Below are 57,671 nucleotides of genomic sequence, written 5' to 3'. Positions count from 1 at the left end.
CCGACATTTTTAAAAACTGCGGGATACTCCTAAATAGGCGTGACTCGCGCGTTTTTTCATTGGTTCTAATCGGCACAGAAAGCACGTTTAAACGCTTCGCACTAGCTTGAATCAGCATCTCAATAGTGTAACTGAAGTCAGACACAATATTGATTTGTTGCGCAGCACTGCGGCTGATAGCACGAAAACCACTCACGGCGTCACTCACTGGAAGCGCAGTCGCTCTGGCAATCACAAAACTGCCAAACACTTGTAAACAGCGTTTAAAAAAAGAGAAGTGTTTATTGCTGTAACCACCACGATCTCCTACCACAATCTCGGCCCGCTGCTCTAAAATTGGCTTTACTAAAAGAGCAATGTCTTCCCCCTTGTATTGGTTATCACCATCTGTATTCACGATAATGTCCGCGTGTTGACGTACACACTCTTCCAACCCTTGACGAAAAGAGTAAGCCAGTCCTTTATTGCTACAATTAATAAGAATATGCTCTACGCCTAAAGTTCGAGCCAATTCTGCCGTTCCATCCGTCGAGCCGTCATCTATGATTAGGATTTCCACCTTATCTATGCCTTCAATGTCTCTTGGAATGGCCTGTATGACCGCCGCGATATTATCCGCTTCGTTGTAGCAAGGTATCTGGACTATTAACTTCATCAATTCATCCCCTTCTTATACTTCAACCAAGTTCAAAATCCGGTAAACAACGCTTGTGATTGCATCAATGCTTCTGGTCGATACAAATGGTTGCCCCAGCGTATAACTACCTCTCCAACATCTGTAGCGCTCATTAGATATGAGCCTTTTGATAGAAACCGAACCTGGCCACTTTTCCAAGTATGTCCGTCTATCCCGACATCGAAACTTCCCTCTAATGTGTACTCACCTTCAATGCTAATTTGAATCTCTTGCTCTTTATCCCCTTTAGCAAACTTTAGCACTTTTCCAGCAACATACAGCTCTGCCCAATGGTGGATGTAGTTAGATTTAAGTGCTTTGGTATCTTGATCCAATAACCCGTCATTAGAATTCACTCCCTTTAATGCATTGAGATAATGGCTATTGGCGATGACGAATACCGGGGTATTTTTTTCTATTGCAGACTGAATCACAGGAACACCTCTGGTGTAGTAATCTTCATAGCCCCATGTACTCATAAAAAAGCCTTGCTTCGAGTATCTAGAAACCATTGAGCAGCAATCTATGTAAGCTACTGGCTCAGGGAAAACCTTGTGAACCTCATCGATAAATTGGCGTTGATAGTTGAGTGACCTTTTCGTCGGTAAAACAAGACCATTTACCACAATAGAAACCGTGAAGAGACTTGCTAAAATGAAGAAGATGAAACGGCACAACCTATGATTCAAATAACCTCGAGCCCCATCCCACGCAACGGCGGATAACACACTGACAGAGGCCAACATAAAGGTGTAGTAGTAAGGAAAGGCATTCCGGTAAAACAACAAGGTTACAAGCGGCAGACTTATACCAAACAACTTTAACGACATTTCACGACTAAATTGCGTTTGTTTGAAGTAAGAGAACACAACAAAGCCGATACCCAATGCCAACGTAAACCAATAGCCAAAATCCGTCGTTAATGAATACTGGAAGTAATGCCAACGTGGAAAGAGCTGTCTTTGGCTCAACGTTTTATCGGCTGCATCCAACATTGCACCGGCGTTTGTGCCACCACTTACTCCACTGATGGTGAAGCTATGCCAACTGTAAAGTATCGCAAACGAGACCAATATTGAGCATCCATAAATCAAGATTTGCTTGGCGTAACCCATTCGGTCCTCTGCCCAATAAAAAGAAACAAGCACCATCGCCAAGAAGGTTGGAATGTATAAAGAGGCTTTTAGTGTGATTAACAACGCTACTGAAGTGAAAACGCCCGCGGCAACTGAGCTACGCCAAGAAAGCTGATTACTAAAAACATAATACAAAGAAAGCATTATCAAAAAAGTCGCAATAGAGTCAGTTCTAAAACTTGCCCCCATACGCACGTTGAATGAAAACGCAAAGTAAGAAAGTACCGCAAACAAAGCCCCCGAAACACTGCATTGGAGGCGACAGAGCCTGTATATACACAGCCCTGTACCCATTTGAAAGGCGATCATAACCAATCTGGCCGCAATGATTTGATCGACTTCATTGTTAGACACATAGCGTATCCAAGTGAAGAAGTGAATATGAAAGGTCTGAATACCGCTGATAGTTTCACCATTGATAAATTGGTGAACGAAAGAAAGGAAATAAAATTCATCCCAGTTTATTTCGTAGCGAAATGCCACATAAAAACGAGCGGCAATGGCAAAAAAAAGCACCGCCCCTAATGTTAAAGCTGAATGAGGAAATATATCGCTCTTTGAATGGTTGGACTTGCCTATCCGATCGGTTGTTTCCATAGGTGCACAATTCTTGTTGATCTACTTACCATCCATAGCCTTTATATAATGCTATAATTTTCTTAAATAATTTTTCGAAAATGCTAGTAGCCAGTATAGTTGTTACCAATCAATTATGCAGAATTGTTACTCAACTTGCTCAAAGCCAAAGAACACCACTCGCACAGCCGAGTAATTAGATGAGTACGGGACACAGTACAAGACTTACACCACATAGAAGGTCTGGACGGCGTTCTAGATCGAGTACATATTCCCCATTAACCCCAATCTAAAATCCTAGATTACTGAGTTGCTCACACCAGAGTGACCCTCTATTCTCACTCTAAGACTTACTCTACCTGACTTCCTGCGTCATGTAGTTTCAGCAACTTTGTCGACGACGTCGTCGATGCGATCTTTAGCTGTGTTTTTGGTAGATTGACATCTGATTCTACTCACCCAACTCTTAGCCTAACTCATACCTGACTCGCACTCTAATCGAGTGTGCCATTGGTAATGCCATTCTGAATATGAATACCAGTCCAGTGATTAGCACTCATATTTTGGGTGCTCTTGGAGTTTGCCAGGGCATTAAGTCCGCTTGATTTTTCCTATCTAACACCCATTTAACTTATGACGATGAATTGATAGGGTAAGCAAATGGATTTTGTTGGGCAATTAGGTGGTTGGGAGTCGCTGCTGAGCTATTTTATGCTGGGTACTCTATTTATCCTGCTGATTTTAGGGCTGGCAAGGTTAATCCGTTGGGCCAAGGGGATGCCCGCCGGCGCCTATCTCGCCTTGGCGCTGTTTCCTCTGATTTCACTGTTTCCTATCCCGCCCAGCGAGATCAAAAAGTTGCAACGTATCAAACAGGAAGAGGTGAAACGCGACCAAGAGTCCGGCAACCAGCACGATGACGAGCCAGGTGATGAGCCTGATGATGAGCCTGAGCATTAAACAGGCCGCGAACCTCATTACCAACCGCTTAAATGATAGGCTTGATGACGTTCGATAAAGTGTGACATGGCTAAAAACTATCGCTCAGCTAACCACGAACAACATAAGGAGTATGTGTGAAAATCTACGGTGATCTGCAGTCTGGCAACTGCTACAAAGTCAAGTTGCTATGTGCCCAGTTAGGGATTAAACATGAGTGGATTCATGTGGATATTCTCGCGGGCGATACCGGCAATAGTGAGTTTCTGGCCAAGAACCCCAACGGCAAGATCCCCCTACTGGAACTCGAAGATGGCCGCAGCCTCTCCGAGTCCAACGCCATCCTAAACTTCTTAGCCGCAGATAGCGAACTGCTTCCACAGGACAGCTTTGCGCTTGCCAAGGTGCAACAGTGGCAGTTCTTCGAGCAGTACAGCCACGAACCCTTTATCGCCGTGGCGCGCTTTATCGCTAAGTATCTCGGGCTGCCCGACAACCGCCGCGCCGACTACGAGGCGAAACAACAAGGCGGCCATAAGGCGCTGGCAGTAATGGAAGCACAGCTACTCAAGACCCCCTACTTAACCGGCGAGCAGCTAACCACGGCTGATATTGCGCTATATGGCTACACCCATGTAGCCCACGAAGGCGGTTTCGACCTTACCCACTACCCGGCAATTCAAGCCTGGCTTGCGCGTATCGCCTCTCAGCCCCAGTATGTGGCCATGGCCTAAACTACTGTGATGACCAGTGCTGTGGCGATGGCTTGAATATCGGCGCTAGCTTGAATATCTCTAAGAATCTGGTAATGGAAAAACGAAAGGACGCTAGATGACACTACAGAGAAAACTCTTTTTTTTCTGCGGCAAGATGGGCGCAGGCAAGTCGACAAAGGCTAAACTTGTAGCCGATGAGCACCGTGCAATTTTACTATCGGAAGATGAATGGCTGGCGGCACATTTTCCCCAGCAGATTCAGTCATTCGATGACTATATTAACTACTCAAACCGAATCAAACCCTTCATCAGGCGACATGTGGCGCAGCTGATAAACCTTGGCACTAACGTGGTGATGGATTTTCCCGCCAACACGATAAGGCAGCGGCAATGGTTTGCCTCGCTATGCAATGAACTTGGCTGTGACCATGAACTAGTCTACCTCGACCTGAGCGACCAGCAGTGCCTGACGCATATCAATAAGCGTCGCCAGGAGCAGCCCGAACGGGCGCAATTCGATACAGAGGCCATGTTCCATCACGTCACGCAATATTTTGAGCCACCAACTGACGATGAGGGGCTGGATATATTACTGGTCACAGGGGATGACTAAGTTTGGAGTAAAGGGTTGTCCCCCTTTAATTTGCTTGAGACGAAATTGGCTGCATTTTAATTTATTAAAAGTATTTGAGGATCGTACCTTCATGGCTATCTAGCGCCTGCCCGGCAAGGGATGCCAAAGTTCTCGGTAGATAATGCCCGAAGCATTGATTGTAAACGCTCAGCATAGCTGTGGTAGGTTAAGTGAATTTGAAGATCTTACCTTCGCCGTAATTAATAGCCTGCGGCTCGCTTTTGTGCAGATACATCTGCTACACGCCGTGAATACTTCCTTGTAGGCTCGACGATGGCATCTGACCTACATGGACGTAGGAAATGCCAATAAATGTAGGGAACATTTTTGGCCCTGCCATCGACGTCCGCAGATGCATCTACACCCGGTATCCAACGTCTCTTCGATTTGGCTTCATTAGTTATCGATAGAATAAACCAAGCATACTTCTAGCACGGCGGTACTGACCTACATGGATGTAGGGAATGCTAAAAAATGTAGGGAACATTTTTGGCCATGCCGCCAAGAGCCAAAAGCGTGCTTACACCCGTATCTAAACGTTTCTTCGATTTGGTCACTTTTGATGATGGTTAGTTGAGTATTCGGCAGATTGCCAACCTCTAGTCGCTAGACTGCGAATCTATACGGGTATAAAGGAATATTGCAAAAAAGCGACCCTTTCGCTTCCTACTATGTAATCTTGCAATTCTCGCTTTGTTTTTTGAGAATTCGTAACCAATTGATTAAATTTAGTAAAAAACTGAGCATCAGCCATTTAATAGGGAGTGGTGGAGGTCTCGTTAAATCGGGTCTCGTTTTGTTTTGGGACTGTTCACTTTCCCCTTGTTATGTAATGCTGTTATTGATATAAATTTCAGATATTTAAAAAATTTTGCCGCGATTTATATTAGGTGGTAGTGATTTACATAAGCGGTATTCTCGCTAATAAGCGTTACAACTCAAAAAGGCATCGAGCATGAAATATGTTATAGCGGCACTATCTCTGATTATCTCTATGTCAGTTTTTGCCAATCCAGTACCTGAATTTCCTTTCGTGATTGTTACAGAGAAAATGGAGCAAGAGGTAAAGCCAGATTTGGCTAAAGTTCGATTTAATCTCTTGGCATATGATAAATCTTCCGATAATGCAATGGAGCAATTAACCAAGCTCTCTGCTCAAATGCTAGAAATCCTAAAAAATAATGGCATTCCTATGTCAAACTTGGAGTCAACCCAAGTCGATAAAAGTACTAAGCGTGCTAGAAAAGATGGGGCATACAACTTAGATATTTTGGGTTATGAAGTTCAACAAGGATTCAATTTGCGTATTGCTGACCTCACAAAATATCCAAACTTAATGAATCAGCTAGTCAGACTAGATGGTGTTCAAAATATAGACGCCTTCTTTGAAACTACTCGTGAAAATGAATACAAGGAAAAGATGATTGTTGATCTAAGTCTAAAGACAAGGAAAAAAGCAGACGTACTTGCTAAGGCTCAATCCAGAAAGGTGAAGAGTGTTTACGGAATTACTACCGAAGAGAATTTTGGTCAAGCATATGCAACGTTTTCACTGGAATATAACCCCCAGGCGTATGCTTTAGCTATGGCAGCAGATAATTACGGTATGGAGCTGGTCATGGCAGTTCCAGAATTTATCAAGGTAGGCCAAAGAATAACTGCTATATATGAGTTGAAATGAAACTTGTGTCAACAAGTTGTAACAAAGCAATCAACCGGACTTCGCATTGCGTGGTTCGCTTCGCTCACTTTACCACGCAATGCTCTGCTCGGTTATTGCCGCGTTAACACATAAAACATTAATCTAAAGCTCACATATATAACTCTAAAGTTCTAACTCATTTTTGTAAGGACTTAGCTTTTAGAAGATGATAACTGCCAAATGCAGCTCAATCGAAGAGATGGATAACTAGGTGTAAACATGCTTTTGGCCTTCGAAATCATGAATGATTTCGCAGAGCATCCATGGATGGACTTGCTGCGTGCCAAAAGAATGTTTGCACATAAGGCCTGCTGCCAAGCAATTGATTAACCATGAGGCTATGGTTTAAAGCTCCCATCCAAGCACCTAAGTCAGGTAGATGCAAAAACATCAAAATGAACCAACACTTCATTCAATCTGTCACAAATGTGTAAGCACATAAAGGTCGCTCTTTTGCGTCCCTGCAATCGCGACATTGGTGCATCCATGCACTGCACCTGCTGCCAAGCAATTCAAAACAACGAAGCATTGGTCTTCAGCAGGCAAAATTCAATTCCAAAAGGCCTTGGCCAACCAACCCCACCTCAAATACTTAGCGTACCCAAACACGGCTAAATCGAAGAAATGGATAACTCAGTGTATGCGCGCTTTTGGCCCTCGGCGGCATGGAAGCCGCCGTGGAGCGTATAGGGACATATCCACAGCGTGCCAAAAGAGTGCATGCACACTCCCCGCCGGACAGGCGATTGATAAACCATAAAGCTATAGTTTAAAGCGCCCATCCAAGCACCTAAATCAGGTAGATGCAAAAACATCAAAATGAAGCAAGGGTTAACGCTACAACGCGGTGATGGACACCAAACCAAAGGTAAGGAACAGTTCCGTAGAGAAGCCGCTAAGGCTCCTCATTAGCCAACTTCAACTCCACCACATTTCCCTCAGGGTCATGGATATAGAGGGATCGCCCAAATCCTTGGGCGCCATAGCGTCTGGCAAAGCCTTGGGTGGCGATACCGTGATGGGCTAGGTAATCCAGCAACGTTTGTTCCTCCATGGCCTCGATGAGCAGGCAGATGTGGTCGACGTTGCGGCCATCTTGCTGCGGCGGCCCACCACCGAGTCGCCCCAGGGGGCTGTCGCAGGTGACGATATCGATCAGCGCCTTGCCCGCCCTGAGCTGTGTGAGCCCCTCCTCTGGCAACTCGCGATCCAGTTGGCAGCCCAGTATCCCCTGATAGAAGGCCAGCATGGCGCCCAGGTCTGTGGTGCGAAACACCAGATGGTCGATTCCTCGAATGCTTAACATAGTCACCTCATTTTCCCTATCCCTCATCAGTATAGTCGCCGATAAATGAAGATAATCACCCACTTGTGACAATTGCCGGTAGGCGAAAGCGTAAAATTGGCGTAGCTTGTCTCTATCAGGCCTAAGGAGATACGTGATGAAACAGGGTAAGCACGACGCACAGCTGTTAAAACTGGCGCTGGAGATAGGCGTAGGCTACGCCAAGAAACGCGGCTTTAGCGATTTTGGTCAAGGCATCTCCCCCAAGGACAAGGTGGAATGCATCTACCGCCTGTTGGTGCAGGACAAGCTCATCCAGCCCCTGGCCACGGATAAGGAAGATGGCCCCAACATGAAACACAAGTTGATCCTCTGGATCCATCGCCAGCTCCCCGAGGATCACCCCCTCAAAGAATAACCCCAAGCCTGAGCATGGTGAGCTATCTAGACCTTTGCTCGCCCTCAAGCCGTTGATCTCTATCAAACCTTAGGCCGATTCCCGGCAGCGAGGGCTGAGATGAGCTATAGATCTAGCATCACCTCAGCCTAAATGCACAAGGAGTTTCCGTGGCCGGGCCAGGACTCTCGAGTCAAGTGGCGGCCGAGCGGCTCGAACAACATGGGCCTAATTGCCTGCCCAAGCCGGCAAGACTCAGCTTCGTCCGCCTGTTTATCCTGCAATTTAAGAGCGCCTTCATCTACGTGCTGCTCGCGGCCTTCATCGCCTGTCTGCTGTTGGGTCAGTTTCTCAATGCCATCTTTATCTTCGCCGTGCTGCTGCTCAACGCCATCATAGGCACAGTGCAGGAATACTCGGCCCAGCAGGCGGCCGACGCCCTGAGTAAGATGGTGCCCTCCCAAACCAAGGTGATCCGCGACGGCCACCCCAAGCTGGTCGACAGCATGAGCCTGGTGCCCGGCGACTATATTCTGCTTACCAACGGCGATCGCATTGGCGCCGATATCAAAATCGAAAAGCATAACCAGTTTAAGGTGGATGAGTCGGCGCTCACCGGCGAGTCGCTGGCGGTGAACAAGACAGATCTCGCCTTCGCCGGCACCCTGGTCACCCATGGACGAGCCGAGGGGGAAGTGGTCGCCACCGGCGCCCGCACTCAGATAGGCCAGATAGCCGCACTGGTGCGTCAGGGCGGCAGCGCCAAGCCCCCCTTGATGCAGCGCATCGAGCGCTTCACCCTAATCATCGCCATCGCCACCCTAGTGATCATCGCCCTCATCTTCGGCCTCACCCTGCTGCGGGGCGCCGATCTCTCCCAGGTGTTCCTGCTGGGTGTCGCGCTGGCGGTCTCCGCCATTCCCGAGGGGCTGCCGGCGGCCATCACGGTCGCCCTAGCCATCGGCATGAAGCGCATGTCTCAGGCCAATGTGATCGTCCGTAAGTTGGTGGCGGTGGAGTCCTTAGGCTCCTGCACCTATATCGCCTCGGACAAGACGGGCACCCTGACGGTCAACGAGATGACCATCAGCCAGATCAGCCTGCTGAGCGGCGAGCGCTACCATGTGTCAGGCACAGGGCTGTCGCCGACCGGGCTGGTGCATAAACATGGCCACGGGGTGCCAGTGTCGGCCGGGCGCGATCCCCAGTTGCACCGCCTGGCACTCACCGGCGTGCTGGCCAACGAGGCCCACCTTATCTTCGAGGCCGAGCAGGGCCATGGGGATCAGATTCATGCCGACGGTGACGGGGTAGATCTCGCCTTCCTGACCCTGGGCTATAAGCTCAATCTCGAGATGGATAAGACCAAGCAGCCGCCCCAGGAGCGACTATTTGCCTACGAATCGGAGAACCAGTTCAGCGCCAGCATCAACCTGATAGAGGGGCGCTCAGTAATCTCGGTGAAGGGCGCGGTGGAGAAACTGCTGACCATGTGCCAACTCGATGAGCAACAGACTCAGGCGGTACTGGATGAGACCCACTGGCTGGCGAGGCATGGCTACCGGGTACTGGCGCTTGCCAGCGGCGAGGTCAACGACTCACTTCTAGAGCCGGATTTTCTCGGCCTGGACTTTCTGGGTTTAGTGGCCATGAGCGATCCCCTGCGGGAAGATGCCATCGAGGCGGTGGCCCTGTGTCAGCAGGCGCAGATCAAGGTGGCCATGATCACCGGCGATCACCCGGTGACCGCCCTGGCGCTGGCACGTCAGCTCAAGCTGGCCAAGGATAGCGACGCGGTGATCACCGGCGAGCAGCTAACAAACGCCCAGCAGCAGAGCGTGACCGACTTCGACAGGCTCATCGCCAGCCACAGGGTGTTTGCCCGGGTACAACCCAGGCAGAAGATGGAGATCACCGAGTCCCTTATCCGCCAGGGTGAGTTTGTCGCCATGACGGGCGACGGTGTCAACGATGCCCCGGCGCTGAAACATGCCCATGTGGGCATCGCCATGGGGCGTAAAGGCACTGACGTGGCACGCGAGAGCGCCGATTTGGTACTCACCGACGACAGGTTCAGCTCCATCGTCAAGGGGATCATCGAGGGGCGCATCGTCTACAACAACATCCGCAAGGTGATCTACCTGCTGATCAGCACAGGCGCCGCCGAGCTCTTGCTGTTTATCTTAAGCGTGCTGTTTGCCCAGCCTATCCCACTGTTTCCGCTGCAGATCCTCTGGCTCAACCTGGTCACCAACGGGGTGCAGGACGTGGCGCTAGCCTTCGAGCCGGGAGAAGGCCATGAGATAGACCAGCCGCCGCGCAAGCCCAGCGAGCCCATCTTCGATCGTCTCATGCTGGAGCGGCTTATCGTCAGCGCCCTATGGATGGGCATAATGGCCTTCGGCCTCTTCTCCCTGGTGCTGGCCATGGGCAATAGTGAGAATGACGCCCGTAACCTCACCCTGATGCTGATGGTGCTGTTTGAGAATGTGCATGCCCTCAACAGCCGCTCCGAGCGCAACTCACTGCTGCGTATGCCGATGCTGAGCAACCCGCTGCTGCTGTTTGGTATCGTCTTGGCTCAGGGAATACATATAGGCGCCAGTTATACGCCCGGCTTGAGCCAGGCGCTGGGGATCAGCCCGATAGGGCTGGGACAGTGGCTGATACTGCTGAGCGCGGCATCGACGCTGCTGTTTATCGATGAATATCACAAGCGTCTCTGGCGTCAGCAGCACAGGCCCAAGGTTAGGCAGGCAACAGCTGATCGTCAGCTGGAATGATGAGCACATTGCTGCGAATGCGACTCAACATGGCCTCGGCGGTATTGCCTATGACCATGCCCATCAGCCCCTTGCGCTGGCGGGCGCCCATCACCAGATAGGCCGCCTTGAGGCGACAGGAAAGCTCATACAGGCAGAGATCGGGATCGCCCGCCAGGAAGTGGACATGCTCCTGATGCAGACCTATCTCATCCAGCTGGGGCTGATACCTGTGATAGGCGTCCTTCACCAGGGTGCGGGTGTCGAGAAGATCCATGTCTCGCAAGATCTTAGGCACGCGTATGATGTAGGCCAGATGCAACTGGCAATTCATGGCCTCTGCCAGCTGCTGGCCATGTTGTATGACGCACTGATTGAGTTTCTGCTTGATGGCGTTGTCGCTTCCCAGGTCGACCGCCATCAGCACGGTACGGGCACGCTGCAAGGGGTTGTCGCATAACATCATCAGGGGAATACGCACATGGCGGATAAGTTGCCAGTCCATCGGCAGATAATGGGTCTTGTGATGCACCGCCTTAACCATGAGGTCGAACCCATGACGAATAGAGTGATGACAGGCGTGTTCGAACAGATCTTTGCTCCAGACGCTATGTACGGCAACGTCATCGGCCTTAAGCTGTTTCAGCTTGGCGGCGATCTCCTCGCTACGCTGGCGCATCAGCGCCACCTTGGCCGCCGCCGCGAGCCTGGGGTTGTAATGCTCCTTACCCGCGAAGGATTCGTAGCTGTAGGCAAACACCTCCGCCTCCTTCTCCAGCTTCTTGGCCAAGGCGATCCCCGTCTCGATGGCATCGGCCTGCTGCTCGGCTTTCTGGGAAATAATAAACACCTTGTCCATGGTCATCTCCTGTCGGCAAGTATCCACTTGAGCTTAGTCACACTCCGTGAGTTACGCCTTGATCTCGGTCATCAAAATGATCAAGATCACATTATCACCACTGCCGGGGAGTCTCGCCTACCATGGCCATAGATAACTTCGTCTTGTCCCTGTGTTTGATTCTGCTCTTTGGTCGCTTGCTCGGAGAGGCCTTTAAGCGGCTGCAACTCCCCGCCGTGGTCGGTGAGATCCTGGCCGGGATCCTCATCGGCCCCAGCCTGCTGGGCTGGATAGCCCCCAACGAGACCTTGGCCGTGATGGCCGAACTCGGCGTGATCTTGCTGCTGTTTTCTATCGGCTGCGAAACCTCTATCAAGCGTCTGTTTCAGGCGGGTAACAGCGCGGTCGGCGTGGCCCTGCTTGGCATCGCCCTGCCCGCAGTGGTCATCGGCCTGGTGTGCCTCCTCTATCTGGAGCTGCCCGGCTTTACCTCCCTCTATCTGGGCTGCGCCCTTACCGCCACCAGCATAGGCATATCGATACGGGTAATGGCGCAGGCCAATCAGTCACAGAGCCAGGAGGGTCACATCATACTGGGCGCCGCGGTGATCGACGATATTGCCGGGGTGATCCTACTTAGTCTGCTGTTTAACTTTGCCAGCTCGGGCGAGGTGGGGCTGATCTCGAGCGGCCTATTGATCCTCAAGATCGTCGGCTTCCTGCTGCTGGCACCGCCCATGGCGCGACTGCTCTTGTATCTGTTTCGCGCCGTCAAACCCAGAGAGGAAGAGACAGGCTATGAGGCGATCGTCACCATGATCCTCATCTGTCTGTTTGCCTGGCTGGCCCACGCCCTGCACGCCCCCGCCCTGCTCGGCGGCTTCGCCGTCGGCCTGGCCTTGAGTCGCCAATTTATCTCGCCCCTCAATCGTTACCTGCAAAACCCCTTCGCCTTCACCCACGAGATGGAGGTGGAATCCAAGCCTCTGGTAGACATCTTCGCCCCCATCTTCTTCGTCTATGTGGGGATAAGCTTAGATCTGAGCCAAATAGACCTGGGCTGGACAGGCCTGTTTACTCTGTTGATGCTGTCCGGGCTGGCGATAATCACCAAAATGATGGCCGGGCTGAGAGTGCCAGGTTCGCTGAGATCGAAAACGATCGTCGGCAGCGCCATGGTGCCAAGGGGCGAGGTGGGACTGGTGTTTGCCGAGATGGGGCTGCAGATGGAGATCATCTCGCCTAAGCTGTTCACCGAGCTGGTGCTGATCATCGCCATCACCACGCTGGCGGGGCCTTTGCTGCTCAAGTTAGCACTGGCGAAAGAGGTTAGATAGGGGGCTAACACGGGTCTAATACCAATCACAGTAAACATGTGATCAGAAATAGCGCAGGAAAAACGCTTGAGAACAAAGCAGGATTTTTAGATAAGTAGTTATTCTACAATTAAAAATACTAATACAGTTATCGAGCGTTTTAACAAGCTAGAATGATCAATTATTTATTACGATTGGTATAAAACCCGACGCTAACTCACGGGCAAAAAAATACCCGCCATCTGGCGGGTATCTAGCATTTAGGGTCTTAAGTTAGACAGGAGAGACTACGAAGAGCAGCTCGCCCTGTGAAACCTGCTGACCATTGCTGTTCAGGATACGCTCGATGCGGTACTGCTTATCCTCTGGATAGAGTACGGCGCCCTGGCGGTTGAAGCCAGCCAGTGTCACCTGAGAGAACATTTTCATCGCTTCGGTCAGTGCCAGTGTCTGATCCACAGTCACTATGTCACCTTCCTTAACGAAGTCGGCTTCACCCGGTGCCGGAGAGGTGTAGAAGATACCTGCACCTTGAGCCAGTACCTTAAGCTCGTTACTCTCACCCACACGCAGCGACTCGGTATCAACACCTACTGTCTCGGCGGCGGCTTCCATCTCGGCAATCAACGCCGGAATATCCAGCTCGGCCATGAAGCGCGGCAGATAGTTGGTGTCGTACACGCCTTCGTTGAAGGTGCCATCTTTCAGGATGCGAGTCAGCAATGGGATGTTGGTCGCGATACCCTTGATCACTACCTGGTTAGCCAGGTAGTCATGCAGCTTGTTGATCACATCTTCACGGCTCTCACCACGACAGATGATCTGGGCAATCAGGCTGTCGTAGTATGGTGAAACCTCTTTGCCTTCACCGGCGATAGAGATGATCTCGATGTCATCACGCTCTGGGATCACACACTCGGTGATCAGACCTGGATGCGGCAGTAGCTGCAGCACACCGTTGCTATCCAGCGCGGCCTTCTCGGCGGTCACACGCACCTCGATGGCGTAGCCAATCTCTTGTGGCTCGAGATCTTCGATAGAGCGACCCGCGGCGATGTCGAAGCCGGCGCTCACGATATCGATACCAGAGGTGGCCTCGGTCACTGGGTGCTCAACCTGCAGACGTGTGTTCATCTCCATGAAGTAGACTTCGTTGGCATCCAGGTTGTAGATGAACTCTACGGTACCTGCACCCATGTAGTCAGTCGCGTCACCTAAGGCACGGGTGTATTCCATCACCTTCTGCTTGAGCTCTTCAGGCAGCATGGTTGAACCAGACTCTTCGATCACCTTCTGGTTGTTACGCTGTACCGAACAGTCACGCAGACCCAGTACCTTGGTATTGCCAAACTTGTCACGCAGCAACTGAACTTCGATATGACGCAGTGAGGTCACATACTTCTCTAGGTAGAGGTCGCCGTTACCGAAGGCCGCAGCGGCTTCGGTAGAGGTCTTCTGGAACAGAGAGATCATATCTTCTGGACGTTGAACGACCTGAATACCCTTACCGCCACCACCTTGTACCGCTTTAAGCAGCACTGGGTAGCCAATTTCGTTAGCCACGTTCACAGCCTGCTCGGCGTTGGTCAGAATACCGTGGCTACCTGGTACTACAGGCACGTTTTGCGACTGCGAGGTCTTGATCGCGTTCGACTTGTTACCCATAGTCGTCATTGAGTGCACACTTGGACCGACAAAGTTGACGCCGTTGTTCACACACAGGGCCGCAAACTGCGGGCTTTCCGATAGGAAACCGATACCTGGGTGCAGCGCGTCGACCTGCTCGTACTCGGCAACCTTCAATACCGAGTAGGCATTGAGGTAACTCTCGTCTGAGGTGTTACCACCGATACAGACCAGCTTGTCGTTTTCGTTTAGCATGTCGGCTGGTACCGAGGTCATGTCAGGATCTGACGCCACCAGTACAACCTTGATGCCGTTGTCGTGAGCCTTGCGGATCAGTTTCACCGCGGTACAGCCACGGGCGTGTACCAGTACCTTGTCGATCGGCTTCATCAGCTGACGCGGATCGTCCTGTACCAGCTCTTCCTCGGTGATCAACATCTCAGGCACCAGGGTCGACAGGGCGTTGCCAATCACATCCACTACCTTGGCCGTTGGCTTAGGCATGAGTGGATCTATGCTGCTGAGCTGATCGTCGATAGTGTCGCTAAATGGGTTGGTGACCAGGGCGTTCATGGCGCCAGGTACCTTAGACAGATAGTTCGACAGGGTCGAAGTAGAAGGCAGGTATGCAGGTACTACCATCTGACCGGCGAACGGCATGTTGGTGCCAGAGAAGTAGTAGGTCTGTACTAACGGGTGCGTCACGAAGCTCGCCTGTGCACCACCGGTACAGTCACCGAAACCAAACATCAATACCGGCAATTCGTTGTCACGAATGAAACGGGTAATACGGTCGTTCACTACCGCCATAGAGAAGAGCGCCGCAGCACCTTCTTTAGTCTGCATACCACCAGAGCTGATGAAGCAGATCACCGGCAGCTTACGCTTAGCACACTCGATCAGCAGCGCTGAGAACTTCTCGGCAGAGGCCATATCGAAGGCACCGGCCTGGAAGGCGGTGTTAGACACGGCGACACCGACGCGCATGGTTTGTCCATTGTGCTCGAAGTCCGCGGTACCTGTGATCAGGCCGCAAGGACGGATCCCCTTGTCTAGCGCGTCTTCGATAGAGAGACGGAAGCCAGGGAAGTTCAGCAGGTTAGCCGACATCTTGTCGCCGTTTAGCTCTTCAAACTCGGTGAAGAACTTGGCAATCACACTATCCCAGCTCATCTTACCGGCGCGCTTCTCGTCACGCAGTACCTTCTGGATCAGCAGATCCTGATAACCCATGGTCAAACGGTTCCAGAAGTCTTTACGACGACCGATACGCACTGGGTTGATGGCACCCGTGTACTCGCTGCTCTCCTCTTCGCTGGCGAAGTATTCTGGCAGCAGGCGCTCGAAGAAATAGGTCAGGATAACGAACAGAGAGTCGTTAAGCTGAGGGAAACCAACACTCTTCCACTGCTCAGTCTTGGTCAGCAGATCGGCGCGGTTAGACTGAGACATGAAGTACTTCAGCCACTTATAGAACTTGTTCTTGTCGTTCGCGGTATCCTGCTTAGAGATAGCACGATCGATAGAGTCATGCAGCAGGCCGTCAACCGAGGCGCGCGACAGGCTCTTAGACATCATGGCTTCTTTCGCGATAGAGGCAAGGTTGCCCACGACGTTGTCGTACAGCGCGTTGAAGATCAGGATGTTATGGCATTGCCAGATGAAGTCTTCGCGCAGCTCTTCGTGCACGATCACATCCAGTACTGTCAGCTGGTTCAGCTCAGGCCAGTCTGCCTGAGTCACCTCGTCCGGAAGGCTCTCAAGGTAGTGGATCAGCCCCTTGAAGTTGTTCTCGGCGTTGCTCTTCCATCTGTGGTACAGCGACCAACCGATGTTAAACAACAGCGCCTTACGGGCCTTCTTATAGTTCTGCTCGGCTCACCCAAGATGAGGCGAGTCAGCATGTTACGCTCGGTAGAGACTTCGTCACGCTTGGCGGTGAAGTTGCCCCACAGCTTGTTCAGCTCTTCATCGTACACCAGCTTATCTGGGCTTGAGAGCCAAGACTGGAATACCTTGTCCTGCTCCTGCTGAATACGCGCCAGCAGGTCACCCTCGGGCACACTCACCTTAGACAGGCGACCGTACTGCTCCTGAGAGATCGAATGGATACGGCTACGCAGCGTCAGGTAACGCAGGTAACGGTATGAGCTACCAAACAGGTTGAGGTGCATGGTGGGGTTGTTGGCCACCGACAGCTCGGCGTGATGCTCAAGCGCTTCCAGGTTCTTAGAAGGCTCAAGGAAACGGTTAAGGCTGCGATCATAGTGCTCGCGCAGATCCTTAGATTCGCGAACAAACTGAACCGCCGCCTGCTCAACCGCCTCGATGCTGCTGATGATGGCGCGGCGTAGGTTGTGCTGACGCTCATCCTTATCAGACGGTGAGAAGTCGATAATGCCGTCTATACAACCTGAGGTGTAAAGCTCCTCTGGCGACACGCCTACCGACTTAGCACACTCCTGCCAAGAGAGGTTGTACTTGCGGGCGATGCTCTGCAGACCCTGTGGCTGAATGGTGTTGAAGATACCGTCGCGCAGGGACAACAGAATGTTAGCCGCGGCCAGTGGGATGGCACCGCCAGAGTAACCGGCACCGATAACGATACCTACGGTAGGCACGTCGACGTTGGCACTCTCAGCAATCGCCTTAGAGATGGTGTGCGCCTGGTTCTGGCTGTTGGCAATCTCACCCGCATCGGCACCCGGTGTGTCGATGAGGTAAACGATAGGCATTGAAAGTTCGGCAAAATGACGAATGGCCGTGCAGGCCGCCAGGTGATGCTCTGGCATCCAGGCACCATTGCTCGTGGTACGTTCCTGGGCGATAAAACCGATGCGGCGAGTACGAGATCCAAAATTCAGTTCGATCTCGGCACTATAAAAAGGCCCCATATGTTTTTCGACAATTAACTTGCCTTTCAGATCCGCAATCACGCGCTTGGCGCCTGGGCGGCTCTTATCTAAGGTAGGTTGAATGACTTTGGCCACATAGCCGTCAACATCCAACTGTTCTAACTCTTTTAAGTTAGCTTGTATTTCATCGTCGCTGAGCAGACCATTGATCTGCTGTGAAAGGCTCTGCTTGCTATGCTTAGGAAACAGAGAAAAATCCTGTGCCAAATGTTCAGCTTGAAGAAAAAGCGGATCGGCTGTTTGAACCTGAGTCGTGTTTGTGGGCTGATTGTTGCTGGTCATCAATAGATCCTCTGCTTTAGCCTCTAAAATTTTTAGCCCATAAATATAGCTTTGTTATAGGGTCAAATGCTATTAAACTGGCTTAGACGCTTTGTTCCATATTTGAGACAGTGATAAATAATGCCAGATTTAAACGGTATGATGCTCTTTGCGGCCGTCGTTCGCGCCAAGGGTTTCTCCCAGGCAGCCCGCAATACGGGCATGCCAAAATCAACCATTAGTCGTAAGGTGGCTCAGCTTGAAGAGCAGCTCGGCGTGCGCCTGTTACAGCGCGATACCCGCAATCTTAGCCTGACTCAGGTTGGGGCGCTTTTTTACCAGCATTGCAGTAGTATTAGCGATGAAATCGAGGCTGCCAAGGCGACCATAGAAAATACGCATAATGACGTATCGGGTTCACTGCGCATCGCCATCCCGGTTTCCTTCAGTCAGGAGCTTATTGCCAGTCTCTGCAGCAGCTTCATGCGTCTCTACCCCAACGTAGATCTCGACGTCCAATTTACCGATAGCGATGTGGGCCTAGTGGGTGAAGGCTATGATATCGCCATCAAGTATGGTCCGCTGCAATCCTCCGACTTGGTCGCCCGCCTGTTGTTTGAGCGCCAACCCATACTGGTGGCCAGCCCAGGCTACCTCAAGGCCAAAGGCACCCCCGCGACTCCCCAGGATCTCAGGGAGCACAGCGGCATACTGCTGGGGACCTCACGCTCGGCGCCCATCTGGCCCCTGGGTAAGGGCGATCGCAAGACCATGGTCAACTTTAAGCGTAAGGTCAGGGTGAACAGCGCCATCATGGTCAAACAGCTGGTATTGGATGATTTCGGTATCGCCATGCTCTCTAACTCAGTGTGTAAGAACGAGCTGGCTGGCGGCAGCCTGGTGCCTCTGCTGCAGGAGTGGCCCATGGAACCCTTCAAGGTGTATGGCGTCTATTCCAGTCGACGACAGCTGGCCACCAACATCAGCGTCTTCCTGGATTTCTTTACCAAACGCTTCAACAGCCATGAGTCGCTGCAATCTTTGATGATATAGCTTGTAGTCTTACATCTGGCAGCCTTAACAGTTTCCTAGCTTCCGCCCTTACATCCAGTCATCACATCCTATCTTTACATCCAGCCCTTGGCCGTGAGCAGCTGTTTCACCACGCGCTTGCGCAACGCCAGATCATTATCCGTGGCAATATCCATATTCATGGCGAAGAAGTAGGTGTTCTCCTCTCGCTCGAGCCAGCCAACCCACCAGCCAAGCTTCTGTCCCTGGCGCACGCCTAAGCCAGTCTTGGCTCTGAGCACCCATTCGCCGTTGGCCTGGTTAAGCATCATAGTCTTGACGATACGCTGACTGCGCTCGGATACCGGCAGTTGATTGTGATACAGGCGCCGCAGGAAGTGCACCTGCTCGAGGGCCGAAATCGCTAAGTCACCGTCGAGCCAGAAGCTGTCGAGTCCGCCGCCGATATTGGCATTGCCATAGCCGAGATGTGTCAGGCCTTGGGCCATGCGCTCGGCCCCCAGCTGCAATGCGAGTTTCTGGTAGATGGGCACCACGGAATACTTCATCGCACCGGTAAAGCTGTGGTCGCGATTCCAGGGATTATAGGTGCGTTTCACCCCATCCCAGGCAAACTGACTATGCTCGTCTTTCACTATGCCCGCCTCGAGCAGCAACAGGCTATGGGGGATCTTAAAGGTAGAGGCGGGTATATAGGCATGGCGGCTGCGGGCGAGATCGTTGGTGCTTAGGGCGCCCGTGTTATCATCCAGCAACACCAGGACGCCCCTGGCACCGAGCGCTTCGAATGCCGCCTGTATTTCACCGTCTAGCTCGATCGGCTCGGCCAGGTTATGTTTGACAGCCTTATGTTCGCCCGCCTTGTTTTCGAACACAGATAGTGAAGCCGCCTGAGTCGCCGCGGCCGCACTACCCGCCCAGATAAACAGGCCTAAGCTAAGCAGCCCCAGATAACTTAAGGTGCAAATCAATCGATAAGCCAATATTTTACTCAAGCCACTACTCAAGCCATTAGTAAGACGACTGCTCAGGCTATCTCCCAGCCGTTCACCTAGATTGATGCGCATTGTCATCGACCCCTCCCCAAAAAACAGTTAGCCCAAATAGCCAAAATTCACCATCAGGCGCCATCAAATTACCTGGCTCAAGTCTAGTAAGTCATCTCATCGCCAAGCGGGCAAACTCATGATGATTTGTGTCAAGAATCTGGCATTTTATCAAGCCATCTCAAGCCTTTATTTGCAGACAGATGTCGTGCATACTCAGTTGTTGACTATAATAATTTCAAATTGATAACCGCCCTGAGCCATCATTGCCCAACATCGGCCACTGGCTGAATGTCAGGGTAAGAGGTTTTTGCAAAGGAACCATCTCATGCGTAAAACAGCCATAGCCCTGGCGATGACCAGCTTACTGAGTGCCAGCGCCTTCGCCAGTCTGGATCTCGAAGAACTGCGCCTGCCTAAGGCGACACAGGCCATGCCCGACGTCGTCAATCGCTATCAAGCCCTGGTCGACAGTCTGGACGAGAAATATCGCCAGCAGAAAGATGAACTCATCATGACACAAATGGTGGCCCACCAAGGCGAGCGTCTATGGCAACAGGCCGTCAGAGACGTGCAATCCGGCGGACAGGATGACAGATCCCTCTACTGGAGCCGTCTGGCGATGAAGAAGACGCTCAAGCAGTCGAAGCCCGCCTTTAACATGGCCGACTGGCAGCGCACTATCTTACTCAAGGCGGTGGAAAAATCTTCCCGCGGCTTCAGCGACATCCACTTCGATGAGGACAGCCAGATCCGTATTCTGCTCACTGGCTTCGACCCCTTCTTCCTGGATCGTCACATAGATCAGAGCAATCCCTCGGGATTAACTGCACTCGCATTAGACGGCTACAAATTTAGCGTCGATGGCAAGAAGGCCCAGATAGAGACTGTGATGATTCCGGTACGCTTTGCCGACTTCGACCAGGGGATCATCGAATCCTTACTGACCCCTGTCTATCGTGAAAACAGCGTCAACGCCATCTTCACCGTCAGCATGGGACGCGACGACTTCGACCTAGAGCGCTTCCCCGGCCGCAACCGCAGCGCCGCCGCGCCCGACAACCTCAATGTGCTGACCGGCGCCACGGCCCAGTCGCCACAGGCGCCTATGTTCGATGGCAAGCCCCTCTATGGGCCTGAGTTCGTCGAGTTCTCGCTACCGGTCGGCGCCATGCAGTCGGTCAAGGGCAGATGGAAGGTCAACGACAACCATACCGTCACAACTCTGTCACGGGGCGAGTTCGACGCCAGCTCATTGGCTGAACTGCAAAACGCCACCTCGGTCAATGGATCTGGCGGGGGTTATCTCTCCAACGAGATCTCCTACCGCGCCGTATTACTGGGCCAGCGTTTCAACAGCGGCATCAAGGTAGGTCATATCCATACGCCAAGGGTAGCCGCCTATGAGGCCGAGACAGAGATGGCGATAGTGGATCAGGTCAAGGAGATGGTCAAAGCCGCGGCAACCCGGCTATAATCCTCCCCCTGAAGACGCCCGCCAAGACGGTGGGCGTCAATGACCCTAAGCCCTAATATGTTTCGACCACTGCAACCCCTGTTTCGCTCAAAGGCGCAAGACACACAGGCGCCCAAGGCAAGAGTCATCAAATCCGCTCTCAATGCCCATCAGCAGCGCATCATCGCCGCCGTCGAGTCTTGCTATCAGACTGCCGAGCAGAAGCTTGGACGCAGCTTCCCCCGCCCCGAGGTCAATTTCAAGCTCAGGGGCAAGAGCGCCGGTACCGCCCATCTGCAGCTCAACAAGCTCAGGTTTAATCCAGTGTTGCTCGAGGAGAATCCGCAGGAGTTTGTCGACCAGGTGGTGCCCCATGAGATCTGCCACCTGATCGCCTATCGCCTCTATGGCCGGGTCAAGCCCCACGGCAAGGAGTGGCAGGCACTGATGATAAACCTCTATGGCCTGACACCCAGAACAACACACAGCCTGAATACCGCTTCTGTCGCCGGTCAGACCTTCGATTATGCTTGCCGCTGCGGCGTGGTACCGCTGAGCATTCGCAGGCATAACAAGGTACAGCGCCAGCAGACCCAGTATCGCTGTCGGCGCTGCAAAGAGACCCTGAGCCGAGTCCATGACGCGCCATGATGAACCCGGCTTAACTTGCCTGAACTGAGTCGATTCCCGTAGAATCGGCTTAACTATCTGCTTAGATATCGAGTTAACTTTCGGGTTAGATATCGACATAGCTATCGGTGTCCTCACCATGGGGCCGAACACTCACCTTGCCACCATGCCAGCCAACCCAAGAGCCAGGCAGAGATAGGCAAGGGATTTTTTGTTTTTTAGGGAATAAATGTGCTAACAACCTCATACGGTCTGAGGCCACTGCTGCGTGGCGCCTTGGCGCTGCTTGCGCTCGGCCTCTCGACAGGCGCCCTCGCCTCCCATCCCACCAGTTTCAACCAGGCCAAGAAGGTCGCACGTAGTATTTACAGCGACACGCTTCCGGCCAAGAGCTTCTACTGTGGCTGCGACATCAGCATCTCGGGCAAGCTATGGCAGCCCGACTTCGAGCGCTGCGGGTACCAAGTGCGTAAACAGGAGAAGCGCGCCAGGCGCATCGAGTGGGAACACATAGTCCCCGCCTGGGAATTTGGCCATCAGCGTCAGTGCTGGCAAGAAGGCGGCCGTAAAAACTGCGGCAAGACAGACAAGCAGTTTAAGAAGATGGAGAGTGACCTGCATAACCTGGTACCCGCCATCGGCGAGGTCAACGGCGATCGCAGCAACTTCCGTTTCAGCCAGTGGAACGCCAAGGCTGAACAATATGGTCAGTGCGCCATGGTAGTCGACTTCAAGGGCAGAAAGGTGGAGCCGCCGAGCCAGACGCGTGGTCAGATAGCCCGTACCTATCTCTACATGCAGCAGGCCTATGGCCTCAAGATCGCCAAAAGTCAGCTAAAACTGTTTCAGGCATGGGATAAAAGCTATCCAGTTGATACTATTGAGTGCCAACGAGACCAGGCCATCGCCGCCAGACAGGGCAACCACAACCCCTTTGTTCAGGCACAGTGCCAAAAACTGACCGAAACCCAGCGTATCGCGGAGTAATGCATGAGAATTCCAAGGATCTATCAGCCCGGCGACTATGCCCCTCAACAGCAGTTGATGCTGGATGAAGAGGCTGCCGGCCATGTCGGGCGCGTCTTGCGCATGGGCGCAGGCGAGCAGCTCGAGCTGTTTAATGGCGACGGCCACAACTATCTGACCGAGATCGTCGCCGCCAGCAAGAAAAATGTCGAAGTGCGGGTCCTATCCAAGGAAGCCAACGACAACGAGTCGCCGCTTAACCTGCACCTGGGTCAGGTGATCTCCCGCGGCGATCGCATGGACTTCACCCTGCAGAAATCGGTCGAACTGGGGGTCAATACTATTACGCCACTGTTTTCCGAACGTTGCGGCGTCAAACTGACCGGCGAGCGTCTGGAGAAGAAGATACAGCAGTGGCAGAAGATAGTGATCAGCGCCTGCGAGCAGTCGGGTCGCAGCACTGTGCCCCAGGTGAGACCGGCGATGCATTTGGCCGATTGGTGCGCCGAGCCAACCCAGGCGCTAAAGCTTAATCTTCACCCAAGAGCTGCCCACGGCATTCAGGGGTTGACGATGGCGACCGACAGGGTGCGTCTGTTGATCGGCCCGGAGGGCGGCTTATCGCCCCAAGAGATCGCCATGACGGAAACCCAGACCTTTACCGACGTGCTGCTCGGCCCGCGCGTGCTGCGCACCGAGACCGCCGCCCTGACGGCCATTAGCGCACTACAACTGAAATTCGGCGATCTGGGCTAAAGGCCCGGCTCCCTTCGCATTAATATAAGGAAAGATGAGATGATTAAGCTTGGCATAGTGATGGATCCCATCAGCGACATTAACATCAAGAAAGACTCCAGCTTCGCCATGCTGTTGGCGGCCCAGTCGCGAGGCTATCAGCTCTATTATATGGAGATGCAAGATCTGGCCATGATGAACGGCGTGGCCATGGGTAACATGCGTCGCCTGACGGTGAAGCAAGACCCTACCTCCTGGTATGAATTGGAAGACGCCGTCGATACGCCGCTGGCGGATCTGGACGTTATTTTGATGCGCAAGGACCCGCCATTCGATACCGAGTTCGTCTACGCCACCTATATGCTGGAGCGCGCCGAGGAGCAAGGCACACTGATCGTCAACAAGCCCCAGAGCCTGCGTGACGCCAACGAGAAGCTGTTTACCGCCTGGTTCAGCGAGTTTACCCCAGACACCCTGGTGACCCGCGATGCCCAGCGCATCCGCGCCTTCTATCAGGAGAAGGGCGATATCATTCTTAAGCCGCTCGACGGCATGGGCGGCAGTTCAATCTTTAGGGTCAAGGCGCAAGATCCTAACCTTGGGGTGATCATCGAGACCCTCACCAATCATGGTCAGCAATATGCCATGGCCCAGGCCTTCATTCCCGATATCACCGCCGGCGACAAGCGTATTCTGGTGGTCGATGGCGTCCCCGTACCCTACAGCCTGGCACGCATCCCACAGAAGGGCGAGACCCGAGGTAACCTGGCCGCCGGTGGTCGCGGCGTGGCTCAGCCCCTGTCCGAGAGCGACTGGGCCATCGCCAATGCCATAGGCCCTGAGCTGAAGAAGCGTGGCCTGATCTTCGTCGGCCTGGACGTGATCGGCGATAAGCTCACCGAGATCAATGTGACCAGCCCGACCTGTATCAGAGAGATCGAGGCCGCCTTCGACGTGGATATCACTGGCATGCTGATGGATGCCATCGAGGCGCGTGTCGCCCGCTAAACTGGAGCCAAGATGAAGTTCACCCGTTTATGTAACCTGCTCTGCCTGAGCGCCGCCCTGGTATCGGGCAGCCTCTGGGCCGAAAACCTGCTCGGCCCGCAGACGGCGCCGAGTCGTCCCAAGAACATCGTCATCATGGTGGGCGATGGCATGGGCCCTGCCTACACCAGCGCCTATCGCTACTATCAGGACAACCCTAGCACCCAGGAGATAGAACAGACGGTGTTTGACCGCCTATTGGTAGGTAACGCCAGCACCTATCCGGCGCCTGTCAGCGGCTATGTCACCGACTCGGCCGCCGCCGCAACCGCCTTGGCGACTGGGGTAAAAACCTATAATGGTGCCGTATCGGTCGATACCAATAAGCGCCCGCTGCCGACCCTGCTTGAGCTGGCGAAAAAACGCGGTATGAGCACGGGCGTCACAGTCACCAGCCAGATCAACCACGCCACCCCAGCCGCCTTCCTCAGCCACAACGAGAGTCGCCGCAACTATGAGGCGCTGGCCGAGAGCTACCTCAATACCGATGCCGACGTGATGCTGGGCGGCGGTCAACGCTACTTCTCCGACAAGCTGATCGAGCAGTTCGAGGCCAAGGGTTACCAGGTACTCAAGGACACCGCCCTGCTCGATGGCGTGACCCAGCCTAAGGTGATGGGCCTGTTCGCCGACGTGCAGCTGCCCTGGGCAATCGATGAGCCAGAGGCCAGACGCCTGAGCACCATGACGGCCAAGGCGTTAGATCTCTTGTCACAGAATGACCAAGGCTTCGTGCTTCTGGTGGAAGGCAGCCTGATCGACTGGGCCGGCCACAACAACGATATCGCCACCGCCATGGCCGAGATGCATGAGTTTGCCGGCGCCATCGAGGTGGTCGAGCAATACGTCCGCCAGCATCAAGATACCCTCTTGGTGGTTACCGCCGACCATAACACCGGCGGCCTCTCTATCGGTACCCATGGCGACTATCGCTGGGACAGCCAGGTGCTGCGCCAGATTAATGCCAGCCCAGCACGCATCGCCAGCCAGGCGCTAGCCGAGGATGAATGGCAGAGCGGCGTAAGCGGCGCCCTGGGCTTTACCCCGAGCGATGAAGAATTTAGTGCACTGGATAACGCCCGGATGCAGGGTGAGAAGGTGTTGACCAACCAGCTCAAGAAGCTTATCGACCAGCGCTCGAATACCGGCTGGACCACGGGAGGCCACACGGGTGTCGACGTGCAGGTGTTTGCCGCGGGCCCTGCCTCCTCACTGTTCGCCGGCCACCAGGACAATATCGATATCGCCCAAAAGCTAATCAGCCTGCTGCCTAAACCCGCAAAGGCAAAAGCCGCTAAGGCTAAGCCAGTTAGTGCTAAGCCAGCGAGTGTTCAGCCAGCAGAGCCTGCAACAATGGCATCACCTAAAACAGCGGCGCCGCTAGAGGCCGAGGTCAAGGCTGAAATCACTGCCCAGGACACCGCAACCCAGAACACTGCTGCCCAAGCTGACGTGGCGGCGCAGGCGGCTGAACTGTCGGCAAAGGCACAATCGACGGCCAGTGAACCCGATGCCAAGGAGGCATTTCGCCAGGCAAGCGATCTGCTTAGCGAGGGCGCCCAGAGTCAGTCTGCCGCCCCCGTCTCTGAGGTAGATAACCAAGACTAATGCCATCCTCCAGGCTTGTCTCTACCACCAGATTGGCCCCGGCCTCCTGATTGGCCCCGGCCTCCTGATTAGCCCCTGCTCCTGATTAACCTCAGGGGCCAGGCTAGCTCCCCTGCCTGGCCAGCTTAGGTTGGGGAGCCTGGCTGCTGGGCCAGAGGCGAGTCTCCTCTATCTCCTGCAACACCACAAACACAGATGCCACATCCAGCGGGCGGGAGAAGTAATATCCCTGACCCAGTTCACAGCGCTGACAACTCAAACATTCGGCCTGCTGCTGTGTCTCTATCCCCTCGGCCACCACCTCACGCCCCAGGTTATGGGCCAGCTCGATAACCGTAGTGATGATATGAGTATCGGCCTCGCCGTCGAGCACGTTGGCGGTGAAACAGCGATCTATCTTCAACAGGTCGAAGGGCAACTGCTTGAGATAGCTCAGCGAGGAGTAACCCGTGCCAAAGTCGTCGATGGCGATCCTTACCCCCAGCGCCTTGAGCGATGCCATGGCCGCCATCGCCTGCTCCACCTGCTCGATCACGCTCTCCTCCGTCACCTCTAACACCAGTGAGCGCGCCGAGATCTGCTGCGCCTCTACCTCCTGGCGTACCACGGTAAGCAGGTCGGCGGCCAGGAAGTGCTTGGCCGACAGGTTAACCGCGATATAAAGATCGTCCCATCCGGCGGAATTCAGCCGGGCAATTAATTCGGACGCCTTACGGATCACATAGTTACCCACCTCGATGATCGCCTCACTGTTTTCGATATCGGGAATAAAGTCCCCCGGCATGATGAGCCCGCGTTCGGGATGAAACCAGCGGATCAGCGCCTCGAACCCTCGTAGACGCCCAGACGGGAGTTCGACTATCGGCTGGAGGAAGAGCACCAACTGCTCCTCGTTGATGGCGCTTCCTATGTTCTGTTCTATCATGAGGCGGTTATTGGCCTGATGCAGCATCTCCTCGCTAAACACCCGATAGTTACTGCGCCCGGCGCTCTTGGCCTGATACATGGCCAGATCCGCGTGCTGGATCAGCTCCTCCGCACTGAGGCGAGAAGAGTTACAGTAGGCCAGGCCGATACTGGTGGTAACGATCAACTTGTGGCTGCCTAGCACCACTGGGTGTTGCAGGGCAGAGAAGATCCTGTGGATCACATTGCTGACCTCCTGCTCGTCGTGTACCTGTCTGAGCAAGATCAGAAATTCATCGCCCCCCTGGCGAAATACGGTATCCATCTCACGCACACTGTTTGTCAGCCTGGCCGCCACTATCTTGAGTAACTCATCCCCCTGAATATGGCCCAGGGTATCGTTGATCCGTTTGAACTCATCGAGATCCAGGAACATGAGCACCACGCAATCTTCCTTACTGGCGATACAGGCGATGGCGGTCTGCAGCTCATGGTGAAGCATCGCCTTGTTTGGTAGGCCCGTGAGGGTATCGAGCATGGCCAGGCGCTCCAGCTCATGGGTGTACTCATCCACCTCGTTTTCCATGCCCTGCATGTTATCGGCCAGCTGACGCGTCGCCAGATGGATCAGATCCACCTCGTCGGGAAACAGCGAAGGCTTGCTCGGTAAACTGGCACGCACGCCGGCAAAGTCGTGGTCGGCCAGCAGCGGCAAGAGGTTGGCATGGCGCGCCAGGCTGATCACAGGTGACCAGGCCACCAGCATCACCAGCCCAGCCGCCAGGATCAGCCCCACCAACAGGGTAACGACCATCCCCAGCTGGAAGGTCGATAGCATCTGTTGCCACTGCCCCAGGCTCATCAGCACCACTATGGCGGGGGCATTTTCCACCTTATCCAGGGGGAAGGACCACACCGCCCAGTGGTTATCCTGATAGTTATAGACACCGTCGCCCATAGAGATCTGCTGCCAGGAGTAGCTATCGGCCATGTGACGCAGCAGGGCGAAGCTGCTGGGGCGATTGCTGATACTGTAGAGGTGACGCCCCCACAGCGGGCCAGGCTCGGCATCACCGGACTGGGCACCTAATACCGCCAACTCTATCGACCTATCGGTGCGAAAGTGGCTGATCACCTCGGTGAGCGCCGACTCGAAGAAGAACAGATGGGGCCTGCTGTTCACCAGCGTCGGTACCAGCACCTGGATAACGCAATCCTCGACACAGACGACCCTGGATGTCAGCTCAAATGAGGCCTCACTCTGCAACAGCCACCTGAGGTCGTCCTGTGAATGGGGCTCGCCCGCATGGGCCAGTCGCTCACCATCGAGCTGATACAGACCAAACCCCTTGAGGTCCCAATAGAGCTGTACGTCGGGCCAGTTCTCCGCCAGCAGCAGTTGATAACCCTCGGCGCCATCATCGCCCTTGGCGTTGGCCACAAAGCCTAGCTGCATCGCCGCCTGCAGTGAATGCTCTACCGCTGTGTTCATGGAGAAGGAGAGAGATTGGGCCAGCTTATCCCGCTGGGCCTCGAGTAGCATCTTCTGTTGATTGAGTAGTTGCTGATAGGCCAAGGTACAGATCACCCCACCCACCAGCGTCAAAATAAGAATCACCGCGATAAGTAGTTTCCACTTAATACTCAAGAAGCGATCGGGGTGATTCACTATCATGGCATCACCACTGGAACTTGTAGGATATTTCGATGGCAAACAGCGACCAGTCCTTGTCCTGCGCCGCCGGATTAGGCTTCAAGATAGGGGTCACCCAGGCGGCGCCGCTTACCTTGTGATATTCCGCCGCCACCATCCAATCTTTCGCCGGTAACCAGCGCATGCCAAGCGTCCAGTCGTGGGCATAGCCAAAGTAACCGGGCACCCCGCGCTCAACTAGCTTATCGCCGTCGGGATCGCTCTCATCAAGCACCTGATGATCGTAGCGAACAAACACCTCGACATCACTCGGCAGATAGCCACGGACATCCAGGTAATAGCCATACCCCCTCACCTCATAAATCCCCAATTCAGGGGGGACAAACACCCCGCCCACATAGCGGTCCCAGTGCAGATACTCGCCGGTAAATTCGAGGAAGTTTACCCGATACTGTGCCGACACTATCCAGTGCTTGGAACGCAGGCTGCCATCGCCGAAGGGACCGCCAAGATGGGATTGATAGCGACTCTCGGCATCGAAATAGGTGAGCCCCAGTCGCAGGCTATCGTCCTGATACTCGAGATCCGCCCCCCAATAGCCATCGGCATCGAAGTGGCCGAACTCCTCGGAGCCAACCACGTTGCGGGTCAGGTCGTCAGAGGTTTGCGCATCCCCCAGTGTCAGATGCCACTCGAGCGAGCCGTCGAAGACAGGATGGCCGCCAAATAGCTCGCCACCGGTAATATGTAGCAGGGCATCGCGAAGATAATCGCTGTATACCGACTGGGGCAACAAGATCCCCGGCCGGGTGAAGGAGACATCGCGGGTGCTGGTATAGAAACCTGCCTCACTCTTAAACAGGCCACCTCTGGCCCCCACATAGCCCTGATCTAAGATGAACTTATACTCGGCAAACAGGTAGTCGGCACTCAGTCCAGACTCATCCAGGTTGCCCCACTGACGGTAACGTGCGGCGCCCGCCACCCGAAAATGTTCATCGGGCACCCAGGAGAGATGCAGCGCCGCCTCGGTGACATCGAATGCATCTCCCGACTCGCCGACAATAAATTCGCTGCCATCTGCGGCAATATAACCCTGACCGACGAAGCCATTGACCTGCCACTGACCAACCTGCGCCAACACAGTGGAAGACGCACACAGAGCCAGTGATATCCCAATCGTTAAGGCCATCGGGCTTAGGCGTCTCAGACTTAAGTGACTAATGCTCGGCTTCATCTTGTCCTCCTTGACGCTCGACACCTATCTCGACGGCGACCTCACCGCCTCCGGACACATAACCTATGGCACCGGGCGTATTTGCCACCCTCTCTCGCATCTCCACCTCCGAGTCTAAGGTGATCGGCCGCTCGCCAACTCCGGAAAACACCAGACGATCCCAACGATGCCGCAGCACATAGGGCATAAGCTCCAATTGCTGATAGCAAAACTCTTGATGTATGGGGGAATCGCTGGGGAGGATGAAAACCTGGATCTTCTGGCCGTCAGGCCAATAGAGCTTCTGCATGGCGAAGATTAATTTAAGATCTTTCGGGGTAATATCTAAGCTCTCCACCGAGGCATTGACGATCACCTGAGCGGCAAATACATTCGCGCAACAAAGGCCCAAAAGGCACATCCATGTCGACAATCGCCGCATCCCCGCTCCTCTATCTCCTACCTACCCAGGTCATGCGCCAAATCTCACATAACAAAGGAAATTTATCGTCTGATGAGATATAGCTTAGGCAAGAATCGGCAAACTGGCATAATAAATGTTACTGATAATATAGAGGCTTGGGCTATAATTGCCGCAAATTCCCCTTTGGCCTGTGGTTACGCGTGTTATCTAATCCTTCTCAAGTCGTCCTAAGAAATATCGAACTGTTTGAATCAAAAAATGTTTTGCTCATCAATCATGAGTGCGATCTTCTGGCGACGACCCTGTTGGAACATGCCACAAAAGTCACCACTTTGGCCCTGGATTTCAACCACTATCAGCATGTGCAAGGCCATGAAAACGCCCGCCTGCAATGCCATTTCGGCCATAAGCTGCCATCGGCGCAAACTTTCGACGTCGTGCTGCTCTTCTATCCTAAGTCCAAGAGCCTTAGCCCCTACCTGCTCAACCTAGCCGGGCGCCATCTGATCCCCGGTGGCGATCTGGTGATCGTCGGCGAAAAGAAGGGCGGCATCCGCTCGATAGCCAAGCAAATGCCCGACTATTTCGACGCAGCCATCAAGCGTGACAATGCCCGTCACTGTATGCTCTATACCAGCACCTTGCAGAGCGAGGCACCCGAGATAAGCCTGAGCGATTGGGTCAAAACCTATTCGCTGAGTACACCACAGGGGGAGCTAACCATCTGCAACCTGGTCGGTGTCTTCAGCGAGAAGCGACTGGATGAGGGCACTGAGCTACTGTTACAGCATCTGCCTACGCTTGAGGGACGAGTACTCGACTTTGGCTGCGGCGCCGGGGTGATCACCGCAGCATTGCTCAAGGCCAATCCCGCCCTCGAACTCGAATGTGTCGACATCAACGCCATGGCCCTCGCCTCCTGTGAGCTAACCCTGGCGGCCAACGGCATGCAGGCCAAGGTCTATGCCTCCGATGGCTTAACGCAAACCCAAGGAATGTTCGACGCCATCATCTCCAACCCGCCATTTCACGATGGACTGGACAGCACCACAGAGATCGCGACCCGCTTCGTGCAGCAGAGCGAGGCCCAGCTCAAGTCTGGTGGGATCTGGCAGATAGTAGCCAACCGCCACTTGCCCTACAGTGACACCATAGCCCAGTTCTTCAAGACGGTGAATGTGACCGCCGAGAACAACAAATACAAGATCTACGCCAACCGCAAGGCATAAGTCGCTTAAAAACCACTGTTTAATCTGTTATTTATCGCCGGGGCCACCCGGCTTTTGTCGTACAAGATCTCATTTCAATCATGCGCTTCATCTGCATCATAAAATAGGGCTTCATAGGTCAAACTTTATGCTGTTATACTCGGGAGAATACTAACTAAAATAATAATTAACCTACGGAAACTTCTATGCTGGATCCTGGACTGATAGAACTGAGTAGTGACGGAAACTTAGCCGAATTTAAAGTCATTCCCAATACCCATGGCCCATTGACGGTGGACGCCATTCTCGAACTGCTCACCCTGCCCGAATTTTGCCAGCTTTGTCCCCGTAAGAATGTTATCGAAAAGGCCGTCGCTCAGGTCAACAAGGTGATCGGCCAGGACGATGGCCAGTATGAACTCTTCTTCGAGATCGCCGAGCGCCGCGACGCCGAGATCGCCATCAGCCTCAGCGACGACAAGATGAGCGCCGAGATGACGCTCACCGCCCCATGGGGTGGTAAGTCTCTGACACTGCAAGATATCTTAAGAGCCCTCAAGACAGAGCAGATCAGCATGGGGCTGAGCAAGGTCAAGATTGAAGCCCTGCTCGCCAAGCTACCGACCCTGGCACCGGGAGAGAGCTGCAGCGAGGTGTTCGCCCACGGCAAGCCCGCCATCAATGGCACCAACGCCATCGTCGAGCGCAAGGTACCTCTAGCGAGGGAGCGCCTGCTTCAGCCTCAGGAGCGCGCCGACGGCACGGTCGACATGCGCAACCTGGGTGAGATCATCATGGTCAAGCCCAACGACAAGTTGATGATTAAGATCCCCGCGACCGAAGGCACCAAGGGCTACAACGTTCAGGGTGAGCCTTTGCTACCGATCGCCGGTAAAGATCTCCAACTCACCGCAGGCACAGGCACAGAGCAACTGGAATCCGACCCCAATGTATTGGTCGCCACCGTCGCCGGCCAGCCGGTAGAGACCAAGAGTGGCATGCAGGTCGATGATGTGCTGCAGATAAAAGATGTGGATATCGGCTACGGCAATGTCGACTTCAAGGGCAGTGTCCTGGTTACCGGCGACGTACATGAAGGCATGGTGGTCAAATCCACCGGCGATATTACCGTGATGGGATTTGTCGACTCGGCTCAACTGATCGCCGATGGTGATATTACCGTCAGCAAGGGGGTAATTGGCCGCCAGCTCAAGGAAGATCAACTCTCTACCAAGCTCTCTGCCAAAGGGCAGATCTCGGCCCAGTTCGTCCAATACTCAGAGTTAAAGGCCGAAGGCGATATCCTGGTCACCAAGCAGCTACTGCACAGTCATACCCAGACCGCTGGGCACCTCATCGTCAGCGACGCCAATGGCCGCCGGGGCGATCTTGTGGGTGGTGTGGCCCAGGCCGACAAGGGCATCAAGGCGGTGATCATTGGTGCCACGGCCGGTACCCGCACCGAGGTCTTCTGCGCCATGAAGCACGGCGAGCTCAAAGAGGAACTCAAGCAGCTGGATCAGGGGATCAAACAGATGGTGGTGGCCAAGCTCAACATAGAGGCCAGCCTCAACAAGCTGCCCCCTAAGGCAGAGTGGCAGGACGACGCCCTCATGGTCGAGCAGGTCAAGGGGATGCTGGAAGAGAAGCGCCGCATCACCCAGGAGTGGTCCCGCGAGGAGCAGGAGTTCAACGCCATCGAGCAGGAAGTGGAACGCTACTATCAGGAGTACCGCATCGAGGCCTGCAAACACATCTTCGCCAACGTCGAGCTACATATCGGCCCCGCCTTTAATCGCACCCAGCGTGAGCACGGCCCCTGCATAGTGGTCAACGAAGGCCAGGAGATCAGCTTCGACTACAGCAATCGCAAGTGATCGCAATCTATTAGCAGATCAACGAGGCCCGGCAAAATTGTCGGGCCTCTTTTCTTTGCCATAACTTTACAGGCATAATCCCCGCCAGATAGCGGTAACGGATAACGGAAAACAAGTGGAACTACTGAGAATAGACTGTTTAGGCAAAGAGTTGCGCCTCGAAGGCTCGCTGGCGGGCTGGCAACAACTCTTCTGGGACAATCAACTGGTGTCGGTCAAAGAGGCCAGTGCCGATAATCAGGGACTGAGAAACCATGAGTTCGAGTTAAGCCGTCATAACCCTCAAGATCAATCGGTACAGAAGATCCCCCTCACCCTGGAAGTGGATCTCATCTGGCAACCCTTTAGCCTCAACTATCGCCTGCTGAGCGAAGATGCCGTGCTGAGCCAAGGTAGCCGTGACGCCAAAGACATTGAGCGTCAGACGCCCGTCACCCCGGTTAAGGCATCACAGAAACTGAGCCTGGTGGGCCTGGCCTCCCTGGGCTTTAAGCTACTCAAGAGCGCCAAGGTGATTAAGGTTGTGCTGGCCGGTGCCAGCGTCGCCGCCTATTCCTGGCTCTTCTCCTTCGAATTTGCCCTGGCGCTGATCGCCTGCCTCATGTTCCATGAGTACGGCCATATTCGCGCCATGAAGTATTTCGGCATGAAGACCAAGGGGATCTACCTCATCCCCTTCATGGGCGGGTTGGCGCTGAGCGACGAGAAGCTCAACACCCGCTGGCAGGATGTGGTGATCTCCATCATGGGGCCCACCTTCGGCCTCCTGATGTCGATAGCCTCCCTAGTCGCCTATTGGGTCACAGACAACCCACTGTTTGCCGGGCTCGCCGCCTTCAACGCCCTGCTGAACCTGTTCAACCTGCTGCCCATATTGCCCCTGGACGGCGGGCATATTCTCAAGAGCATCAGCTTCTCGATGAACAGTCTGATGGGGCTGATTGCCTGCGTGGCGGGTGCCGCCATCGGCGTCTTCATCAGCTACAGCCTGGGGCTGGCGCTACTGGGCTTCCTGCTCCTCATCGGCAGCCTGGAGATCGTCTTCGAATGGAAGACCCGCCATCAGAGTCATCTGCTGCCGCTGGACAGATACGGCCAGGTATTTTCAGCCATCTGGTACCTGCTGACCGTCGGTGCCCTGGTTGCCATCATCTGGTACCTGGCCGGCAGCGGCGACGACATGCTTGGCCTACCGCTCAAGATCTTGCAAAGCTAGTCCCCTAATCTTTGCATCATCATTTAAAATACTGCCTCGTTCTTTTAGATGAGAACCGAGGCAGGCAACCAGATCAACGAGACAATACAACATCCACATATGTCTCCCATTTGTAAGCCCCTCCAATCCATTAATCTGTCGAATCAAACAATATGAAATAGCTCTGAGACAACATGCCAAAAGCCTTCTTTCTAACCCTAAAAACACTCAAAAAAATATCCTCACCATCCTATCCCTCTTTCTTGTATACCTTTTCTTAGTTAACTTCTTACGACAGCGATTATCGCTTTCCCCTAAGATACTAAAAATTTTTCCAGGTGATCAGTTTTGCTTTTCAAGGTAAACTTCATATAAAAAACAGTACACACTATTAAATTAAGTAGCACTTTTTAATCTTTATTAGGGTAGATGCCAATCCAATACACAAATTTATCCATTAAATTTGTTGTCATCTCTATACCATGATAAAAATGAATAAATATCTCGAATTGCCTTCCCTCTATGAACATAGACAAACTCGATTATCAGTCACTAATCATTTTCGAATCCATAAGCCGTCACCTGAATGCCGGTTTGGTCGCTAACGAACTAGGCATAAGTATCTCCTCTGTTAGCCGCCATTTGGGCATCCTGCGCGACATTTTTAACGATGTGCTTTTCATTCGTCGAGCACAAGGATTTGTTTTATCGGATAAGGCTGTTCAACTCCTTCCTTATATCAAACAATTGCTACATGATTATCAGGTAATTAAACATAACCATATTCATTTCAACCCACTTACAGCAAAGGGTCACTTTAAGATCTACGCCTATAATGAATTTACCTATGTGATAAACAAGGTAATCAACCAACAAATATTACCTCAGGCGCCTAACTTAACCTTCGAAGTACGCACACTTTCCAGCGATTGTAGCCGCGCTATCGAGCATGGCGAAATAGATTTCGCTGTGGTTTATGAAAACTTTAAAGATCACAAAATAATTCACGAAATGTTATCACCGACGGAGGATCTTTTTTTAATAGCCAAGGAAGGACATGCGGTATTTTCAGAGGAGTTTACCTTAGAAAACTTATGTCAGTACGATTATTTCGCTATGGATAATTATAACGATCTAAGTCAGCCCTTAATTGCACAACTCGCCAAACAGCAGGGAATCGCTGTGAATGTAATCGGAGCTACCGATAATATTGCGGCACTCAGTCGCCATATCCTCGATAGCCGAGCTATTTCCATGAGCTGCAATGTTTTTACCCGTGAGTTTTGCGAAATTATCAAAGGGCTACGAACCGCCACTCTACCAAGCCAATTAACAGCGCATCTGCTGAAACAGATTAATGTCGGCCGCAGGGTTGGCAACTACCTAATCTCTTCTGAAATAAACCAATCAACGACTCATCACTGGCTCAAGCAACAGTTGTTTAATAACATTCGTGATGAGTGGTATCTAGCGATGAAGCGCTAAGAAGAAAAAACTCTATTTATCAATTAGGGATAAATAGAGTATCTAGGAAAAACCTTTGTTGCTAAGACAGGAGATGGGGGAAAGTATCCTATCCGAGTGATTGGCAACAAAGATAAGCCTAATAACAGATCACATCTAATCTGAGCTAAGCAACTATGAGCGTCATCTCACTTAAGACGACGCTCATATTGCAATTACACCTTGCGAATAGCTACCGGCACTCCATGTCTCGCGGTCGAACCAAAGGTCTTATCGCGGTAGAGACTGGCGCCCTTACGGCTAGGATCCACTATGTTAAACGGGTTAGGACAGATACCTGTGCCTCTCGATGGGATACCAGGTATAACCTGACCATCAACCTCAAGATCGCTAGCGCCAAAACACCAGTGGCCATAACCCATGCCCACCACTATGGTGTTACGAGCCACCGTCTTGTCAGCCTGTACAATTCCCTCGATATGTTTCCCTTTAGGAGACAACACCTGCACCCTATCACCATCCTTAATACCAAACTTGGCGGCATCATCCTCATGCAGATGGATATAGTTGGTCTCCCCCAGAGCAGTGATGCGTGGCAAGGCTACCGAATAGGGACTACGAAGATGCAGCTTGAACGTTGACAGATTAAATGGATACTCATTAGCCTTCCACAAATCTCGCAAAGCTGAACCATCCCAAAACCTGTCTACATCATAAACGGGCTGACCGTCGTTATATTCACCACTATAAGAGTCCTTCACCCGAGCAAGCGACTCGTTGTACACTTGGAACTGGGTATCCATACGCATCATGGGATTAAAGAACTCCCCTTCGTAGCGATCATCCACCCGCTCATAACGACCACCACGGGTTAGCATATATGCAGTCGGTCCCAGCTCCTCAGGCTTAAGTCTGGCCTTAAATAGCGGCAGTACACGATCAACGCTCGTAAAAGCAATATCCTCATCTGTAGGCGAAGGCAACACTGTGCCGGTATGGGCGATATTGGCAAATAGGGGAACATAAAAATCCGCTGGCGTGTGGATAGGTAGGTCTCGCCCTTCGGCATCCTTAAAAGCCTTATCACCAAATCCTGGTAGCCCTATAGCCTTACTGACATCGATCAGGAACTGCTCCATGTTGACCTCTTGACCCTGGGCGGTCTTGACGTTGCGCGAAGCTACCACAGGGACACAGGCTACATCACCAATAAATTCGCTTCCCCACATGCGTGAGTTGGCCCACTGCTCATACTGCAATGAGTCAGGCACTATATAGTCTGCGAAGACATTAGTCTCATTGATATAGGGATCGAGGGCGATGATCAACCCAAGCTGCTTAGGATCTTTGATAGACTCCTCCACCTGATCCTGCAGACCAGAGCAGCCATAGATAGGGTTGGTCGCCCAAGTGATCCATGCCTTGAATTGGAACGGGTTCTTATTCGCATGAGCCACCAGTAACTCGCCACTATTGTCCTGCACAAAGGTGTTGTTCCATGGCTGCTCTGCAGGGTAAGGATCTATCCCCTTAGCCAGCTTCTGCTGATACTCATGGCTCAGTTCATAGTCGCCAGAGCGCTCGGCATTAAAACCGGTCAGCGAGGTGTGTTCAAAATCCATCAGGTTATACAGAGGACCGTCATAGATATCATACATGGTAGCGTAGCCCACACCGCCCATGTGCATCATGCCGCCTTTAGCATTATGGGCACCCACCAGGGTCGCCAACATGATCATGGCAAAGGCGAATTGTCCGCCGTCTGAAGCATTACAGCCGGTATTAGTCTCAATAGCCACGCTGCGGCCATGGGAGGTAAATTCCTTGGCCAACTCCTCAATCTTGGCCACAGATATACCACAACGCTCGGAAAGTTGGCGCATAGAAGTTTCGTTGACCCGATGTTTAAGCAGTGAGAAGGCGGTCTCCACTTGAAGCTCAACACCATTGCCAATCGCCAGTGTTCCCTTGTAAAAGAGCTCAGCAAGCTGATCACTTTCACTGGTCACCAGCTTGCCTGTTGCCTTGTCGATCACCATCTTGACCTCGGCCTCGCCCACACCGCAGGCTTCGGCGGTGAGAAACTGGTTAAACAGTGGATGACCCGGCTCTTTGACCACCAGATAGGTGGCGTTGGTGTAGTTTATCTCACCAATTGCATCGGCGCAGGCCTGACTCGGCGCCTCCAAATAGGCTCGGCGATAGCGATCATGATTGATGATATACTGCATCATGGCAAACATCAGCGCGGTATCGCCGCCAGAGACAATTGGCAGCCACTCACCCTGGCTGTTATCCACTTCTGAGGTTAAGGAGCGTAAGATAGGATCGATTACTACATACTTAAAGTCAGGGCGATCGCTGCGGGCCTTGGCCAAACGACGCGAGCCCACGTTGAGACCGTTACCACTGAGTCCAGGGTTGGTACCGATGAAGATGGCAAACTTGGTCTCCTCATAATCCACCTGGGGCAAGGCCATCTCATCAACCGCATCGAAACAGCCCAAAGCACAGCCCGCCACCTGTTGGTGACCACAATAAGAGTCTTTATTGCCTATGTTGGGCGTTCCCCAGGACTCCTTAACAAAACGATGTAAAAAATCGGCCCTGGCCCCCTGTTCAGAAGAAGTAGAGACCAACAACTGATTTTTCACCGGCCCAAAATCCGGATAATTAGCATTTGCTAAAGCAGGGTTATCATGGATCGCCCTGAGTCCCTCGACCTTGCCCTCACCGAATAGATCACCGCCCTCTGTCACCTCTTTGAGTAGCTGCTCGTAGGAAATGCTTTGCCAGCGATTTTCACCACGCTTGCCCACTCGCTTTAGGCACTGAGTGATACGATGTTCATCCTCAAAAGCATCAGGCACTGCATTGCCGCGACCACACAAGGTCGCCCGATTGCTCTGACTCATACCGCTGACAGCGGAGAGCTGCAGCATCGCCTCCTTAGGTGGCGTCTCCATAGTAAAAGGCTGGCCCGCATTATTCGTCAGAGTATAAGGATTACCAACTGCGCGCAGCACCTTGTCTGTCTTGTTATCTATGCTGACCCTAGCACCACAGACGTTGAAACATCCAAAACACTTAGAAAAGGCAAAACGCTGCTCAGGATTTTCTACCAGTTGCTTGTCTTGATCAAAGTAATACTCCGGGGTCAGAGATGTCGGTGCATAGCGACTGATCTCGGCGTCATTCACGTTAGCCTTTGTCGCGGCCTTGGCACCCAAAGTGCCTGTTGTCATCACGGCGGCAACCGAACCCGCCTTTAAAAAATCTCTACGATCCATGCTGCTACCTCTGCCAGATTTGAGGAGAATTAATACTGTATGCAGTGTTGCTCTCGTCTTGGGTTAAGCCGATATAGAACACGTTAGGGGAGGTTTGCTTGCCGGCCTGCAACACCAGCGGCCTGTGTTGGCTTATCAATTTGGAAACTTCACTCTCGGGGTCATTGATGTCGCCAAAGACACGGGCTGCACCGGTACAGGTCTCGACACAGGCTGGTAGCAATCCTCGGCTGGTTCGCTGAATACAGAAGTTACATTTATCCACTGTGCCCGTTGCCGAGTGAGTGAAACGTACTCCATCGTAGGGGCAAGCCTGGATACAATAGTTACAACCGATACACAACTGTGAGTCCACCACCACGATGCCGTCCTCTTCGCGCTTAAAGGTGGCACCCGTCGGACAAACAGACACACAGGAGGGCTTGTCACAGTTGTTGCAGAGGATCGGCATATTAAACACATACTGCTTACCATTCAGATCCACGCTGTGTTGTGGCACCTGGGTTCTGTGCTCGTCAGGCAAGTTGCCGTTTTCTACCCCACAGGAGACTACGCAGGCCTTACAACCGTTGCAACGACCAAGATCGATCACCATAGCCAGACGCTTTTTGCCCTGACGACGAATGTCGGCGATCACAGGATCTGCTGGGATAAACATCATGCCTGTGGTAGCTATGGCGCCACCAGCCAGGAGTTTGAGTGTTCTTCTTCTATCTAGCATCTTTAGCTCCTAATAAGACTGACCGGCTAACAAGACCGAATAGCGTAAACAGAAGGCACCGACTAAGGTAAGTGCAGCAATACCGTACTCCTTAATGTGAGACACGCCACCCCTGCCCATGATGGAGGTAAGGTTGAGCAATAGCGGCAGCAACAAGCCAACTACAACGGCGCCGAGCCACCAAATCTTACCGGCTGATGTCGCCATACCAAGCAGGTTATCCAGGCCGTAAAACTTACTCACATTTGCTATGGCATAGACAAAGATACCCAACACAAACAGCTCAATAAGCATCACCAAGGAATCAGCCTTAGCAAAGCTATGATGTGGATCACTATGTTTTAACCAAGTGTTGATAACTAACACCACGGCGGCGCCAGAGGAGATGGCGGATACAAGGAAGATCACTACCAAGATGCTATTAGACCAGACAATGTTATGTTTAATATCGCCGATTAGTAGCGCTGTATAGGAGGCAACACAGACCGCAAAGATCAAATTGATCAGCGCATAGCGACGGCTCGAGAAGGTCTCTTGATTACGTCGCTTAAAGGAGATACAAAACAGCAGCGCGAAGATAATCGCTAAGGTTAGAAGCCAAGTACCTATACTCATCATGGAACTGGATTCAAAGGTCATAAACAGACGGTAGAAGCGTAGAAGCTTACTCATGTCGCCATTGAAGATGCCGTACTGGAAAGAGGTCAGGTCGAAGACGATCATCCCGGTCCCCAGCATCAAGAGTAACAAGCCCGAGATGGCGCTATACTTCGCCGTCGACCAGTGGTGGACGTGAACCACCTTTTCGGACAGAACCAGGGCACCACTGATAAACAAGGCCCCCGCCCCAGCACCGGCTAAGAACAGATAGGCTGCTACCAACAGCCCCCAATGCACTTCGCTCATAGACATTCCTTATTATTCTATATACCTCTTTATTCCAGCCGATTAATTCATTGGCATAGAACTAAAGAAATTCAAAACGATATATCACAGACCAAACGGGCGAAAATTGTTTTTCACCTTGGTCAAAATAATACAAACCAAAAAATAATAAATAAGGAGCCAGATCACACTAGTTATCAAACGTATCAACTGAATATCAAGACTTTGAATGAAGTGGTTATTTTTACTTTGTAAAAAAAACATTTACCAAGAAACAGAAAACATCCCCCAACAAAAAACAACAGCAAAATCAACTTAAAATCATACAGATAGAATAAAGAAAACTTTATAACCATACGAAACCCACTCTTCAAAACGCAAATTGCATTTTTAAAAAATCAAAAAAAACAAATCACATCACAAACAAAAAATATTCTAACAGCAGGCAATTATTTTATTTAAATCTATTTATTACAATCTACAAACCACAAATAAGTGGCAAGAAATAAGCGCCAAAATAAGTTGGCATTAATTTAACACAAGAATATTTTAAGGGTTGATAATGAATAAAGTAATACTCTCCTCTTGCGCCTTAGCTATCGCCTGCACCATGAGCCAACCTCTATTGGCCGAAGAAAGCCAGTTCGCTACCTCAGGCGTACTCATGGGACTAAGCAACTACCTGTGGCGCGGTCAGACTATCAGCGACAACAAGCCTACCCTGCAGGGCGACTTGATGGTGGAACATGGAAGTGGCTTCTATCTAGGCACCTCCTTCGAGACCTATCGCTATGAGGATGAAGGTAGCGTCTACAATGATTATGAAATTGATTACTACGGCGGTTACTACCAGATGCTCACCGAGGATCTAGGCCTGGGCTTCAACGCCATGAAATACACTTATGGGGCTGGCGGCTACAGCGTCGAGTATTCAGTCAGTCTCGACTATAAGGCACTTAATCTAATGGTAAACTATGACCAAGATGTAGAAGCTTGGTACACAGAAGTTAACTATGGCCTCGACCTTTTTAACGAGAGCCAGCTAACCGCCCATCTAGGTCTATTCACCGATGCAGAAAGTTATGAATATCTCGACAATGGTAAAGTAGCAGGCACCATCTATGACGTGGGGTTACGCTATCGCTACCCGCTCCTGACTCAATTGGATCTGATGTTAGAAGTCAGCTATCAGGAATTCGAACATGATCACTATATGGTTGGCCTTGCCTACAACTTCTAATTATCAGCAGTTAATCAGATAAAAATAAGCCAAAATGGAGCGCCGATGGCGCTCCAAAGTCTTAGGAGGGATTATTGCCGAGCAGCAATAAATTTCAGGCATAAAAAAACCTGCTATTAAGCAGGTTCTTATCTCTTCAAGAGAGGGTTGCATCAACAAGTTGGTACAGATGGCGAGACTTGAACTCGCACGGCCGTTAAGCCACTAGCACCTGAAGCTAGCGTGTCTACCAATTCCACCACATCTGCATCTTGTCTGTCTGATCTTACCGCTATTCTCTCAAGGAGAGCAACTGATAATGGTACCGAAGGACGGACTTGAACCGTCACTCCCGAAGGAAACGGATTTTGAATCCGTCGTGTCTACCAATTCCACCACTCCGGCTCATCAATCAGACCTTACTCTCTGTCTCGAGTAAGTGAACGGAATTATACCTTTGCTTTTACTAATGGCAAGCCTTTTGCGACAGCTTTATTACCGACTGCCGATTTTTCATCCTAAGCGCCTAAAACTCGGCACAATCGGGCTATTCACACGAGGAAATTTTGCCACCAGGCTCACAAAATTCTCAAAACGATGACAAGGCGTTATCAAATTGACAGCATTAATTGATCGAGATCAGCATTTCTCATATCCATTCGCGCTAATTTAGCTTGGACAACGATATAAACAGCTGCGAAAGAGGACTTCTCACATGGCATTTTGGTTAGATTTAATGTTTGGTAACCCCATTGGTCTGCTATCTATGATAGTTATCTTCACAACCATTGGCATAATGTCATACATCATGTGGTTGTTTATCTCGAAGTCGAAACCAGAATAGATAGGACCTCGAAGTCCACAAAATCATATTTCTAATGCAAATGGGGGCTGATGCCCCCACTTTTTTATCTATCGTTCGGTGTTTCCCACCAATTCCCCATAGGAGATCAGGCGGCGTGTTTGCGACTGGGCACCACACTATGAATAAAGTGGGGTCTGGCCTTGATCAGCAGCTGTAGCTGCTCGGGATTGGGTTCGCCCTGAGGCAGACGCAAGACCTGGCGATTGAGATGGGATCTTGCCTCCATGGCAATCTTAAAATCTGCGGTCGGGCCATGAATAGCGTATTGTTGCTTGTTACCCAGATACTGCAAGATGTTGGCCTCCAGCAGGCTCTGCACCGCCGCCTCATTCTCAGGCAGGGTCAGCACTGTCTCCCCTTGCAGGAAGAACTCTCTTAACAGGGCGCGCTCGGTCGGATCCAGCAGCCGCACCTTCTTCTCTATGGTCTCGGTGGTACGCTTGCCCTTGAGATGCTTGATCGCCTCATCGAGAAAATAGTTGGCCACCTGGGTCAGGAGATAGGCCGCGCCGATAATCAATCCCAGGCCGATAAAGTGGGCATATTGACTCACCAGCAGCTCTAGCCTCAGAGTCTGCATCAGAGAGGTGGGCGCAAAGAGTAAGGCGGCGCTGATCAGGGTCAGCCACAACATCAAATTGAAGATCACTTGCTTGGGACTCGTCTGTTTAAACAGCATCAGATTTAATTTTTCCATCTTGATACCTAGTGTCAAAAAACCTGCAGTAAGCAGAATAACTGCAAGTAAAATGCCAACCCGCAAAGCCACATAAAGACTTTACAAACATCATCTTGGCGACATTTTCATTCCTTTGCACGAGCAGAATATAAGAATCAGGCTATGCTTAAAGCTATGTGATCTGGACAGCGCACCTAACGTCAATTGTCGGCCGTGCTTATGGTGCTTGGGATAAGCGATACCATAAATGGCAAACCACACAGCTCAGCTACTCAAGAGTCCCATCGGCAGAAAACTCACCCTGTCGATCATCCTCTTCAGCTCCTTAATCACCCTGCTCACCACGGGCTTTCAGCTGGTCAACGACTATCGCAGCGACGTCAATCGCATCACCCGCCAATTCGACAGCATCGAGAAGGTCAATCTGGACGTGCTGGCAGCCAGCATCTGGGTGATCGACGAGCGCCTGATCAACACCCAGATCGACGGCCTGATCCAGCTGCCAGATATCACCTACATAGAGATAAACGACGACAGCGGCCAACACTGGCAGGCGGGCACGGCAACCCCGGAAAACACCATAGAGCGCAGCTTTAAACTGGTCTATGGCTCAGGTAACGAAAACATAGACGTTGGTACCCTGTTGGTGCAGGCGGATCTGAGAGTGGTATATGAGAAACTGCTCGATCGCGCCATCATCATACTCCTCTCCAACGCCATCAAGACCTTCATCGTCGCCGGTTTCATCCTCTTCCTGGTGTGGTTTCTGGTCACCCGCCACCTGCATAAGCTCAGCGACTACAGCCAAAACATCAACCTGGACGGCGAATTCGAGCCCCTGGTGTTCGTCAAGAACAGCCATAAGAATGACGAATTCTGGCTGGTTGCCAAGGCAATCAATGAGATGCAGCAGCAACTCAGGCGCTCCTTCGATGACATCAAGGCCTCCAAGCTAGAACTGCAAGAGGCCCTGGCGGATCGCGAGCGACTGCTGGAACTGGAACGCAGCTACAAGGATGAACTGGCGCGCCAAGTGAAGGAACGCACCCAGGAACTGGAACAATCCCTGCTGGTGCTTAAACGCGCCCAACAGGTACTGGTCGAACAGGAGAAGATGGCGGCGCTCGGCGGCCTGGTATCTGGCGTGGCCCACGAGATCAACACCCCTATCGGCATCTGCCTCACCGCCGCCAGCACCCAGCTGATCCATATCGAGGAGCTGATCAAGTTGATCCACAGCGAAAACGCGACCCTGGAGGAGATCAATGCCATCCTGGAGGAGTATCAACAAAGCTGCGAGTTGATCATCAGCAACATCACCCGCGCCAGCACCCTGATCCAGAAGTTCAAGACTATCGCCGCAGAGCAGAGCCTGGAAGACAAACGCAGCATCAACCTCAAACAGGGGCTAGAGGAGCACCATGAGTCGATGCATTTCATCTACGGCGACAAGCAGGCCGAGGTGGAATACCGGGTCGATCCCGACCTTAACATACTCACCAATCTCAGCCTGTTTAAGCAGATCGTCACCAACCTGGTGTCCAACGCCTATGCCCACGGCTTTAAGGATCGCAAGCAGGGGAAGATCAGGATAGACGCCGAGGTGGACGATGGCATGCTCAACATCCGCATTCAGGATGATGGGCCGGGGATCGGCAGCGAGGCCAGCAGTCATATCTTCGAACCCTTCTATACCACCACTCGCTCGGAGGGCGGCACCGGCCTGGGACTCTCCGCCGCCTTCAACGCCGTTACCCTGCTCAAGGGCAACATTCGCTATCGCGACGACGGCGAATTAGGCGGCGCCTGTTTCGAGGTGAGCTTTCCGGTTGAGGTCCTAGACAGCCCAGCCATCGAGCTCAACCTCTCCAACCAATCAGGCATTTAACCGCTTAACTGTCAGCCCTTTAGCTGCTTAGCCCCTTAACTGCTTAGCCGTTAAGCGGCAGATCGCCATGATCACCTCGGTCGCCTTCACCATAGACTCCAGGCAGATAAACTCATGCTTGCCATGGAAGTTGTGACCACCGGTAAACAGGTTAGGACAAGGCAGGCCCATATAGGAGAGACGACAGCCATCTGTGCCACCGCGAATGGGCTTGATCTTCGGCGTGATCCCCAGCTCACCCATCGCCTGCTTGGCGATATCGACAATATGGGGATGCGGGATCAACTGATCGCGCATATTGTAATAGCTGTCTGTGATGCTGACCGTTAGCGAGCCCTGGTGCAGCTGGGCATTACAGGCCTCGACCCGTTCGGTGAGCCAGCGCTTACGCTGCTCGAACTGATCCAGATCGAAATCGCGAATGATATAGGTAAGCTGCGCCTCTTCGGTAACCCCTTTCATCTCAGCCAGGTGGAAGAAACCGGCGTAGTCCTGGCTGTTCTCTGGAGTATCGCCAAGGGGCATCTTGGCATGAAATCGCGCCGCCATAGTCTGGGCATTCACCATGACACCATAGGCGGAGCCAGGATGGCAGTTGTTTCCCTTGGCCGTCACCACGGCCGTGGCGGCATTAAAGTTCTCGAACTCCAGGCCCCCTAGCTCGCCACCATCCACAGTATAGGCCCACTCGGCCTTGAAGGTCTCAAAGTCAAACTTATCGGCGCCGCGGCCTATCTCCTCATCGGGGGTGAAACAGAGATAGATATCGCCATGAAGGCTACCCGGCTCTTGCATCAGGGTCGATAGTGCGGTGACTATTTCGGCGATCCCCGCCTTATCGTCGGCGCCCAGCAGGCTTGTGCCATCCGTGGTGATCAGCGTCTGACCCAGATACTGATCTAACTCGGGAAACTCCTTGGGGGAGAGCCGGTTCAGCTCACCAAGGGGGATATCGCCGCCATCATAGTTCTCAATCAGTTGAGGGCGCACATTGGCGCCGCTAAAGTCCGGCGCCGTGTCCAGATGGGCGATAAAGCCGATGGGGGGAACCCCTTCGACCGTCGCGGGCACCAGGGCGGTCAGATAACCCGTAGAAGATAGCGCCACCTGACTGAAGCCTAACTTGATCAGCTCCTCTCTGAGTTGATCCGCCAGCGCCAGCTGTCCCGGCGTACTGGGGCAACCTGTCTGACTCGCATCAGACTGAGTATCAAATTGCACATAGCGTAAGAATCGATTTAACAGGGCCTGTTTCATAATCAATCACCAGCAAAAAAAGTCGACTGAGTCTAACAAGTGACCCCAAGGTGACTTTAGACTTAAATCAAGTTTTTGGTGATTTACGCCTCAGGCCAGCAGGCGATTGGGTTCACGCCCTGGCGGCAAGCTTAGTGAGCACACGACTCACGGCGGTAAAGCCAAAGCTGCCGGTGACCACGGTCACGGCGCCAAAGCCCGAGGCACAATCCATGCGCATACTGCCCTCGGCCGTGGCCTTGACATTACAGACGCTGCCATCGGCCTGAGGATAGACCAGCTGCTCGGTGGAGAACACTGCCTCTATGCTAAAGCGGCGCTGTACATTCTTAGAGAAGTTGTATTCACGGCGCAGCAGGTTACGTACCTTGGCCAGCAGAGGATCTTGATAGGTCTTGGCCAGATCCGCTACCTGGATCTGGGTCGGATCTGTCTGGCCGCCGGCGCCCCCTACCGTCACGATAGGCAGCTTCTGGCGTTTACAGTGGGCGATCATCGCCGCCTTAGGCTTGACCGCATCGATACAGTCCACCACATAGTCCAGGCTACCGCCCTGCTTGCGACCACTAAAATAGTCATGCAGGTTGTCTGTGGTGATGAAATCTTCCACCTGGTTCACCCGGCACTCAGGGTTGATCTGCATGATACGCTCGGCCATCACCGCCACCTTAGACTCGCCAATTGTCTCCTTGAGGGCGTGCAGCTGGCGATTGGTGTTGGTCACACAGATATCGTCGAGATCGATCAGGGTGATCTCACCGATGCCGCTACGGGCCAGCGCCTCGGCCACCCAGGTACCTACTCCGCCAATGCCGACTACAGCCACGTGGGACTGCGCAAATCGGGTCAGCGCCTTGGCACCATAAAGGCGGCCAATACCGGCAAAGCGATTGAGATAGGCATCAGAGAGTTCAATTTGGCTCAAGGTGGGCTCCGAGTAAGATAACTAAAAACCCGCCGATTTTACCGCAATCCCTGGCAAAATCCTAAAAAGAAAAAATGCGACAAGTGTTACACCTATGGGGCGATTGCAGCAACTTGGCAAGTAGAGGGTGACGCAGCGTAAAGACCAAATTAACCCACTGTTTTTAAATGTAAAACAACATGATAAAACTCACGTAAAACCAATGATTTGCGACACAGATCACATCTCAAACTTGCACTTCTGGGCACACTGACGCCGCAACACAGCAATGCGGCCAAGAAAGCTCCCTCTGGGCCCGTGACTCTCGTTAGCTAAAAATTCAAAGGCCCTCTTCGAGATGGGCATAATCGCTACAGGAAGATGACAATGAAAAAATCTGTTCTATCGGCAAGCATTTTCGCCACGTTCGCAGCCACCTCATTCACGGCACTCGCCGACGGTCCTCAGTTCTACGGCCATGCCGATCTTGCCTTGACTCACTCAGATAACGGCATCGCGACCCAGAATCAGAAAGATGGCACCATCATAGAGAACAACTTCTCTTGGTTAGGGGTGAAGGGCAGCGAGAAAGTCAGCGATGGTCTGGAAGTGATCTACCAGATGGAATTTGGCGTCAGCAACTACGACAACTCCGGCGACACCTTTAACGCCCGTAATACCTACCTTGGTTTAAAAAGTGTTGCCGGTACGGCACTCATTGGTCGTAACGACACTGTGTTCAAGTCTGCTGAAGGCGGTTTCGACCTATTTGGCAACACCAACTCAGACATAGATCTACTGGCTGCCGGCCAGTCGCGTAAGGCTGATGGTATCACTTACTACTCGCCAAAGATTGCCGACCTCTTGACCCTAAACGCGACATACCTAGTTGAAGACAACTATGTCACCTATGATGGTGATGAGCGCGTCTCTCCAGATAGCATGTATGCCCTAAGCGCAACCATCGGCGATAAGGCACTCAAGGCGCAGAACTACTATGTTGCCGCAGCCTATAACGAAAATATCGATGACGTTAAGGCCTATCGTGGTGTGGCTCAAGTCAAATTCGGTAACTTCATCGTTGGCGGCCTCTATCAGAACAGTGAACATATTGACGCCAAATATGCCAACCTAGAGGGTGATACCTACTTCGTTAACGCCGCATACGTGCTGGGCAATGTAAAGATCAAGGCCATGTATGGTAGTGACGACTCAGGCCTAGGTAAATATGTCAGCCGTTTCGTGGGTAATGCCGATGGCGCTGGCATGGAAACCGTATCAGACTTGACTTACAACAGTTCAGCATTGGCGCCGATTACCGCATCAGCAAGAGCACAATGTTTTATGGTCACTACACTAAATATGATGGCGACCTGAAACTGGCCGGCGCCAAGCAGGATCTGGGTGACGATATTGTCACTATCGGCATGCGTTTCGACTTCTAATACCAACCTCAGGCAAGTATGCGCTCAGAAATAGCGCAGGAAAAATGCTTGCGAACAAAGCAGGATTTTTAGATAAATCGTTATCTGCTGGTAAGAGGCGGCCACTGGCCGCCTTTTTTAGTGATAATCGCCACTCAATCTCAGTTGCCGCACAAAAGATTCAATGACCTGCTGGCGCGTCAATCGCTCGCGGAAAACCGATTATAGAATATGGCGATTAACCATCCTATAAGACCGGCGACCAGCGCCCAGACGATGCCGCCAAGCACAAATCCACTGAAGGTTAGCTGCCACCCCATAGTCTGCCAGTCGGTATGCAACATATGCCCCGTCATGTCAGACATCATCATGGGCATGGCCACAACCAAGAGGGAACAGACTATCCAGGCTAAGGCGAAGGCAAGTGCGCAGGCAAAGGCAAATGCCGCTTCATTTAATTTCATTTAACCCTCCTATCGCCTCTTAGATGATCGAGGCGTCAGTCGACCCCAGCTTGATGCATTCAGTCCATAAAACATCAGGCTTAAAGGCTCGACCTTGCTATAACACGTCAGTGATGACCACCGCCATCTTCCTCATCTCTGGCCGTCAGGATCTGATATTGCTCTGGCGTCAGCTCGGGCAAACGCTCGAGGAAGGCCACCATATTCCAGATCCTTTCATCCTCATGTGTGGGTCCCCAGGCCGGCATCCCAGAGGCTTTGATGCCATGTTTGATGATCCAAAAGTGCTCTCGCCGCCTCTGCGCAATATCCGCCTCACCCCCGGATGCTGAACGGGTCAGGTTGGGCGGCGCAGGATAGAGTCCCTGAGTGAAATCACTCTGCGCACGTCCCGGCCTGAGGTGACACCCAGAACACATCTCGTTGTAATCGGGACCACCCGCCAACAATCGAGACGGTGTTGCTATATCGACGGGCACAGGGATCGCCTTGGCGGCACGCGCCACCGAGTTTTCCCTCAGGGTTTCCAAGGCCCAGTAGGTCAACTTATTATGGGGCGTATCGGCACCTATGGGATAAAGACCTGAGTACAGATACCCGCCCAGAATCACCACGCCCAACAGCACTATCACCACTAGCGTCTTTACATAAACCATTAATCTCACTTCTATTGTTCTCCTCTGCCTATTCGGTTTGCCTCGACGCTAAATCTGATATCCGATTACCCGTGTGAATGACCCTTGTCATGCTGCTCCATCTTGTGGTGATCGTCTTTTTCCTGCTGCTCCTTCATGCACTTTTTCCTCAACGCCTGCATCACGGGGTCGTCCATATCCATCTGATGCTGATCTATATGCATATCCTCCTTATTCATGTGCATCTGGCTTTGATCCTTATGCATCTGATCCTGATTCATGTGCATCTGACTCTGATCCTTATGCATCTGGTCCTGATTCATATGCATCTGGCTCTGGTCCATTTGCATTATGCTGCTGCAGTCTGGCTGCTCGTCTTTTGTCATATGTTCCTTAGGATCATGGGCCTGCACCGACAATGACAACAAGAGCGCCGACACGGCGACCAGGGAAGTTTGTATACTCGTTTTCATGAATGACTCCTTCTGTTGTTTGACCAATAGGGTTAAAACCAAAATCGGATCCCTGCCAGCACACGGGTGTCTCCCGCCGATTCACCGGCCGCCTCGAGATAATCAGCCGTCGCGCCGAATGTCTCTCTGCGCTCGATACCCACATAAGGCGCGAATTGACGAGAAAACTCATAGCGTAATCTGAGGCCAAGACTGGCATCGGATAGACCACTGCCTATGCCGTTTTGCGGATCGTCCTTGCCATATAGGGTCAGTTCAGCTCTGGGTTGTATGATCAGCCGCTGGGTCAGCAGCCACTCATACTCTGCCTCCAGACTCAGGGCGCTGCGGCCCTGCTCTCCCAGGTAAGCCGTTAGATCCAACTCGAACCAATAGGGCGCTAGCCCTTGCACGCCAAGGGCCAGCCATTGACGGTTTTGACCATCTGCATAGTAGTCAAAGCGTGCCCCCAGCTGAAAATCGAAGTAGCTGCTGATAGCATGCCCCCAGAGCAACTCTGCCTGGGTCTCCTCGAGGCCATCCTGGTTATAATCTCCCTCTAACTTTAGCCACACTCGGTCATAGGTACCGCCGTACCATGCCGAGAGATCAAAGGCGACATTGTCATCGTTATCATATTCAAGACGATCGCCCATGACGGCCCAAAAGGCATCCTCATCCGCCAGCCTGAGGCGTTGTGACTCTGGCAGAGCATAAGGACCTTCACTCAGGGTGTGCCCGCCTGAATAGGCATGGGGGTCACGACTATCTGCCGGTGCATCGCCGCCCTGCATCTGCATCTCTGGCATGGAATGCATGGAAGATGCTTTCATCGCTTCATGCTGCTCCTCGCCTTCCGTGCTCGGCATGGCGGCACTCCCCGCCACAGCCTGAGCCGACAGCAAGCACAAGGCGGCTGTGATTGAATGGATTAGGTGATGATTTTTCATGACACTAGTACCTCCCTGAACATGCCGGCATCCATGTGGAACAACAGATGGCAATGCCAGGCCCAGCGCCCAACCTCCTGTGGCGTCGCCAAGAAGCTAAGGCGTTGAGCGGGTTGTACCGGAATCGTGTGACGCCTGACCCTTAACTGCCCCTGGGCATCTTCGAGATCGCTCCACATGCCGTGCAGGTGCATGGGGTGGGTCATCATGGTGTCGTTTTGTAAGATGATACGAATACGTTCGTTGTGCTTGAGGGCGACCGGCGTACTCTTACCAAACTCCAGCCCGTCGAAGGACCAGGTGTAACGCTCCATGTTGCCGGTAAGGTGAAGTTCCAGCTCCCGAACGGGCATGCCGGTGTCGGTCAACACACCCTCGACGGCGCACAGATCGTCTAGCGTCAATACCCTACGACCATTGTTTCTCAGTCCTGCACCCGGGTCATCCAGGCTGGTTCTTGGCATATCGACGCGCATGTCCACCGACGGGCCATACTCGCTGGCGGCGTGGCGCACCTGCTGTGACGGGGTCGCGAGCCCATGCATGCCTTGATGCTGGCTGTGATCCATCGCCATGCCATGGTTCATCGACATGCTATGCCCTTGATGTTGCATGCCACCATGTTGCATTGAAGATTGGTGGTCCATGGCCCCCATCATGTCGGCCATGGTCAACCACTGGATCTTATCGAGTGTGGGTACGGCTGCCGACAGGCCATCACGCACCGCGAGCGTTCCCTTGGCATAGCCGCTTCTGTCCATCGACTGGGCAAAAATGGTATAGGCATCGTCCTTGGGATAGACAAGAACATCATAGGTTTCGCCGGGACCGAAACGAAATTCATCCACAGATACCGGCTCGATATTTTGTCCATCAGCCTGAATAACCGTCATCACGAGTCCGGGAATACGAACATCGAAAAACGAGTTGCTCGCGCCGTTCACAAAGCGCAAACGGACGGTGTCGCCCGGCTTAAAGATGCCGGTCCAATTGCCATTGGGGGGCTGTCCGTTAAACAGATAGGTGAGCGTGGACGCCGAGAGGTCGGCCAAGTCAGTCGGGTTCATCCGCATCTCGTTCCACATCTCGCGCTTCGCCATTGCGGTGCGCAGATCGTAGCGCGATACGTCTTCGAAGAAATCAGCCACTGTCGGCTGGGCATAATTGTAGTAGTCGCTCTGCTGCTTGAGCTTGGCAAACACTTCCATGGGGTTTTCATCGGTCCAGTCCGACAGCTGCACCACAAAGTCCCTGTCGCTCTTCACCCCGTCTCCGTCACGGGGCAGGATAATCAGGCTGCCGTACATACCCGACATCTCCTGGAAGCCAGTATGTGAGTGATACCAGTAGGTGCCCGACTGCTGTACCCGAAATCGATAGGTAAAGGTTTGGCCTGGGGCTATCCCCGCATAACTCAGGCCGGGAACGCCATCCATCTGATAGGGCAGGATAATGCCGTGCCAGTGCACGGACGTGGGAACCGATAATCGATTGGTCACCCGCAGCGTAATGGTATCACCCTCCCGCCAGATCAGGGTCGGCGCGGGAATCGAGCCATTTATCATGATCCCTGTGTTGGCCTGGCCGGTAAAATTCACCGGCCCTTGGTCGATAACCAGGTCAAACTCGGTTCCCGTCAACACATCTGGGCTTCTGGTGCCATAGGCGGTCGGTTGCCCCATGGCAAAACTGGGCATACTGGTGCCCAAGACGCTTGTTCCAGCTATCAGCCCCTGCACAAAACGGCGGCGACTGAGGCTAAACGACTCACTATCTCTCATGTCCATACTCGACTCGCATTTTAGGTGTATAAGTTAAAGATAGTGGCCAGTACCTGACCAAGAAATGACGTGATGATTACAAAGCTGTAATCTTGAACTTATGTGAGTAAATACATGGTTAAATAGGCAAATCAGCTTAACCCTAGTTAAAGGCTTACGGGCAAATGCGAATATTAGTGATCGAAGACGAGAGCAAGATAGGCGACTATCTCAAAAAGGGATTGGAAGAAGCCGGGTATACCATCAGCCTGTGTCGAAATGGCTTGGACGGCTATCACTGCGCCATCTCTGAGTACTTTGACCTGATAATCTTAGATGTGATGCTACCCGACATGAACGGATGGCAAATCCTCGAAAAAATCCGCCTCAACAATTCGAATATCCCTGTCATGTTCCTGACGGCAAAGGACAGCCTGGAAGACAAGATCAACGGGCTCGAGTCCGGCGCCGACGATTACCTGGTGAAACCCTTCGCCTTTGCCGAATTACTGGCGCGGGTAAAAACCCTGCTGCGCAGAGGCACCAAACAGCTGCAGTCTGACATCCTAGCCGTTGATACCCTGAAACTGGATATCGCCAAGCGCCGGGCCAGCCGCGAGCAACTGAAACTGCATCTCACCAATAAAGAATTTTCCCTGCTTGAGTTATTGGTCCGTCACCAGGGGGAGGTACTCACTCGCGCCTTTATCGCGTCGCAAGTATGGGACATGAATTTCGACAGCGACACCAATGTGATCGACGTCGCCATCAGGCGCCTAAGGGCCAAGGTTGACGACCCCTTCGCAGTGAAACTTATCCATACCGTGCGTGGCATGGGATACAAACTGGACATGGAAGCCTGACATGTTTAGCAGCCATCCGAAGATCTCATTAAAAGCCCGTACGCTCAGTTTAGTGGGGGGAACACTGATCGCCTGCTTCCTATTGCTTGGCGTCATGATCGACACCCAAGTTAAAGCGCATTTCCTGCATCAGGATGAGGAAGAATTGAATGTAGTCGCCAACTCGGTAAAGGGCATCCTGACCTCCCTATCAATGGCTCAAGATAGCCATCAGCTTGATACCGCCCTATCACAAGCGGTGGTCGGCCATCACGGCATCTTCTATGCACTCTACAGCGATGATAATCAGCTGATTTACAGTAATAAAACATCCAATCTTTCTCAGTTTCTCCAGCAAGGTGCCGAAGAGCGAGTCGAGGCGACAGCGCTAGTCGTCATCGAGACACAGCAGCGGCACCTGCGGGGCACCTTACTCAAGGTGACGCTTCCCAATGGGGCAACCGCTAAGTTAGTGGTGGCCAGCGAGATCGACTTTCACCTAGCATTTCTGAGTGAGTTTCACCGCACCCTCTGGTCGACATTACTCCTAGTATGGCTGTTAACCATACTGGCAGCCTGGCTGGCCATTAGGTTCGGCCTGCGCCCACTGCAAAGATTGAGTAAAGACATCAGCGAGATAACAACCGAACGTTTGCATCTGAGATTGAAGCCGGAATTAGCCCCCGTTGAATTGTCAGAATTGATCGCCAGCTTTAATCACATGATTGGTGAAGTCGAACTGGGTTTCAAACGCCTTAGTCACTTCTCAGCAGATATCGCCCATGAACTTAGAACGCCACTCACGGCGCTGGCGATGCAAAATGAAGTCCTGTTGGGTCAGGGGCGAAGCACGGAGGAATACCAGGAATTACTCTATTCCAATCTGGAAGAATTAGAGCGCCTCACCGTCATGGTCAATGATATGTTGTGGCTGGCCAAGTCAGACAATGGACTGATTGAGCCCAAGAAACAAGAAATTGCCCTAGATCTGGAAGTCGATAAGATCATCGATTATATGAGCCTGCTCGCCGATGAAAAAAATGTCTCCATCATAAGAGAAGGTAGCGCCGCACTTATTGCCGATAAGGGAATGGTGCAGAGGGCACTGGGCAACCTCATAGGTAATGCAGTGCGTCATGCCGAGCCGGGATCTGCAATCGTCATCGGCATTGAACAAACGCCTCAGGCCACCAGCATTAAGGTGAACAACCTGGGCACGCCTATTCCGAAGCAGCATGTCAATCATCTGTTTGATCGTTTCTATAAGGTTGAAGCCGCGAGGCAAAGGGAGGGGAGCAGTACCGGCCTGGGGCTGGCCATCGTCAAGTCCATCGCGGATATTCACGGCGGAAGCGTCACCGCCGAGAGTCATGACGGCAAAACCTGCTTCACTCTAATTCTACCAAAGACTAGCTCTGCCAACTTCTAGCTCAGTCAATATCTAGCTCAGCCAAATAAGGTCGGCTCGCCAAAGCATAAGGTGTAGACCCGCTCCTATAGGTTTTCAGCTTTCAGCCAACCCTGGGTCTTGCCTTCCCCGACGAAACGATGCTTTTTCTCGCCTAACACGCAGATGTCAAACCGCCACAGAAACCAAGCTCACAGGCGATTTTTTATCCCAACTTATGTGCGCGAGCGCACACTTTCCAAACATATTTGAGCTTTCCCAAGCAAAATACCTACAATTTTAGCAACCTCTTAATAAGTTACAGTTTGTTTACATCGACAGCAGAGCGCATACCCCTTTAGAAGTATGCTCAATACGTTAAATTTACAAGGATTGACTGTTTTTTAAACGCATGAGGCAGATCTGTCACAAATTCCTCGTAAAGCTAACCTAGATAAGCAGAAATTTGATCTGCACCACACTCTTACTGCCATAAAACTGTAAACTTCTGGCCAACTTTGTTACGAGAACGGACCCTCGGAGCAAATTATGGAAACTATGTTAATAACCATTAAAAAATGGAAAAGAACTCAGTTCTTGGGAGCACAAAACATGAAAAAATCTCTAATCTCTGCATCAGTCGCATCTGTTATTGCACTGACCTCATTCGGCGCGCTAGCCGATGGCCCTAACTTCTACGGTCGTTTAGACCTTACTGTGACTAACTCTGACACAGGTCTAACTACTCGTGAAGCTAAAGAAGGTACTGTACTTGAGAACAACTTCTCTCACCTAGGTGTGAAGGGTACAGAAAAGATCGCTGACGGTATCGAAGTGATCTACCAAATGGAATTCCAAGTTGAAAACACTTCAACAAACAGTGACGTATTCAAGGCTCGTAACACTTACCTAGGTCTTAAGAGCGCCGCAGGTACTATCCTTGTTGGCCGTAACGACACTGTATTCAAGCAATCTGAAGGTGGCATTGACCTATTCGGTAACTCAAACGCCGATATCGACCGTCTAGTAGGCGCACAGACTCGTAGCGCAGACGGTATCTGGTACTACTCTCCAAAGATTGCTGACCTATTAACCATCAATGCAACTTACCTGATGGAAGATAACCAAGCTTCTGATGACAGCCAGTATGCCGTTAGCGCGACTCTGGGTGACAAGAAGTTCAAGGCACAAAACTACTATGTAGCTGGTGCATACAACAAAGGCATCTCTGGTATCGACGCATACCGTGGTGTGGCTCAAGTTAAGCTAGGCGACTTCAAGGTTGGCGGTCTATTCCAAAACTCTGAAAGCGTTGCTATGCCAAACCTTGAAGGTAACTCTTACTTCGTAAACGTTGCCTACAACCTGAACGGCGTTAACCTGAAGGCTGAGTACGGTAAAGATGAAGCAGGTCTAGGTGTATACGCTAAGCGCTCTGGCATCCAAACTGCTGATACTACTGATGTAAACATCACTTCTATCGTTGTTGGTGCGGACTACAAGGTAGCTAAATCAACTATGGTTTACGGCCACTACGCTATGTACGACGGTGACTTCAAAGCTGCCGGCATCAAGACTGACATGGAAGATGACAACGTATTCACCGTTGGTGTTCGTTACAACTTCTAATTCGATGAGCCTCAGGCTCTGACGAAAAAAGGCGACCTTGGGTCGCCTTTTTGTTATCTCACGCGTAACGCGCGCGATTTAAGCGCTTTAGCCTAACGCCTTACCAGACGATAGACGGACTCGGTCAGCCAAGGCACCTGCTTCTTCACAAACCTAGGGTTCTGTGCCAACACATCC

At 52.3% G+C, this 57,671-nt stretch carries 43 protein-coding genes, 2 tRNA genes and 3 pseudogenes (2 of these 48 running past the window's edge); 25 read left to right on the top strand and 23 right to left on the bottom strand.

Features of this window, described 5'->3' with window-relative positions; all coding sequences use genetic code 11:
- Both DB48_RS09325 and DB48_RS09320 read right to left on the bottom strand, forming a co-directional pair.
- On the bottom strand, positions 1 to 655 hold the 5' portion of the coding sequence (locus tag DB48_RS09325; protein WP_041510013.1) for a glycosyltransferase family 2 protein. 356 nt of this gene lie to the left of the window's left edge; the window shows 655 of its 1,011 coding nt (coding positions 1-655); the start codon lies at positions 653 to 655; the stop codon falls past the left edge of the window.
- Positions 656 to 687: 32 nt separating this feature from the next.
- Complete coding sequence (locus DB48_RS09320; RefSeq protein ID WP_041510012.1) at positions 688 to 2,409, bottom strand: ArnT family glycosyltransferase; 1,722 nt, start codon at positions 2,407 to 2,409, stop codon at positions 688 to 690.
- A gap of 639 nt (positions 2,410 to 3,048) precedes the next feature.
- Here DB48_RS09320 and DB48_RS20420 point away from each other — a divergent pair.
- The 4 genes from DB48_RS20420 (at position 3,049) to DB48_RS09300 (ending at position 6,358) form a co-directional block, all read left to right on the top strand.
- On the top strand, positions 3,049 to 3,348 hold the full coding sequence (locus tag DB48_RS20420; protein ID WP_235375373.1) for a hypothetical protein: 300 nt from the start codon (positions 3,049 to 3,051) through the stop codon (positions 3,346 to 3,348).
- A gap of 116 nt (positions 3,349 to 3,464) precedes the next feature.
- A complete protein-coding gene (locus DB48_RS09310; protein WP_041510011.1) occupies positions 3,465 to 4,061 on the top strand; it encodes a glutathione S-transferase family protein in 597 nt (198 codons plus the stop codon).
- Positions 4,062 to 4,158: 97 nt separating this feature from the next.
- A complete protein-coding gene (locus DB48_RS09305) occupies positions 4,159 to 4,656 on the top strand; it encodes an AAA family ATPase (protein WP_082035616.1) in 498 nt (165 codons plus the stop codon).
- A gap of 976 nt (positions 4,657 to 5,632) precedes the next feature.
- The gene (locus tag DB48_RS09300) at positions 5,633 to 6,358 is read left to right on the top strand and encodes an SIMPL domain-containing protein (protein WP_041510010.1); all 726 of its coding nucleotides are present in this window, start codon (positions 5,633 to 5,635) and stop codon (positions 6,356 to 6,358) included.
- 916 nt (positions 6,359 to 7,274) lie between these two features.
- Here DB48_RS09300 and DB48_RS09295 read toward each other — a convergent pair.
- On the bottom strand, positions 7,275 to 7,685 hold the full coding sequence (locus tag DB48_RS09295; protein ID WP_041510009.1) for a VOC family protein: 411 nt from the start codon (positions 7,683 to 7,685) through the stop codon (positions 7,275 to 7,277).
- 136 nt (positions 7,686 to 7,821) lie between these two features.
- Between DB48_RS09295 and DB48_RS09290 the strand changes: the two genes are divergently transcribed.
- Positions 7,822 to 8,082 carry a DUF5062 family protein gene (locus DB48_RS09290; protein WP_041510008.1) on the top strand — a complete coding sequence of 87 codons (261 nt, stop codon included), beginning with the start codon at positions 7,822 to 7,824 and terminating at the stop codon, positions 8,080 to 8,082.
- A 149-nt stretch (positions 8,083 to 8,231) separates the two neighbouring features.
- On the top strand, positions 8,232 to 10,844 hold the full coding sequence (locus DB48_RS09285) for a cation-translocating P-type ATPase (RefSeq protein ID WP_041510007.1): 2,613 nt from the start codon (positions 8,232 to 8,234) through the stop codon (positions 10,842 to 10,844).
- Here the strand turns inward: DB48_RS09285 and DB48_RS09280 are convergent.
- On the bottom strand, positions 10,810 to 11,682 hold the full coding sequence (locus DB48_RS09280; RefSeq protein ID WP_041510006.1) for a universal stress protein: 873 nt from the start codon (positions 11,680 to 11,682) through the stop codon (positions 10,810 to 10,812). The two genes, DB48_RS09285 and DB48_RS09280, sit on opposite strands and share 35 nt — an antisense overlap.
- 122 nt (positions 11,683 to 11,804) lie before the next feature.
- On the opposite strand from DB48_RS09280, the gene DB48_RS09275 reads away from it, so the two are divergent.
- A complete protein-coding gene (locus tag DB48_RS09275) occupies positions 11,805 to 12,998 on the top strand; it encodes a cation:proton antiporter (protein WP_041510005.1) in 1,194 nt (397 codons plus the stop codon).
- Positions 12,999 to 13,250: 252 nt separating this feature from the next.
- Here the strand turns inward: DB48_RS09275 and DB48_RS09270 are convergent.
- A pseudogene (locus DB48_RS09270) lies at positions 13,251 to 17,800 on the bottom strand (ATP-binding protein).
- 120 nt (positions 17,801 to 17,920) lie between these two features.
- Here DB48_RS09270 and DB48_RS09265 point away from each other — a divergent pair.
- Entirely contained in the window at positions 17,921 to 18,832 is a 912-nt protein-coding gene (locus DB48_RS09265) for a LysR family transcriptional regulator (protein ID WP_041510004.1), read from the top strand.
- A gap of 74 nt (positions 18,833 to 18,906) precedes the next feature.
- Here DB48_RS09265 and blaOXA read toward each other — a convergent pair whose 3' ends face one another.
- The gene (gene blaOXA, locus DB48_RS09260) at positions 18,907 to 19,884 is read right to left on the bottom strand and encodes a class D beta-lactamase (protein WP_235375372.1); all 978 of its coding nucleotides are present in this window, start codon (positions 19,882 to 19,884) and stop codon (positions 18,907 to 18,909) included.
- 301 nt (positions 19,885 to 20,185) lie between these two features.
- Here blaOXA and DB48_RS09255 point away from each other — a divergent pair, with 301 nt between their 5' ends.
- The 6 genes and pseudogenes from DB48_RS09255 to DB48_RS09230 form a co-directional block, all read left to right on the top strand.
- A complete protein-coding gene (locus tag DB48_RS09255; protein WP_041510003.1) occupies positions 20,186 to 21,334 on the top strand; it encodes a hypothetical protein in 1,149 nt (382 codons plus the stop codon).
- Between the two features lie 57 nt (positions 21,335 to 21,391).
- On the top strand, positions 21,392 to 21,964 hold the full coding sequence (locus DB48_RS09250; protein WP_082035615.1) for a SprT family zinc-dependent metalloprotease: 573 nt from the start codon (positions 21,392 to 21,394) through the stop codon (positions 21,962 to 21,964).
- A gap of 231 nt (positions 21,965 to 22,195) precedes the next feature.
- Positions 22,196 to 22,930, top strand: a complete 735-nt coding sequence (locus DB48_RS09245) for an endonuclease (RefSeq protein WP_041510072.1) — start codon at positions 22,196 to 22,198, stop codon at positions 22,928 to 22,930.
- Between the two features lie 3 nt (positions 22,931 to 22,933).
- Positions 22,934 to 23,665: a 16S rRNA (uracil(1498)-N(3))-methyltransferase gene (gene rsmE / locus DB48_RS09240; RefSeq protein ID WP_041510001.1), complete on the top strand. Its 732-nt coding sequence runs from the start codon at positions 22,934 to 22,936 to the stop codon at positions 23,663 to 23,665.
- Positions 23,666 to 23,704: 39 nt separating this feature from the next.
- Entirely contained in the window at positions 23,705 to 24,652 is a 948-nt protein-coding gene (gene gshB / locus DB48_RS09235; protein WP_041510000.1) for a glutathione synthase, read from the top strand.
- A 12-nt stretch (positions 24,653 to 24,664) separates the two neighbouring features.
- A pseudogene (locus DB48_RS09230) lies at positions 24,665 to 25,984 on the top strand (alkaline phosphatase); the annotation flags it as partial.
- Positions 25,985 to 26,402: 418 nt separating this feature from the next.
- On the opposite strand, the gene DB48_RS09225 reads toward DB48_RS09230, so the two are convergent.
- Genes DB48_RS09225 through DB48_RS09215 form a run of 3 tightly spaced genes read right to left on the bottom strand, consistent with a single transcriptional unit; the run spans position 26,403 to position 30,496 of the window.
- A complete protein-coding gene (locus tag DB48_RS09225) occupies positions 26,403 to 28,880 on the bottom strand; it encodes a putative bifunctional diguanylate cyclase/phosphodiesterase (RefSeq protein WP_041509998.1) in 2,478 nt (825 codons plus the stop codon).
- 4 nt (positions 28,881 to 28,884) lie between these two features.
- Positions 28,885 to 30,096 carry a hypothetical protein gene (locus tag DB48_RS09220; RefSeq protein WP_082035614.1) on the bottom strand — a complete coding sequence of 404 codons (1,212 nt, stop codon included), beginning with the start codon at positions 30,094 to 30,096 and terminating at the stop codon, positions 28,885 to 28,887.
- On the bottom strand, positions 30,080 to 30,496 hold the full coding sequence (locus DB48_RS09215; protein WP_235375375.1) for a hypothetical protein: 417 nt from the start codon (positions 30,494 to 30,496) through the stop codon (positions 30,080 to 30,082). Before DB48_RS09215 ends, DB48_RS09220 begins: the two co-directional genes overlap by 17 nt.
- Positions 30,497 to 30,699: 203 nt before the next feature.
- Between DB48_RS09215 and DB48_RS09210 the strand changes: the two genes are divergently transcribed.
- The 4 genes from DB48_RS09210 to DB48_RS09195 all read left to right on the top strand — a co-directional run bounded on the left by DB48_RS09210 (position 30,700) and on the right by DB48_RS09195 (position 36,264).
- Complete coding sequence (locus DB48_RS09210) at positions 30,700 to 31,728, top strand: class I SAM-dependent methyltransferase (protein WP_041510070.1); 1,029 nt, start codon at positions 30,700 to 30,702, stop codon at positions 31,726 to 31,728.
- 185 nt (positions 31,729 to 31,913) lie between these two features.
- A complete protein-coding gene (locus tag DB48_RS09205) occupies positions 31,914 to 33,584 on the top strand; it encodes a DUF342 domain-containing protein (protein WP_041509996.1) in 1,671 nt (556 codons plus the stop codon).
- Between the two features lie 115 nt (positions 33,585 to 33,699).
- Positions 33,700 to 34,800 (top strand): site-2 protease family protein, encoded by a 1,101-nt coding sequence (locus DB48_RS09200; RefSeq protein ID WP_041509995.1) that lies wholly within the window; start codon positions 33,700 to 33,702, stop codon positions 34,798 to 34,800.
- Between the two features lie 501 nt (positions 34,801 to 35,301).
- A complete protein-coding gene (locus DB48_RS09195; protein ID WP_041509994.1) occupies positions 35,302 to 36,264 on the top strand; it encodes a LysR family transcriptional regulator in 963 nt (320 codons plus the stop codon).
- A 194-nt stretch (positions 36,265 to 36,458) separates the two neighbouring features.
- On the opposite strand, the gene DB48_RS09190 is transcribed toward DB48_RS09195, so the two are convergent.
- Genes DB48_RS09190 through nrfD form a run of 3 tightly spaced genes read right to left on the bottom strand, consistent with a single transcriptional unit; the run spans position 36,459 to position 41,160 of the window.
- Positions 36,459 to 39,533, bottom strand: a complete 3,075-nt coding sequence (locus tag DB48_RS09190) for a molybdopterin dinucleotide binding domain-containing protein (RefSeq protein ID WP_041509993.1) — start codon at positions 39,531 to 39,533, stop codon at positions 36,459 to 36,461.
- 4 nt (positions 39,534 to 39,537) lie between these two features.
- The gene (locus DB48_RS09185; RefSeq protein WP_041509992.1) at positions 39,538 to 40,254 is read right to left on the bottom strand and encodes a 4Fe-4S dicluster domain-containing protein; all 717 of its coding nucleotides are present in this window, start codon (positions 40,252 to 40,254) and stop codon (positions 39,538 to 39,540) included.
- Positions 40,255 to 40,263: 9 nt separating this feature from the next.
- Positions 40,264 to 41,160, bottom strand: coding sequence for an NrfD/PsrC family molybdoenzyme membrane anchor subunit (gene nrfD / locus DB48_RS09180; RefSeq protein WP_041509991.1), 897 nt, complete (start codon positions 41,158 to 41,160; stop codon positions 40,264 to 40,266).
- A gap of 541 nt (positions 41,161 to 41,701) precedes the next feature.
- On the opposite strand from nrfD, the gene DB48_RS09175 reads away from it, so the two are divergent.
- Positions 41,702 to 42,379 (top strand): TorF family putative porin, encoded by a 678-nt coding sequence (locus tag DB48_RS09175; RefSeq protein ID WP_041509990.1) that lies wholly within the window; start codon positions 41,702 to 41,704, stop codon positions 42,377 to 42,379.
- 161 nt (positions 42,380 to 42,540) lie between these two features.
- On the opposite strand, the gene DB48_RS09170 is transcribed toward DB48_RS09175, so the two are convergent.
- Positions 42,541 to 42,627 (bottom strand) — tRNA-Leu (locus tag DB48_RS09170).
- Positions 42,628 to 42,678: 51 nt separating this feature from the next.
- Positions 42,679 to 42,763, bottom strand: a tRNA-Leu gene (locus tag DB48_RS09165).
- Positions 42,764 to 43,073: 310 nt separating this feature from the next.
- On the opposite strand from DB48_RS09165, the gene DB48_RS19890 reads away from it, so the two are divergent.
- Entirely contained in the window at positions 43,074 to 43,202 is a 129-nt protein-coding gene (locus DB48_RS19890) for a DUF3149 domain-containing protein (protein WP_011867043.1), read from the top strand.
- A gap of 106 nt (positions 43,203 to 43,308) precedes the next feature.
- On the opposite strand, the gene DB48_RS09160 is transcribed toward DB48_RS19890, so the two are convergent.
- Positions 43,309 to 43,920, bottom strand: a complete 612-nt coding sequence (locus DB48_RS09160) for a superinfection exclusion B family protein (RefSeq protein WP_041510069.1) — start codon at positions 43,918 to 43,920, stop codon at positions 43,309 to 43,311.
- 229 nt (positions 43,921 to 44,149) lie between these two features.
- On the opposite strand from DB48_RS09160, the gene DB48_RS09155 reads away from it, so the two are divergent.
- Positions 44,150 to 45,790: a sensor histidine kinase gene (locus DB48_RS09155; RefSeq protein WP_041509989.1), complete on the top strand. Its 1,641-nt coding sequence runs from the start codon at positions 44,150 to 44,152 to the stop codon at positions 45,788 to 45,790.
- Between the two features lie 27 nt (positions 45,791 to 45,817).
- Here DB48_RS09155 and pepT read toward each other — a convergent pair whose 3' ends face one another.
- Both pepT and tcdA read right to left on the bottom strand, forming a co-directional pair.
- Positions 45,818 to 47,047, bottom strand: coding sequence for a peptidase T (gene pepT, locus DB48_RS09150; RefSeq protein ID WP_041509988.1), 1,230 nt, complete (start codon positions 47,045 to 47,047; stop codon positions 45,818 to 45,820).
- Positions 47,048 to 47,159: 112 nt separating this feature from the next.
- Positions 47,160 to 47,972: a tRNA cyclic N6-threonylcarbamoyladenosine(37) synthase TcdA gene (gene tcdA / locus DB48_RS09145; RefSeq protein WP_041509987.1), complete on the bottom strand. Its 813-nt coding sequence runs from the start codon at positions 47,970 to 47,972 to the stop codon at positions 47,160 to 47,162.
- 366 nt (positions 47,973 to 48,338) lie between these two features.
- On the opposite strand from tcdA, the pseudogene DB48_RS09140 reads away from it, so the two are divergent.
- Positions 48,339 to 49,396: pseudogene (locus tag DB48_RS09140) on the top strand (porin).
- A 179-nt stretch (positions 49,397 to 49,575) separates the two neighbouring features.
- On the opposite strand, the gene DB48_RS09135 reads toward DB48_RS09140, so the two are convergent.
- The 5 genes from DB48_RS09135 to DB48_RS09115 all read right to left on the bottom strand — a co-directional run bounded on the left by DB48_RS09135 (position 49,576) and on the right by DB48_RS09115 (position 53,663).
- Positions 49,576 to 49,839, bottom strand: a complete 264-nt coding sequence (locus DB48_RS09135) for a DUF5676 family membrane protein (RefSeq protein WP_041509986.1) — start codon at positions 49,837 to 49,839, stop codon at positions 49,576 to 49,578.
- Between the two features lie 107 nt (positions 49,840 to 49,946).
- Entirely contained in the window at positions 49,947 to 50,495 is a 549-nt protein-coding gene (locus DB48_RS09130; RefSeq protein WP_041509985.1) for a c-type cytochrome, read from the bottom strand.
- Positions 50,496 to 50,560: 65 nt separating this feature from the next.
- Complete coding sequence (locus DB48_RS09125) at positions 50,561 to 50,947, bottom strand: hypothetical protein (RefSeq protein ID WP_052813729.1); 387 nt, start codon at positions 50,945 to 50,947, stop codon at positions 50,561 to 50,563.
- A gap of 32 nt (positions 50,948 to 50,979) precedes the next feature.
- Positions 50,980 to 51,876, bottom strand: a complete 897-nt coding sequence (locus DB48_RS09120; protein ID WP_082035613.1) for a copper resistance protein B — start codon at positions 51,874 to 51,876, stop codon at positions 50,980 to 50,982.
- Positions 51,873 to 53,663 (bottom strand): copper resistance system multicopper oxidase, encoded by a 1,791-nt coding sequence (locus DB48_RS09115; RefSeq protein WP_041509984.1) that lies wholly within the window; start codon positions 53,661 to 53,663, stop codon positions 51,873 to 51,875. Before DB48_RS09115 ends, DB48_RS09120 begins: the two co-directional genes overlap by 4 nt.
- Before the next feature lie 158 nt (positions 53,664 to 53,821).
- On the opposite strand from DB48_RS09115, the gene DB48_RS09110 reads away from it, so the two are divergent.
- From DB48_RS09110 to DB48_RS09100, 3 genes are all read left to right on the top strand, one after another.
- Positions 53,822 to 54,499, top strand: coding sequence for a heavy metal response regulator transcription factor (locus DB48_RS09110; RefSeq protein ID WP_041509983.1), 678 nt, complete (start codon positions 53,822 to 53,824; stop codon positions 54,497 to 54,499).
- A gap of 1 nt (position 54,500) precedes the next feature.
- A complete protein-coding gene (locus DB48_RS09105) occupies positions 54,501 to 55,907 on the top strand; it encodes a heavy metal sensor histidine kinase (protein ID WP_052813728.1) in 1,407 nt (468 codons plus the stop codon).
- A gap of 570 nt (positions 55,908 to 56,477) precedes the next feature.
- Entirely contained in the window at positions 56,478 to 57,494 is a 1,017-nt protein-coding gene (locus DB48_RS09100; RefSeq protein ID WP_041510065.1) for a porin, read from the top strand.
- 92 nt (positions 57,495 to 57,586) lie between these two features.
- On the opposite strand, the gene DB48_RS09095 is transcribed toward DB48_RS09100, so the two are convergent.
- On the bottom strand, positions 57,587 to 57,671 hold the end of the coding sequence (locus tag DB48_RS09095) for a thiopurine S-methyltransferase (protein WP_041509982.1). 572 nt of this gene lie beyond the right edge of the window; the window shows 85 of its 657 coding nt (coding positions 573-657); its start codon lies beyond the right edge, outside the window; its stop codon occupies positions 57,587 to 57,589.

Source organism: Shewanella sp. cp20 (assembly GCF_000832025.1).
Classification (GTDB): Bacteria; Pseudomonadota; Gammaproteobacteria; order Enterobacterales; family Shewanellaceae; genus Shewanella.
Note: the sequence above shows the minus strand (reverse complement) of the source record. Positions and strands in the feature narration are given on the sequence as shown.

Coding starts and splice junctions, on each gene's coding strand:
- DB48_RS09135 (WP_041509986.1), bottom strand. CDS start 49,839: ATGAAATTAAATGAAGCGGCATTTGCCTTTGCCTGCGCACTTGCCTTC.
- DB48_RS09205 (WP_041509996.1), top strand. CDS start 31,914: ATGCTGGATCCTGGACTGATAGAACTGAGTAGTGACGGAAACTTAGCC.
- DB48_RS09195 (WP_041509994.1), top strand. CDS start 35,302: ATGAACATAGACAAACTCGATTATCAGTCACTAATCATTTTCGAATCC.
- DB48_RS09275 (WP_041510005.1), top strand. CDS start 11,805: ATGGCCATAGATAACTTCGTCTTGTCCCTGTGTTTGATTCTGCTCTTT.
- DB48_RS09290 (WP_041510008.1), top strand. CDS start 7,822: ATGAAACAGGGTAAGCACGACGCACAGCTGTTAAAACTGGCGCTGGAG.
- DB48_RS09160 (WP_041510069.1), bottom strand. CDS start 43,920: ATGGAAAAATTAAATCTGATGCTGTTTAAACAGACGAGTCCCAAGCAA.
- DB48_RS09295 (WP_041510009.1), bottom strand. CDS start 7,685: ATGTTAAGCATTCGAGGAATCGACCATCTGGTGTTTCGCACCACAGAC.
- DB48_RS09110 (WP_041509983.1), top strand. CDS start 53,822: ATGCGAATATTAGTGATCGAAGACGAGAGCAAGATAGGCGACTATCTC.
- DB48_RS09100 (WP_041510065.1), top strand. CDS start 56,478: ATGAAAAAATCTCTAATCTCTGCATCAGTCGCATCTGTTATTGCACTG.
- blaOXA (WP_235375372.1), bottom strand. CDS start 19,884: ATGACAATGCGCATCAATCTAGGTGAACGGCTGGGAGATAGCCTGAGC.
- DB48_RS09185 (WP_041509992.1), bottom strand. CDS start 40,254: ATGCTAGATAGAAGAAGAACACTCAAACTCCTGGCTGGTGGCGCCATA.
- DB48_RS09215 (WP_235375375.1), bottom strand. CDS start 30,496: ATGTGCCTTTTGGGCCTTTGTTGCGCGAATGTATTTGCCGCTCAGGTG.
- DB48_RS09115 (WP_041509984.1), bottom strand. CDS start 53,663: ATGGACATGAGAGATAGTGAGTCGTTTAGCCTCAGTCGCCGCCGTTTT.
- DB48_RS09175 (WP_041509990.1), top strand. CDS start 41,702: ATGAATAAAGTAATACTCTCCTCTTGCGCCTTAGCTATCGCCTGCACC.
- DB48_RS09130 (WP_041509985.1), bottom strand. CDS start 50,495: ATGGTTTATGTAAAGACGCTAGTGGTGATAGTGCTGTTGGGCGTGGTG.
- gshB (WP_041510000.1), top strand. CDS start 23,705: ATGATTAAGCTTGGCATAGTGATGGATCCCATCAGCGACATTAACATC.
- rsmE (WP_041510001.1), top strand. CDS start 22,934: ATGAGAATTCCAAGGATCTATCAGCCCGGCGACTATGCCCCTCAACAG.
- DB48_RS09220 (WP_082035614.1), bottom strand. CDS start 30,096: ATGAAGCCGAGCATTAGTCACTTAAGTCTGAGACGCCTAAGCCCGATG.
- DB48_RS09105 (WP_052813728.1), top strand. CDS start 54,501: ATGTTTAGCAGCCATCCGAAGATCTCATTAAAAGCCCGTACGCTCAGT.
- DB48_RS09225 (WP_041509998.1), bottom strand. CDS start 28,880: ATGATAGTGAATCACCCCGATCGCTTCTTGAGTATTAAGTGGAAACTA.
- DB48_RS09280 (WP_041510006.1), bottom strand. CDS start 11,682: ATGGACAAGGTGTTTATTATTTCCCAGAAAGCCGAGCAGCAGGCCGAT.
- pepT (WP_041509988.1), bottom strand. CDS start 47,047: ATGAAACAGGCCCTGTTAAATCGATTCTTACGCTATGTGCAATTTGAT.
- DB48_RS09125 (WP_052813729.1), bottom strand. CDS start 50,947: ATGAAAACGAGTATACAAACTTCCCTGGTCGCCGTGTCGGCGCTCTTG.
- DB48_RS20420 (WP_235375373.1), top strand. CDS start 3,049: ATGGATTTTGTTGGGCAATTAGGTGGTTGGGAGTCGCTGCTGAGCTAT.
- DB48_RS09320 (WP_041510012.1), bottom strand. CDS start 2,409: ATGGAAACAACCGATCGGATAGGCAAGTCCAACCATTCAAAGAGCGAT.
- DB48_RS09190 (WP_041509993.1), bottom strand. CDS start 39,533: ATGGATCGTAGAGATTTTTTAAAGGCGGGTTCGGTTGCCGCCGTGATG.
- DB48_RS19890 (WP_011867043.1), top strand. CDS start 43,074: ATGGCATTTTGGTTAGATTTAATGTTTGGTAACCCCATTGGTCTGCTA.
- DB48_RS09300 (WP_041510010.1), top strand. CDS start 5,633: ATGAAATATGTTATAGCGGCACTATCTCTGATTATCTCTATGTCAGTT.
- nrfD (WP_041509991.1), bottom strand. CDS start 41,160: ATGAGCGAAGTGCATTGGGGGCTGTTGGTAGCAGCCTATCTGTTCTTA.
- DB48_RS09155 (WP_041509989.1), top strand. CDS start 44,150: ATGGCAAACCACACAGCTCAGCTACTCAAGAGTCCCATCGGCAGAAAA.
- DB48_RS09305 (WP_082035616.1), top strand. CDS start 4,159: ATGACACTACAGAGAAAACTCTTTTTTTTCTGCGGCAAGATGGGCGCA.
- DB48_RS09265 (WP_041510004.1), top strand. CDS start 17,921: ATGCCAGATTTAAACGGTATGATGCTCTTTGCGGCCGTCGTTCGCGCC.
- DB48_RS09255 (WP_041510003.1), top strand. CDS start 20,186: ATGCGTAAAACAGCCATAGCCCTGGCGATGACCAGCTTACTGAGTGCC.
- DB48_RS09250 (WP_082035615.1), top strand. CDS start 21,392: ATGTTTCGACCACTGCAACCCCTGTTTCGCTCAAAGGCGCAAGACACA.
- DB48_RS09120 (WP_082035613.1), bottom strand. CDS start 51,876: ATGAAAAATCATCACCTAATCCATTCAATCACAGCCGCCTTGTGCTTG.